Raw genomic sequence first — 54,828 nt, forward strand, 5'->3', positions numbered from 1 at the left:
GGAACCCGGCCAGCGTCACCAGTGGACGCATCACGCGGGCCTCAGCCCGGTCAACCGGCGCAGCAGCTCGCCCTGCCTGTGCAGCATCGCATCGTCATCCGGGGCGCGCGGCGGCGTGCCCGGCACCGTGAGCGGCGGCCCCAGCGCGGCGGGGCTGCCCGCCAGCACCCAGAGATGATGCCCCAAGCGGCAGGCCTCCAGCGGATCATGCGTGATCAGCAACACTGTGCGCCCGCCCAGCAACTCCGCCGCCAAATCCTGGATCCGCGCCCGGCTGATCGCATCCAGCGCCGAGAACGGTTCGTCCATCAGCACCACTGGCCGGTTTTCATACAGCGTGCGGGCCAGGGCCACGCGCTGGCGCTCGCCGCCCGAGAGTGTGGCGGGCAGGGCGCGCAGCCGGTGCGACAGCCCGACGCTATGCAACAGCGCCTCGGCCCGGGCGCGATCGCGAGTCTCTCCCCGCAGCGCCGCGCCGAGCATCACATTTTCCCGTGCCTCGGCCCAGGGTAGCAGCAGATCCTGCTGCGCCATATAGGCCACGCGACCGGCCAGCGGCGCGCCGTCATCCGCGCACACCTGGCCAGCCGAGGGCGCCTCCAGCCCGGCGATGATGCGCAGCAGGCTGGTCTTACCCACGCCGCTCGGGCCCAGCAGCACCGAGAATTCCCCGGCCGGCAGCGTGAGGTTGAGGTCCTCGAACAGGCTCTCCCCGGCGAAACGCAGCCCGAGGCCCGCGATGACGATGCCGGGCGGGGTCATTTTATATGGCGATCTGCACCGCGTAGGCATCGAGCGGCAGGGCCTGCTTGATCAGCCCGGCCTGGCGCATGAAGTCGCGATAGGTGGTGTAGCGCGCCGTATCCAGCGCCGCCGGATCAGCCGCGAAATAGGGCGGCAGCGCGTGCCAGGAAGCGAGGTCCAGCTTGTCGTTGAGGCTGGGATTATCCTTCAGGAACAGCGCCAGCATCTTCTCCGGCTCGGCCCGCAGTGCCGCCGCGCCCGCACGCAGCGCCGCCAGGAAGCGCGCCAGCGCCGGATCCTTCAGCTCCGCTGTGCGCGAAAGCAGGATCAACTCGTCCGACATCGGCACGCCGTAATCCTCGGGGCGGAAGATCACCGGATTCAGCCCCGCTTGGGCGAGCTGAATATCTTCATAGGTGCGGAAGGTCCCGATCACGGCGTCGACCTCGCGCGCTTGCAGGGCGGTGACGAGGTTGAAGTTCACGTTCACCAGCGTCACATCGGCCAGCGTCAGCCCGGCGGATTTCAGCATGGTGCCGATCAGCACGGTCTCCACTCCGGCCACCGAGTAGCCGATCTTGCGGCCCGTGAGATCGGCGATTTTGCTGATGCCGCTTTCCTTCAGCGCGGTCAGCGTGTTCAGCGGCTTGTCGATCAGCGTGCCGGTGCGGCGTAGGGGCAGGCCCTGGTCCACCAACAGGTAGAGCTGTGGCTGGTAGCTCAGGCAGGCATCGGCCTGCCCGGCGGCGACCAGCCGGGGCGGCAGGTCGGGGTCGGTGGGGGCGATCAGTTTTACATCCAGCCCGGCGCGGGCGAAGGCGCCGCAATATTTCGCGGCGAAGAGCGGCGCGTGGTCCGGATTGATGAACCAATCCAGGATCAGCGTGAAGCTCTGCCCGGCGCTGGCGCGGGCAATGGCGGGGGCCGCCAGAGTGGCGGCGGCGGACGAGATAAATTGGCGGCGTTGCATGGCATCGCTCCCTTCGCTGGCATTACCCAGACAGGTTCAACGGGTATGATCTCAGCCCGCACCGCGCGGGCACCCCGGATACGCCGATTGTGTTGCGGAATGTTCTTCCGCCGTCAAGCGCTCCCGCTCAGAGCCGCCCGACGAGCATCGCCAGCGCCACCGCCAGCCCGACCTCGCGGTTGAGCTTGAACAAGGCGAGGCAGCGGGCCTGATTATCGATGTCCAGCGTGATTACCTGCCACGCCAGCAGCCCGGCGGGGAGCAGCATAAGCACATAGCCCCAGAAATGCAGCCCGGCCGCGGCCATGGCGAGCAGCAGCAGCAGCAGCGTGCCGCTATAGCAAACCGCCGCCATCTCGCGCGTGCGCGCTCCGAACAGCCGCGCGGTGGATTTCACCCCCACCATCGAGTCGTCTTCGCGGTCCTGATGCGCGTAGATGGTGTCATAGGCCAGGATCCACAGAATGGTCCCGGCATAAAGCGGCAGCGCTGGCCATCCGAGATGCCCGGCGGCGGCGGCGTAACCCATCGGCGCGCCCCAGCCAAAGGTGAAGCCCAGCATCACCTGCGGCCACCACGTCACTCGCTTGGCCGCCGGATAGAGCGCCACCAGCAGCAGCGAGGCCACGCCCAGCAGCTCCGCCGTGCGGTCGAGCAGTAGCAGGATCGCCAGACCGATCAGGCAGAGCAGGGCCAGGAACAGTAGCGCCTGCGTCACGCTCACCGCGCCCGAAGCCAGCGGGCGCCCGCGCGTGCGCTCCACCTTGGCGTCCAGGTCGCGGTCCCACAGATCATTCACCACGCAGCCCGCGCCGCGCATCACCACCGCGCCCAGAGCGAATAGCAGCGCCAGCCACAGCCCCTGCCACACGCCGCGCGCGCCGAGACAGATCGCCCACAGCCCCGGCAGGAAGAGCAGCCACACGCCAATTGGGCGGTCCAGCCGGGCCAGCAGGATGTAGGGGCGCAGGGCCGGGGGCACATGCGCCACCCAGCCGGAAAGACGTATATCGGTGAATCCGCTCATGGGTGCTATTCACCCCCGCATGAGTGCCGCGTCAATTCGCCTTTACGTGCCCGGGCCGCTGGCGGCCGGGGCTGAACTCGCCCTCTCCGAGGCGCAATCGCATTATCTGGCCAACGTCATGCGCGCCGGGCCGGGCGATACGCTGCGCGTGTTCGATGGCGCCAGCGGCGAATGGCGCGCTAGTGTCGCCAAAGTTTCACGCAAGGCGGTGGTCTTGACGCTCACTGCGCAAACCCGCCCGCAAGCTCCTGAGCCCGATGCCTGGCTGTGCTTCGCCCTGCTCAAGCGCGCCAAGACCGATCTCGTGGTGGAGAAGGCGACGGAGCTGGGCGCTGCCGTGATCCAGCCGGTGATCACCGCGCGCACCAATGCCGACCATGTGAATCTCGACCGGCTGCGCGCCATCGCCATTGAGGCGGCGGAACAATGCGAGCGTCTGGCGGTGCCGGAAATCCGCCCGCCGGTGGCGCTGCCCAAGCTGATCGCGCACTGGCCCGCCCGCCCGCTCTTCGTCGCGGATGAGCGCCGCACCAGCGCGCTGCTCGGTCCGGCGGCGGAGCCGTCGGCGCTGCTCATCGGCCCCGAGGGCGGCTTTACCGAGGCGGAACTTGAAGCTATCGCTCGCACACCCCAGGTATCGCGCGTGTCCCTGGGAGCCCGCATCCTGCGGGCCGAAACCGCCGCCATTGCCGGGTTGGCGCTGCTCCTCGCAGCCCAACCCTGAACAGGGAGTAAAAGCTTGTCCAACCCCGGAGACGCCGATTCGCGGATCGTCGAGGATGTGCGCGACCTTGCCGCCTATCTGGAATCCGGCTGCAAGCCGGCGGATGCCTTCCAGATCGGCACGGAACACGAGGCGTTTGGCTTCCACCTGGCCGACCTGATGCCGCCGAGCTACGAAGAGCCGGGTGGTATCGGTGCGCTGCTGCGCGCGGTGCAGGCGCGGGAAAACTGGGCGCCGATCCTCGACCATGACAACATCATCGGGCTGAAGGGCGAGGCCGCGTCGCTGTCGCTGGAGCCTGGCGGGCAGTTTGAGCTTTCCGGTGCGCCGCTGGCGGATCTGCACGCGACCAAGGCGGAGCTGGACACGCATATCGCCCGGCTGCACGATGCCGCGCCAGGGTTGGGGCTGGGCTTCGCGCCGTTGGGCTTCCACCCGCTGGCGACGCGGGCCGAGATGCCGATGATGCCCAAGGGCCGCTACAAGCTGATGCGCGACTATATGCCCAAGGTCGGCACGCGCGGGCTGGATATGATGTTCCGCACCTGCACCGTGCAGGTGAACCTTGATTTCGCCTCCGAGGCCGACATGGTGAAGAAGATGCGGGTGGCCTCGGCGTTGCAGCCTCTGGCCACGGCGCTGTTCGCCAACTCGCCCTTCTGCGAGGGGCGGCCGAATGGCTACCTCTCCAACCGCGCCCTGGCCTGGACGGACACGGATAACCGCCGCTCCGGCATCCCCGCCTGCATCTTCGAGGATGGCTTCGGCTTCGAAGCCTATGCCAACTGGCTGCTCGATGTGCCGATGTATTTCGTCTACCGCGATGGCACGTATTACGACGCCACCGGCGCCTCGTTCCGCGATTTCATGGCGGGCAGGCTCGCCGCGCTGCCCGGTGCGCGCGCCACCATGGGCGATTTCGCCGATCACGCGACCACCGCCTTCCCCGATGCGCGGCTGAAGAAATACATCGAGACACGCGGCGCCGATTCCGGCCGGCCGGAGATGATGCTGGCGCAATCGGCGCTGTGGACGGGGATTTTCTACGATCAGGCGGCGCTGGACGCGGCGGCGGCGCTCATCCGCCAATTTTCTTATGCCGATATTCTGGCGATGCGCGCTGCGGTACCGGTGGGCGGTGTGGCCACCAAATTTGGCACGGGCACGCTGCGCGACCTGGCGCGCGAGGTGGTGGCGATCAGCGCCGATGGTCTGCGCGCACGGGCGCGCCGCAATGCGGCCGGTGAGGATGAGCGCATTTACCTGGCGCCATTGCAGGATATCGCGGCCGGTGGCCCAACCCAGGCCGAGCATTGGCTCGCCCGCTATCACGGCGCCTGGGGCGGGGATGTGCGGAAGATTTTCGCCGAGGCCGCGTTTTGAGCGGCGGCCCCGGCGCTCAGCCGGGGCTTATTGCACCGGCGCGTTGCTCGCCACCTGCGCGGCCTGGGCCGGGGGCTGATTGGTCACGAAATGGTCGAGATCATCGGACGAGCGCAGCGCCAGCACGGCCTTGAACTCGGCCTGATTGTTCAGGCAGAAGGCTGAACCCTGCGCCATGCCTGCCATGGTCTGGTTGTTGGCGAGCTGGGTGACGAATTCATCCTCCATCTTCTGCCCGCTATAGCGGCCGCTGGCCTTGTGGAAATAGGAATCCATCGTGTGCTGCGCCGCCAGCACATGCGGCTGGAAGCTGTGCATGAAGGCGTCATACTGGTCCTGCTCGCCGCAGGTCAGGGCGGCGACCATCAGCGCCGATTTCAGCCCGATCACATTGAACGCTTGCTGCACCTGCTCGGATTGCGAGGCGGTGAAGCGGATCTTCGGCGACACCGGGGGCGGCACATCCACCGCCACCGGATAAAGATGGCCAGACGGCGCGGGAGGCGGCGCATAGGCCGTCTTGGGCGCATGGTTGGCGCAGCCCGTGACGAGGAGAGCGGTGAGTCCGAGGCTCAGCAGAGCCGTGCCGCGCAGAATGGCCGAAGACGGGGTTCGCAATGGTCGATCCTTAAAGTAACGGAAGCCTGAATTATACTCGATTAGATACAAACAAAACGGCGTCGCGCCAAGGCGGAAAACCACCCAACGCGTGCCGTTAGAAATATGAAATTAAAGGATTCCCGGCTGGGCTGCGAATTTGTAATCCAGCTAGATCCGGGCCACCCTGAGCGCGTTGGTGGTGCCGGCCTGGCCAAATGGCACGCCCGCCACCACCACGATCTCCTCGCCCTTGCCGGCGAAACCCTCCAGCCGCGCTTGCTGGCGGGCCTGTTCCACCGCCTGGGTCATTGAATGGCTGGCCTGGGTGGTGATGGCATGCACCCCCCAAACCGCCGCCAGCCGCCGCGCCACGGCGAGGCTGGTGGTCAGGCCCAGCACCGGGCAGTCGGGCCGCTCGCGCGCCACGCGCAGCGCCGTGGCACCCGACTCGGTGAGCGCCACGATCGCCTGCGCCCCGATCGTATGCGCCACCTGCACCGCGGCGGCGGCGATCGCGTCGGGTGAGGATTTCTCCGGCGCCGGGCGTTTGGCATCCAGCGCCAGGCGCCAATCCTCGTCGCGTTCCACCCGTGTCACGATGCGATCCATCATGTTCACCGCCTCGCGCGGATATTGCCCGGCGGCGCTCTCGGCCGAGAGCATCACCGCGTCGGCGCCGTCAAACACGGCGGTCGCCACGTCCGAGGCTTCGGCGCGGGTGGGGGCGGGGGCGGAGATCATGCTTTCCAGCATTTGGGTGGCCACCACCACGGGTTTGCCGCGCAGCTGGGCGGCGCGGATGATGCGCTTCTGCGCGATCGGCACTTCCTCGGGCGGCAACTCCACGCCGAGATCCCCGCGCGCCACCATCACGGCGTCAGCCAGGTCGAGAATGGCGTCGAGATTATCCAGCGCCTGGGGCTTCTCCAGCTTCGCCATCACGGCGGCGCGCCCGGCGGCCAGGGCCTTGGTCTCGGCCACGTCCTCGGGCCGCTGCACGAAGGAGAGGCCGATATAGTCGATCCCCAGCGGCAGCGCGAAGTCGAGATCTGCGCGGTCCTTGGCCGTGAGCGCCGGGATCGGCAGCACCACATCCGGCACGTTCACGCCCTTGCGGTCGGAGAGCACGCCCGAATTCAGCACCTCGGTCAGCAGATGGTCGCCGCGCTTGTGCAGTACGCGCAGGCGCAGCTTGCCGTCATCGAGCAGCAGCGTGGTGCCGATTTCCGCCGCGTCGTGGATTTCCGGATGCGGCAGGCAGACGCGGCGCGTATCCCCGGCGGCCATGTTGCGGTCGAGGATGAAATGCTGCCCGGCCTGCAACTGCACTCGGCTGGACTGGAAGGTGCCGATGCGCAGCTTCGGCCCCTGCACATCGGCGAGGATGCCGATCGGGCGGCGGAATTTATGCTCCACGGTGCGGATCATCTCGATCCGCCGGGCATGGTCCTCATGCGCGCCATGCGAGAAGTTCAGCCGGAATACATCCGCCCCAGCCTGGAAGAGCTGCGCGATCATCTCCGGCGTGGAGCTGGCGGGGCCGAGCGTGGCGATGATCTTGGTGCGGCGGTGGCGGCGCAGGCGTTCGGTCATGGCGTCCTCATGTGATGAGTATGGCACGGATATCGTTGACATTGGTCAGGCTCGGCCCGGTGATCACAAGGTCGCCCAGGGCCTGGAAGAAGCTGTAGCTGTCATGCCGGGCGAGGAAATCGGCGGCGTTCAGGCCCAGCGCGGCGGCGCGGGGCAGGGTGTCCGGCCCGATCACCGCGCCGGCCGCGTCCTCGGTGCCGTCAATGCCGTCGGAATCCCCGGCCAGCGCCCAGATATTGGCCGCCCCGTTCAGCGCCAGCGCCAAGCTGAGCAGGTATTCCATGTTGCGCCCGCCGCGCCCGGCGGGGCCGGCGCCGATCGTCACGGTGGTCTCGCCGCCCGAGAGCAGCAGTTTCGGCCCGCCGGTGCGCAGCGCCAAGGCGGCATGGGCGCGGCCGAGCGCGGCGGCTTCGCCCTCCAGCGCGTAGCCCAGGATCTCGGTGGGCATATCCGCCGCCCGCGCCGCCGCCGCCAGGGCCATGCGCGGGGTGGCGACCAGCCTGTAATCCGCCCCTTCCACCCAGGTCGGGCCAGAGCCGATGATCGCGGGATCATCGCCCGGCACGTCGGAAATCGCCAGGGTGACGAGCCGGGCCGGGGCACAGGCGGCAGCGAGCTTGCCGCCCTTGATGCCCGAGAGCGCCTTGCGGATGCGGTTCATCGTGGCGATCGGTGCGCCGGAGGCGAGCAGCGCCTTGTTGACCAAAATCTTGTCGGCCAGGGTCAGCCCCGGAGCGGGCAGGGCGAGCAGGGAGGAGGCGCCGCCCGAGATCAGCGCCACCACCTGGTCACGCGGCGTCAGTCCGCGCACGGCGGCCAAAATCTCCCGCGCCGCCGCCTCGCTGGCGGCATCCGGCACCGGATGTGCGGCTTCCAGCACGCGGATGCGCGTCGTGGGCACCGTATGGCCATAACGGGTGACGACGAGGCCGGTATAATCGGCATCGCCCCAGGCGGTTTCCACGGCGGCGGCCATGGCGGCAGCGGCCTTGCCCGCGCCGATGACGATATTCCGCCCCGGCCCTGGCGGCGGCAGATGCGCGGGCATACACAGCGCCGGGCTGGCGGCGGCTAATGCCGCGCCGAACACGCGTTTTAAAAATTCGACCCTCGAATCTTCCATGCCCACACTATCAGCCAGCCGCAGCGCCACGGCAACCCGCGCGCCGCGAGGGGGCATTGACGCCGCCCGAGGCGACGCATTATCCCGGCGCTCCTTCATAGCAGGAGCGTTAGCGAATGTCCCAGGCCGTCACCGAGGAAAAGCCCACCAATATTGCCGGTGAGCGTCTGCGCAGTATCATCGAGCGCATCGAGCGGCTGGAGGAGGAGCGCAAGGCCCTGGCCAACGATATCAAGGACATCTTCTCCGAGGCGAAATCCGCCGGGTTCGACGTGAAGGTGATCCGCCAGCTCATCCGCATCCGCAAGCAGGAGCCGGCGGAGGTTGAGGAGCAGGAGACGCTGCTCGACATCTACCGCCGCGCGATCGGCATGTAAGGGCTACTGGCCGTAGCGCGCCTTGGCCGCCTGCGGGTCGGGCAGGGCACAGCGCCGCGCCAGCGCCAGCACGGCGAGGCTGAACAGGGCGATGGCCACCACGCCGCCGCCCTGGCCGAGCCAGCCCAGCCCCTGCAGCGGGCCGAGATCGGTGATCAGCCAGAGCCCGCCGAAATAGGGCGCCAGCCATGCCGCCCCGCGCCAGTGCAGATGCCCGAGCGTGCGCCGCGTGGCGAGTTGCCAGCCACAATAGACGATAAACGCGGCCAGCAGCCCGCCGAACACATGGTTGGCGACCGCCGCCCCGGCCCAGAACACCACCAGATTGCCGACGATGAACGCCGCCGGCGCCATGGCTTGCGCGGCGGCGAGGCGGAAGGGGCGGGGATAGCCTGCCTCGGGCAGGGTGGTGCGGAAACAGCTGAGCACCACCGGCCCGATCCCATAGGCCAGCACCCCGATCGAGGAGAGATAGGTGACGAGCTGCCGCCAGGAGGGCAGCGGCAGCAAAAACACCAACCCGGCGGCGAAGGCGAGGGCCAGGCTGGCCAGCGGCACGCCCTGGCGCGAGAGCCTGGCGAGCGGGCGCGGTAGCAGCCCGCCATGGGCGCTGGCATAAATCACCCGCGCCGCCGTGGTGTTGTAGATGATGCCCGTGCCGCTGGGGGAGATCGCGGCGTCGGCATATAGCGCGGCCGCCAGCCAGGGCAGCCCCAGCGCCGCGGCCAGCCCGGCGAACGGGCCGGAAATGCCGGTGAAGTTCAGCCCCGCCCAGCCTTGCGCCAGCGCTGCGCTGGGCAGCGCGCCGATGAAGGCGAGTTGCAGCCCGGCATAAAGCAGGATGCAGAACAGCACCGAGCCGAGAATGGCGAAGGGCAGGTTGCGGCCCGGATTGCTGGATTCGCCCGCCAGTTCGATGGCCTGGCGGAAGCCGAGATAGGTGAAGATGATCCCCGAGCCCGATACCGCGCCAAACACCCCGCCAAGCCCCGCCGGGGCGAAACCATGCGCGGTGAAATTCTGCACCCGGAAATGCACCAGCAGCAGCGCCGCCACGGTCGCGCCGGGCACAGCCAGCTTCCACCAGGTGATGGCGTTGTTCACCGCCAGCACGGCGCGGATGGCGAAGAGGTTGACGACGAGAAACAGCACCATCAGCGCCACCGCCGCCCCCAGCCCAGCGCCGGTGAGCACGTCCTCGCGCGCCAGGCCGGGCCACATATTGGCGGCGTAGGAGACCACGGCCACGGCCTCGACCGGCGCCACCGCGACATAGGCGAGAAAATTCACCCAGCTCATGATCTGCGCCGCGAGATCGCCAAAGCAGAGCTGCGGAAACAGGATCACCGCGCCCGGACGCGGGAACATGGTGGAGAGTTCGGCATAGACGAAGGCGAGCAGCAGCACCGCCACCCCGCCAATGACCCAGGCGAACACCGCCGCCGGCCCGGCGATTTTCGCCGCGTTCAGCGCCCCGAACAGCCAGCCTGAGCCAACCATGCCGCCAATGCTGGCGAATAACAGGCCGATGGGGCCGGCCTCTCGGCGTAATGTCGTGCTCGTCATGCCCTCAGCACTATGGGGTTTGCGCCGGGCTGCCAACCTCGCGGGGCGGTTTGACCTCGGCGCGGTTCGGCCTACATCTGTGGCCAGGATAAAAGGAGCGGTTCGAACATGATCGACACGAAGATGGCGCGCCACCCCGAAGGCTTGGCGGGAGACGCCCCCGGCACCCTGCCGGACTGGGATCTGCGCGATCTGTACGACAGCCCGGAGGACCCGCGCATCGAGGCCGATCTCGTGGCCACGCAGCGCCGGGCCGAGGCCTTCGCTGGGCAATATGCCGGCAAGCTGGACGCGCTTTCAGGCGCCGCGCTCGCCGTCGCGCTGCGCGCGTACGAGGCGTTGCAGGAGGCGATGGGCAAGCTCTCCTCCTATGCCCAGCTTCTCTTCGCGGCCGATTCCTCGAACCCGGCTAAGGGCAAGTTTTACCAGACGATCTCCGAGCGCGTCACCGCTATCAGCACGCACACACTGTTTTTCACGCTGGAGCTGAACCGCCTCGGCGACGGCGCGCTGGCCGAGAAGCTGCGCGATCCCGCTTTGGCACATTACGCCCCCTGGCTCCGCGATCTGCGCGTGTTCCTGCCGCATCAGCTTTCTGATGAGGTGGAGAAGCTGCTGCTGGAGAAGGACGTGACCGGTCATGCCGCCTGGAGCCGGCTCTTCGACGAAACCACCGCCGCGCTGCGGGTGAATGTGGGGGGCGAGGAGCTGACCCTCTCGGCGGCGCTGAACAAGCTTTCCGCGCCCGAGCGCGCGGTGCGCGAGGCGGCGGGCAAGGCCGTGGGCGCGGCCATGGCGCGGCATGAGAAACTGTTCTCGCTCGTCACCAACACCCTGGCCAAGGATAAGCAGATCGACGACGAATGGCGCCACTACCCGGCGCCGACCTCGTTCCGCAACCGCGCCAACATGGTCGAGGACGAGGTGGTGCAGGCGCTGGTGAGCGCGGTGAAATCCTCCTACGGGCGGCTCTCGCACCGCTATTACGCGCTGAAGGCGAAATGGCTGGGGCTGGAAAAACTCGAGCATTGGGACCGCAACGCCCCGCTGCCCGGCGATGCCGACCGCGCCATCTCCTGGGCGCAGGCCAAGGCCCTGGTGCTGGACGCCTACGGCGCGTTCAGCCCCGAGCTCGCCGCCACCATCCAGCCCTTCTTCGATAAGAACTGGATCGACGCTGCCCCGCGCGAGGGCAAATCCGGCGGCGCCTTCGCGCATCCCACCGTGCCTTCGGCGCATCCTTACGTGCTGATGAATTATCACGGCCGCACGCGCGACGTGATGACGCTGGCGCATGAGCTCGGCCATGGCGCGCATCAATGCCTCGCCGCGCCGCGGGGCTATCTGATGTCCGGCACTCCGCTCACCCTGGCCGAGACTGCCAGCGTGTTCGGCGAGATGCTCACCTTCCGCGCTTTGCTGAACGCCGAGACCGACCCGGCGCGGCGGCGAATCATGCTCGCGGGCAAGGTGGAGGACATGCTGAACACCGTGGTCCGGCAGATCGCCTTCTACGAGTTTGAGCGCCAGGTGCATGAGGAGCGCCGCCACGGCGAGCTGCTGCCCGAGCGCATCGGTGAGATCTGGCTCGGCGTGCAGCGCGAGAGCCTCGGCCCGGTCTTCAACTTCACCGAGGAATACCGGCTGTTCTGGGCTTATGTGCCGCATTTCATCCACACGCCGTTTTATGTGTACGCCTATGCCTTCGGCGATTGCCTGGTGAACGCGCTCTACGCTGTGTATCAGGAAAGCGCCGACAAGCCCGGTTTCGTGGCGAAATACCGCGAGATGCTGGCAGCGGGCGGCACCAAGCGCCACCAGGAGCTGCTGGCGCCGTTCGGGCTCAACGCGGCCGATCCGCAATTCTGGACCAAGGGGCTCGACGTGATCTCTAGCTTTATCGATGAGTTGGCCGTCTGATGGCCGAGGATCATGGCAGCAGCCTGTTCGGCGAGGTGCGGCGCATGGCGCGCACCTCGGGCGCGGTGGGGGGCATTGCCGCGCGCATCGCGGGCGAGAAGGTCTTTGGCATCAAGACCGACCAGGCCCGCCATGCCGAGGATCTGAAAGCCCTGCTCGGCAATCTCAAGGGGCCGATGATGAAGGTTGCGCAATTCCTGTCCACGGTGCCGGATGCGCTGCCGCCCGAATACGCCGCGCAGCTGGCCGAGCTTCAGGCCAACGCGCCGCCAATGGGCTGGGCCTTCGTGCGCCGGCGCATGGCCAGCGAGTTGGGGGCGGATTGGGAGAAGAAGTTCAAGAGCTTCAGCCACGAGGCCCTGGCTGCGGCCAGCCTGGGGCAGGTGCACCGCGCCGAGCTGCCCGATGGGCGCGAAGTGGCGGTGAAGCTGCAATACCCCGACATGCCGACGGTAGTGGAAGCCGATCTGCGCCAGGTGAAGCTGGCCATGGCGCTGTATAAGCGCATGGATAACGCAATCATCCAGGACGAGATCTATGTCGAGCTGTGCGAGCGCCTGCGCGAGGAGCTGGACTACACGCGCGAGGCCGCGCAGATGCGCCTCTATGGCATCATGCTCAAGGACGTGCCGGATGTGAACGTGCCAGTGCCGGTGGAGGGCTACTCGACCAAGCGCCTGCTCACCATGAGCTGGCTGCGCGGCCAGGGCTTCAAGAGCTGGATGGCGCAGAACCCGACCCAGGAACAGCGCAACGCGCTCGCCACCGCGCTGTTCCGCGCCTGGTACATTCCGTTCTACCGCTACGGCATCATCCATGGCGATCCGCATCTGGGCAATTACCAGGTGAACGAGGCGGGCGGGTTGAACCTGCTCGATTACGGCTCGATCCGCGTGTTCGACGCCAAATTCGTGGCCGGGGTGCTGGAGCTCTATGCCGCCGTGCGCGACAAGGACAACGCCCGCGCCAAGCGCGCCTACGACATCTGGGGCTTCCGCGGCATTACCGACGAGCAGATCGAAGTGCTGAACGACTGGGCGAATTTCCTCTACGGCCCGCTCATCGACGACCGCGTGCGCCCGATCCAGGAAGGCGGCGGCACCGATTTCGGGCGCGAGGTGGCGCAGCGCGTGCATGCCGGGCTGCAGCGCACCGGCGGCGTGCGCCCGCCGCGTGAATTCGTGCTCATGGACCGTTCGGCGATTGGCCTCGGCGCCGTGTTCCTGCGCCTGGGCGCGGAGCTGAACTGGGCACGGCTATTCGAGGAGACGATCGGCGGGTTCGACGAGGCCGCCCTGGCCGCGCGCCAGCAGCAGGCCCTGCTTGCCGCGGGCGTGCCGCAGGCTAAATAGGCGCGGGGCGACACAGGGAGGATAAATCATGGCCATTCTGAAGCGGGGCTTCTTGCGCGAGGGGCTGATCGCGCGCGCCTATCGCAAGGTGCTGCACTCGATCTACGTCAACGACCTCTGGCTGGATCTGCGCCTGCACGCCAAGAAAGAGGCGGTGGAGTACATCATCGCCAGTATGCCCGAGGCGATGGTGCTCGCCGACCGTGACGCCTTGATGAAATTCGCACTCGCCCAGGCGCCTAAAGAGGGGCTCGTGCTGGAATTCGGCGTCGCCAAGGGCGCGTCGCTGCGTCATCTCGCCGGGCTGACCACCCGCCAAGTGCATGGGTTCGACAGTTTCGGCGGCCTGCCCGAGGCATGGAGCGGCACACGCGAACAGGCTGGCGCCTTCACGCAGCGCGGCCGGCTACCCAAAGTGCCGGGTAATGTCACGCTGCATCCCGGCTGGTTCGACACCACGCTGCCCGCCTTCACCGCCGCCACCCCCGGCCTGGCGGCGTTCATTCATGTCGATTGTGATATCTATTCGAGTACAGTCACAATCCTTACCATCCTGCGCGAGCGGATTGTCCCGGGTACGGTCATCCTGTTCGACGAATACTTCAATTATCCGGGCTGGCGGGCGCATGAGTACAAGGCGTTTCAGGAGTTCATCGCCAGCACGGGGTTGAGCTATCAATATATAGGTGTCTCGGCCGAAAAGGGTCATGTTGCTGTCCTAATAACCTGAGTCCGTCCGCATCTATCCCGAAATTGCATTAAATTTTCGATTTTATAAAAAAAATAGAGTAAAAAAATTGACCATTGCGCTTGCGGGGTTTCGCGGTTTTTGCTGAATGCTGCGGTGCGGGCGGTATGTCCGGGGGCTCGGGAAAGTCTTGAATAATTGTCCGGCCTCGCTCATGCTCGCGCTTAACGGGATATAACTAAGGGATCGGTAGATGCGTCTCGCGGTATTGAAGGAACGTCGGCCGGGCGAAGCTCGCGTCGCGGCAACGCCTGACACGGTTAAGAAGCTCATCGCCCTGGGCCTCACGGTGGCCGTGGAGGCTGGCGCGGGCGTGAGTGCGGCGATTCTGGATGAGGAGTTCGCGGCCGCGGGCGCCGAGATCGTGGCCGATGCCGCGGCGGCGCTGGCCGGAGCGGGCATTCTCTTCGCCGTGAACGCGCCCGAGGATTCGGTGCGCGCGCTCATTGCGCCCGGCACACTGCTGGTCGCCACGCTCGGCGCGGCGTCGGACGCGACGCTCGCCCCGGCCCTGGCCGCCGCCAAGATCGACGCCGTGGGCCTGGAATTGCTGCCGCGCATCACCCGCGCGCAGAGCATGGACGTGCTTTCCTCCCAGGCGAATCTCGCCGGTTACCGCGCCGTGGTCGAGGCCGCCAACGCCTTCCCGCGCGGCTTCCCGCTGATGATGACCGCCGCTGGCACCGTGCCGCCCGCGCGCGTGTTCGTGGTCGGCGCTGGCGTGGCCGGCTTGCAGGCCATCGCCACCGCCCGCCGCCTCGGCGGCATTGTTTCCGCCACCGATGTCCGCCCCGCCGCCAAGGAGGAGATCAAATCCCTCGGCGCCGCGTATGTGGGCGTCGATGACGAGGAATCCGCGAAGCAGACCGGCCCCTATGCCGGGCAAATGTCCGAGGAGTTCCGCAAGAAGCAGGCGGAACTGATGACAGCCACCGTCGCCAAGAACGACATCGTGATCTGCACCGCGCTGGTGCAGGGCCGCAAGGCGCCGGTCATTGTCACCTCCGAGATGGTGGCGGCGATGAAGCCCGGCTCGATCATCATCGACCTCGCGGCGGAGGCGGGCGGTAATTGCGCCGAGACCGTACCGGGCGAGGTGATCACCACCGCCAATGGCGTGACCATTCTTGGCCACCGCAACTGGCCGGCCCGCATCGCGGTGGCGGCGAGCGCACTCTACGCCCGCAACCTACTCACCTTCCTCACCACCTTCTGGGACAAGGACGCGCAGGCGCCGAACCTGAAGCCCGAGGATGACCTGATCAAGGGCGCGCTGCTCACCCGGGGCGGCGAGATCGTCCACCCGAATTTCAAGCCCGCCGCGTCGTAACGGAGGAAGCGAAACATGACACCCGCAGATTTGGCCGCCCAGGCGGCTGACCTCGCCCACCAGGCTTCCGTGCTGGCGCAAAACGCCGCCGGGGTGGCCGCCATCGCCGCGCAGAACGCGCCGCCCGCCGCCCCCTTCGTGTATCTGTTCAGCATCTTCGTGCTGGCCATCTTCGTCGGCTATTATGTGGTGTGGAGCGTCACCCCGGCGCTGCATTCGCCGCTGATGGCCGTGACCAACGCCATCTCCTCGGTGATCATCGTCGGCGCCATGCTGGCTACCGGCCTGCAGGGCAGCTTTGTCGCGCATCTGTTCGGCTTCCTCGCCGTCGTGCTGGTCAGCGTCAACATCTTTGGCGGCTTCGCGGTGACCAACCGCATGCTCGCCATGTTCAAGAAGAAGTAAGGCACCGCCCCGATGAACCAGTCTCTTACCTCCTTCGCGTATCTGATCGCGGCGGTCCTGTTCATCCTGGCGCTGCGTGGGTTGTCGCACCCCACCACGTCGCGCCGCGGCAACCAGGCGGGCATCATCGGTATGCTCATCGCGGTTGGCGCCACCTTCCTGCATGGCGGCATGTCCTTCAGCTGGGCGCTCGTCATCCTGCTCGGCATCGCCATTGGTGGGTCGATCGGCCTGGTCGTGGCGCAGAAGATTAAGATGACGGCGCTGCCGCAGCTGGTCGCGGCTTTCCACTCGCTGGTCGGTCTGGCCGCCGTGTTCGTCGCCGCCTCGGCGCTCAATGCGCCGCAGAGCTTCGGCATTGGTACCCTGCACCATATCCATGTGGAGAGCCTGATCGAGATGTCGCTCGGTTTGGCGATCGGCGCGATCACCTTCACCGGCTCGCTCATCGCCTTCGCCAAGTTGCAGGCGTTGCTCAAGGGCACGCCCGTCACCTTCTCGGGCCAGCATCAGCTGAACGCCGCCATCGGCGTGCTCATCGTGGTGCTGATCATCGCCTTTGTGTCCTCGGGCGGCAGCTTCGTGCTGTTCTCGCTGATCGCCGCGCTGGCGCTGGCGCTGGGCGTGCTGCTCATCATCCCCATCGGCGGCGCGGACATGCCGGTGGTGGTCTCGATGCTGAACTCCTACTCCGGCTGGGCCGCCTCCGGTATCGGCTTCACCATCGGCAATCTGGCGCTGATCGTCACCGGCGCGCTGGTTGGCTCCTCGGGTGCGATCCTGTCCTACATCATGTGTAAGGGTATGAACCGCTCGATCATCAACGTCATCGCCGGCGGCTTTGGCAACTCGACCGATGCCGGCCCGGCTGGTGTTAGCACCGAGGGCAAGGCGGTGAAGATCGGCTCCGCCGACGACGCGGCCTTCATCATGAAGAACGCCTCGAAGGTGATCGTGGTGCCCGGCTATGGCATGGCGGTGGCCCAGGCCCAGCACGCGCTGCGCGAAATGGCGGACATCCTGAAGGAAGACGGCGTGGAAGTGAAATACGCCATTCATCCGGTGGCGGGCCGTATGCCTGGGCACATGAACGTGCTGCTGGCCGAGGCGAACGTGCCGTATGACGAGGTGTTCGAACTGGAGCAGATCAACAACGAGTTCGCCACCGCGGACGTGGTGTATGTGATCGGCGCCAACGACGTGACCAACCCCGCCGCCAAGACCAACCCGGCCAGCCCGATCTTCGGCATGCCGATCCTGGAGGTCGACAAGGCCAAGACCGTGCTGTTCGTGAAGCGCTCGATGGCTTCTGGCTACGCGGGTGTGGAGAACGAGCTGTTCTTCCGTGACAACACGATGATGCTGTTCGGCGACGCCAAGAAGATGACGGAAGAGATCGTCATGGCGCTGGACGACTAAACGCGAAAGGCCGGGGCAAAACCCCGGCCTTTTTTATTGAGGAAATTATGAAAGAAGAACGTGTATCTAATTGGCAAGAGCTTTTGCGCAAATTGCGATTATATCGGGATGAAGTGCAAGCCAATGTGTTGTTTCGGGGACAGGCGGATGCCTCTTGGTCTCTCAGTACAACGCTCGAACGATACGATGAGAAGCGGGCGTGGTTTCTTGATCATTATTTCATGCAGGCGGAGGCTGTCAGGGTTGAAATAGAAACGCTCACGGAGAAGAAATTTGAGATACACCCAGATAAAATCGCAGAGAAATTCTTCAACTTCAATTTAATGCTTACTTTTTCAGAGGCTGGCGTTCCAGGTCTGCCGTATTTTAGTTATTTGCGGCAGCATGGTTTTCCGTCGCCATTTCTGGATTGGAGCCGGTCAATGTATGTTGCTGCGTTCTTTGCCTTTCATGGGGCATCCCAAGGAGCAAAAGAAGTGAGTATTTTTGCATTGAACGCGAAACTGAGTGCCACGAGAAGCAAAGCATGGCCAAATATTGTACGTTTTGGGGACCGTAACGGCGGTCATAGGCGTCATTTCATGCAACAAGGCGAGTACACATTATGCTTGCAATGGGAGCGAGCGGAAGCAATGTGGAAAATTGTACCCCATGAAGCTGCACTAAAGAGCGGAATACCTGACAGTGAGAGCTTTTATGAAATTGTGAAGTTTATCATTCCAATTTCAGAAAAGGGGGCAGCGTTGAGGGAGCTCGATGAACAAAACATTAATGCTTATACGCTTTTTGGCAGCGAAGAGGGACTGATCAACACAATGGCTTTTAGAAAACTTGGACGAAATGGCGCTTGAGCAGGAGCTCAGTCTTTCCGTTATTTTGAAAAAGCGCACCGAAAATGGTTACGGCTTTTTCAGTGTCAGGATCGACCACGCGCCGTCGATGATGCGGTGCTCCAGCACCAGCCCGGCGCGGCGATGCGCTGAGAGTACCCAGTTCGCCTGGGTGTTGAGCAGCCCCGCCAAAATCGCGCGGCCATTGGGCGCGAGATGCGCGGCCAGCTCATGCGCCATGGCGCAAAGCGGCCGGGCCAGGATGTTGGCGAACACCAGATCATAGGGCGCCTGACGGGTGATCTGCTTGTCCACCCAGCCATCGGCGCGGATCGCGCGCACCTGCGCCGCCACGCCGTTCAGCTTGGCGTTGGCGTTGGCCACCCGCGCGGCGCGGAAATCGATGTCGCTGGCCAGCACCTGCCGTCCCATCAGCTTGGCCGCGGCGATGGCGAGAATCCCCGAGCCGGTGCCGAGGTCCAAAATTCGCCGCGGATGATGGAACTTGGCCAGACGCTCCAGCGCCAGCAGGCAGCCGCGGGTGGAGTTGTGCTCGCCCGTGCCGAAGGCGAGGCCGGCATCGAGCGTGAGGGTGATGCGGCCGGGCGAGGGCAGGGCGGTGATATGCGTGCCGCGCACCACGAAGCGGTTGCCGATCAACTGCTCGGGAAACGCCATCTGCGTGCGCGCCAGCCAGCCGGCCACGGGCACCAGGGTGCGGCTCACCTCCGGCTCCAGCCCCGAGACGATGCGCGCCACCAGCAGCGCCGAGGCCAGATCCTCCTCGTACTCGCCGCGCTCCTTCACGCCCTGGATGTCCCACAGATCGGCGTCCTCGTCGTGATAAAACGACACCGCGCGGCAAACGCTGGAGAGCGCCGCCTCAAACGGTTCCAGCGCCTCGGGCGGCACGCGGATGGTGATGCAGTCCAGCAATTCAGGTGTCATGGCGTTTCTCTTGGCGTTCCTCTTGGCGTTCCACGAAGCGGTCCAGCACGCGCTTCTCTCCCGAGGTCTCGAAGTCGATATCCAGCCGGTCATCCTCCACGGCGATGACCCGGCCATAGCCGAATTTCTGGTGGAAGACGCGCGCACCCACGGGGATCTTGCTCGCCGCCGCCGGGCGTTTGGCCAGCACCGGGAAGCCCGCCGAAATATGCGGCTGGCGGTGGGGCTGCGTCTGTGCCGAGCCCGAGTGGCGCAGCATGTCTTCCGGCAATTCGTCGAGGAAGCGGCTGGGGATGGCATCCTGCCACCCGGCATAGCTCTTGCGCCGCGCGGCATGGCTGATGATGGCGCGGTGGCGGGCACGGGTGATACCGACATAGGCGAGGCGGCGCTCCTCCTCCAGGCTCTTATTGCCGCCCTCGTCCAGTGCGCGCTGATTGGGGAACAGCCCTTCCTCCCAGCCGGGCAGGAACACGGTGTCGAATTCCAGCCCCTTGGCGCCGTGCAGCGTCATGATCGCCAGCTTGTCGTCCCCGGCCTGATCCTCGCTTTCGGTCACCAGCGCGACATGCTCAAGGAATTGCGCCAGCGTCTCGAACTCCGCCAGCGCGCGTACCAGCTCCTTGAGGTTCTCCAGCCGCCCCGGCGCGTCGGGCGATTTATCGGCCTTCCACATGGCGATATAGCCCGATTCGTCGAGCAGCGTTTCCAGCGCCACCACCGGGCCGCGCGCCGCCAGCGCCTCGCGCCAGGCGTCGAAGCCTTCCAGCAGCGCGCGCAGGCTTTCGCGCAGCTTGCCCTTATAGCCGCCCTCGGCCACCAGCTTCGCGGTGGCGGCGTAAAGCGGGATATTCGCCGCCCGCGCCGTCTCGTGCATGGTGCGCAGCGCGCTCTCACCCACACCGCGCTTGGGCAGGTTGACGATGCGCTCGAAGGCGAGATCATCCGCCGGCTGCGCCAGCACGCGCAGATAAGCCAGCGCGTCGCGGATTTCCTGGCGCTCATAGAAGCGCAGCCCGCCGACGATGCGGTAAGGGACGCCGAGCTGCATCAGCCGCTCTTCGAAGGCGCGGGTCTGGAACCCGGCGCGCACCAGGATCGCGATTTCCGCCAGCTTGTGTCCGGCCCGCCAGAGCGCCTCGGCGCGCGAGCCGATCATGCGGGCCTCTTCCTCGGAGTCCCAAACCGCGACCACCTCAACCGGCTCGCCATCGGCATCGTGGCGCCCGGCATGCAGGGTCTTGCCCAGCCGCCCCTCATTATGTGCGATCAGATGCGAGGCCGCAGCCAGAATCGGCGCGGTGGAGCGGTAATTCGCCTCCAGCCGGATCACCTTGGCGCCGGGGAAGTCGCGCTCGAATTTCAGGATGTTCTCAATCTCGGCGCCGCGCCAGGAATAGATGCTCTGGTCGTCATCGCCCACGCAGCAGATATTCTTGTGCCCCTGGGCGAGCAAGCGCAGCCAGTAATATTGCACCAAGTTGGTATCCTGGTACTCGTCCACCAGAATGTAGCGGAACTGGCGCTGATACGCGGCCAGCACCTCGGAATCGGTTTTCAGCAGATGCACGCTGAGCATCAGCAGATCGCCGAAATCCACGGCGTTGAGCGCGCGCAGCCGGTCCTGATAGGCCTGATACAGCGCCTCGGCCTTGCCGTTGGCGAACTCGCTCGATTCGCTGGCCGGGATCTGGCCGGGCATGAAGCCCTTATCCTTCCAGCGCTGGATGATCGCCATCAGCGCGTTCACCGGCCAGCGTTTGATATCCACCCGCGCGGCTTCCATGAGCTGGCGCAGCAGGCGCATCTGGTCGTCGGTGTCGAGGATGGAGAAGCCGCTGGTCAGCCCCACGCGCTCGGCATAGCGGCGCAGCATGCGCGCGCTGAGCGCGTGGAAGGTGCCGAGCCACAGCCCCTCGACCGGCTGGTTGAGCAGCCGGCCCAGGCGCTCGCGCATCTCCCGCGCCGCCTTGTTGGTGAAGGTGACGGTGAGGATCTGGTTGGGATAAGCCCGGCCGCTGAGCAGGATATGCGCGAAGCGGGTGGTGAGCACGCGGGTCTTGCCGGTGCCGGCCCCGGCCAGCACCAGCACCGGCCCTTCGGTGCTCTCCACGGCGTCACGCTGGGCCGGGTTCAGCCCGGCGAGATAATCGCTCATGCGGCCGCGGGCTGCGGCTTCACACCCAGGATGCGGGCGATGGCGTAGGTCAGGTCCGGGCGGTTGAGCGTGTAGAAATGGAATTCGTCGATGCCATTGGCCTGGAGCAGGCGTACCTGTTCGGCCGCCACCGCCGCCGCCACCATGCGCCTTGTTTCCACGTCGTCATCCAGCCCCTCGAACATCCCGGCCATCCAGCGCGGCATCGAGGTGCCGCAGGTATCGCAGAATTTCAGCGCCTGGGCGAAATTGGTGACCGGCATGATCCCCGGCACGATCGGCGCCTTGATCCCCGCCGCCAAAGCGCGGTCGAGGAAGCGCAGGAATACGCCGTTGTCGAAAAATACCTGGCTGATCGCGCGCGTGGCCCCGGCATCCAGCTTGCGCTTCAGATTGTCCAGATCCGCCTCGGGGCTCAGCGCCTGCGGATGCACCTCGGGGTAGGCGGCCACGGTGATCTCGAAATCAGCGACCTTCCTCAGCCCGGCCACGAGATCGGCGGCATAGGCGTAGCCGCCCGGATGCGGGGTGTAGGTCTCGCCGGGCGGCGGGTCGCCGCGCAGCGCCACGATATGTTTCACCCCCGCCGCCCAATAGCGGCGGGCGACCTCGTCCACCGCCTCGCTGCTGGCGCCGACGCAGGTGAGATGCGCGGCCGGGGTCAGATCCGTCTCCTGCACGATGCGCAGCACGGTAGCGTGGGTGCGCTCCTGCGTGGAGCCGCCCGCGCCATAGGTGACCGAGACGAAGGCGGGTTTGAGCACGGCCAGGCGCTCGATGCAGGTCCAGAGCTGGGCCTCCAGCGCCGGGGTCTTGGGCGGGAAGAACTCGAAGGAAATCTCCGGCGGGGCCGCGCCCTCGCGCGCGGGCAGCGGCGCGATGCGCTCGCCCGAGGCCCAGCGTTCCAGGGTGTCGCGTTGGGGTGAATGGGTCATTACGTGCTCTCCGTCAGGGGCGTTTCGTGGCAGCACGGCCACATTTACGCAAGGCCTAACTCGCATGTCTCGGCAGAGGTAGCGCCGTGATTGAACACCGGGTAAGGAACCACAATTACTATGGGTCCACGGCGCCACTCAGGCGTCTGCCAAAGGAGATACAAAGGTGCGGGTGAAACAGGAAAAGGGCGCGCGGCGCCGTTTTGGCCGGACTCTTGGCCGTGGTCTCGGGCTTGGGGCGTCGCTGCTGACGTTGGCGCTGGCGGGTTGCGCGACACCGCCGCCGAAATCCGACACCGCCGATTATCAGGCCTATCAGCAGGTCAACGACCCGCTGGAGCCGACCAACCGCACCTTCTTCGCCTTCAACAACAGGCTCGACCGCTATGTGATGAAGCCGGTGGCGAAGGGGTATGTGGCGGTCACCACCCAGCCGATCCGCACGCATGTGGGTAATTTCTTTACCAACATGGGTGAACCGGGGCGCACGCTGAATTTCATGGCCGAAGGCATGCCAACCGACGCCGGCTCCTCCCTGATGCGCTTCCTCATCAATTCCACCATTGGCATTGGCGGCATCTTCGACCCTGCGAGCGCGCTGGGCTACAAGGAGACCGACACCGATTTCGGCCTGACCCTGGCGATCTGGGGCGTGCCGGCCGGGCCTTATCTTTATCTGCCGGTGTTTGGCCCCTCGGGCGCGCGCGACGTGTGGAACCTGCCGGTTCAGTATTTCGCCTCGCCGACTGTGGCCGCGCCGTCGAGCACCGCGCTCACCGATTTTGGCTATACCGCGACCGGGCTGCATCTCATCAACACCCGTGCCGGGCTGCTCGACACCATCGACCAGATCAACGCCACGGCGTTGGACCCCTATGCCACATTCCGGAGCCTTTATCGCCAATCTCGTGCCTCACAAATCCAGTTGATTGAGCAGCGCGACAAGCAGGGGGCCAGTGCCGCCCCGGCTGCGCCGCAGAACTGACCGCCGACGCCATACGAGGATCGACATATGCATTTACGCCGCTTTCTTTTGGGCACCGTCATCGCCGCGCCGCTGCTCGGCACGATGGCCGCGGCCGCGCAGGCCCAGGCCCTGAGCGCCGATGACGCCAAGGCCTTCATCTCGCAGTCGGGCCAGCAACTGGTCGCCATCGTTAATGGCGGCGGCTCCGCGGCCGACAAGGCCACGCAGCTGCGCACCCTGGTCAACCAGATCGTTGCCGTGGATCAGGTGGGTGATTATGTGCTCGGGCGCTACATCAACATTGCCACCCCGGCGCAGCACACCAAGTTCCAGCAGCTTTTCCACCAGTTGCTGTCATACAACATCACTTACCAGATCAAGGCCTATCAGGGCGTCAGCTTCACCGTGAACAGCGCCACCCCGCAGGGTGACGGCGTGCTGGTGGACACCACCATCACCACCCCCGGCAAGGCCCCGGCCGATGTCGGCTGGGATGTGGCCGAGGTTGGCGGCAAGCCGCAAATCATGGATGTGATCGTGGCGGGCACCTCGATGCGCATCACCACGCGCAACGACTATGCCTCGGTGATTACCGATAATGGGGGCAACGTCTCGGCGCTGCTCACCGCCATGCAGAACCAGATCAACAAGGCGTCCGAAGCCCAGGATTAAGGCCCGGCAAGCGCGGTTCGGGGCTTATGGCCCCGAACCTTGAGGTGCCGCCGCGCCGTCTCCCGAGGCTTGCGGCGTGAACAGGCTGGTGAGTTCGTTCCAGTCCAGGGGCGGCATGTCCGCCATTTTTTGCCCATTCACCATCACCCCGCTCGCGCCATAAGTGGCGTGGATATTCAACACCTGTCCGTTATCGCGATCGGCCGAGAGATAAGGCGCGAGCTGCGCCTCGGCCTGGTTGATGTCGTTCTGAGTTGAGGGGTAGGCGGCCGCGATCGCCGAGGTCAGCGCATCCAGATGATTCGCCGTCACCTCCGCCTGGCCGCTGGGCTGGGCGTTGGCGTCGAATTTCACGTCGCCGCTGGCGTTCAATGTGCTGGGGCCGAGCGTCACGCTCAGCGCGGCGGTGGCGTTGCCGCCCTGCTTGGCCCAGCCATGCGCGGCGTTCACCAGCAGCTGGGTCTTGGCGTTTTCATCCGTCTGCGCCTTGAGCTGCTGGGCCAGCCCCACCCAGTCCAGCGCGCCGGAGAAGCTGGCGTTCAGCCCCAGATGCTCGATCTTGCCGTCAAACGGCACGCCAAGGATTTTGGTCATCCAGTCGGGCAGCGCTACGCCTTGCAGGTCTTCGGCCAGGGTGAGGCTCGTCTGCCCGGCGTTGGCCGCCGGGTTCAGCGTCTCATGCATGTGCAGCCTGTCGATATGCAGCACCTGGATGCTGCCGCTGGAGCCCAGCACGTTGATGTCGCTGATATCGGCATCCTCGGCGCTGATGGGGAAGATATTGGGGTTGAACAGCGCCTGCCGGTTGAGCGTCGCGGTTGCGCTGAACTTGCCGAAGGTCACGGCGCCGTCGCCCTGCGGCACATGGCCGGTGATCTTGTTGGGCATGTCGAGGTGCAGCACCAGCGGGTCGAGCACCCCGACTCGCAGCGTGACATGGCTCATGCCCAGCACCAGCGGGCTCGGCATGTCGTTGCCCGGCAGCGGGATGGTCAGGCGCGGGTTATTAAGCGTGGCCGTGGCGGCGAGCGGAAAGCCGCCGCCGGAAATGCCGTCATAGCTCATGCTGGTGGTGCCGTCTGGGCTGGTCAGCTCGCTGGCGTAGAGCTTGAGCGCCGCCTGCAGCCGGGCCTGCGCGTACCACCACAATCCGGCCCAAACCAGCGCCACCACCACCACGATTCCGGCCAGAGCCCGCAAAAATCCGCGCATCAGATCACCCGTTCCGCTTTTCAACACGCGCCCTTCATGCCCCACCCTTGACCTTGGGCCAAGTGTGGGGGCTTTTGCAGGCTCATGAAGATTTTCTCCGACTGGCGCGATTTGCCCGCCGAGGGCCGCGGCGCCACCATTGCGCTGGGTAACTTCGATGGCGTGCATCTCGGCCACGCCGCGGTGCTGCGCGCCGCCCATGCCGCGCGCCCCGATGCCCCACGCGCCGTGCTCACCTTCGAGCCGCATCCGCGCGAGTTCTTCCGCCCGCAGGACCCGCCCTTCCGCCTGACCCTCTCCACCGAGCGCGCGGCGGCCCTGGCCGGGCTCGGCGTGCAATATCTTTACGAACTGCCGTTCAATGACGCCTTCTCGCATCTCACCGCGGAGGCGTTCGTCAGCGACATCCTGCATCGCGGATTGGGCGCGGCGCATCTCGTCTGCGGCGCCGATTTCGCCTTCGGCCACCGGCGCGGCGGCGATGTCGCGTTTCTGGCGGCGCGGGCCGAGGCGCTGGGCATGGGGCTGACCATCGTGCCCCAGGTGGCAGATGGCGAAGGCCCGATCTCATCCAGCCGCATCCGCCGCCTGATCCAGGACGGCTACCCCGAGCGCGCCGCCGCCCTGCTCGGCCGCCCGCATTCCATCCGCGGCCCGGTGACGCATGGCGACAAGCGCGGCCGCACCATCGGCTTCCCCACCGCCAACATCCCGCTCGGGCGGCATCTGGAGCCGCAGCGCGGGGTTTATGCCGTGAGCGCGCGCATCGCTGGCGCGGCGGTGAAGGGGGTGGCCAATATCGGCCAGCGCCCCACCGTGGGCGGTGCCGAATCCCGCCTGGAAGCGCATTTTTTCGATTTCGCGGGTGATCTCTATGGCCAGGAATTGACCGTGTGCCTGCACCATTTCCTCCGCGAGGAGCAGAAATTCCCCAGCTTCGAGGCGCTGAAGGCGCAGATCGAGGCTGACTCCGCCACCGCCCGCGCCCTGCTTGACAGGGACGAGAAACACGCCAAACCCGAGCAGCCATGACCGAGATCGATTATAAAGCCACCGTATTCCTGCCGCGCACCGACTTCCCCATGCGCGGCGAGCTGCCCAAGCGCGAGCCGGAGATGCTCAAACGCTGGGAGGAGATGGGGCTATGGGCGCGGCTGCGCGCGGCCGGGCAGGGGCGCGCGCCGTTCATCCTGCATGACGGCCCGCCCTACGCCAACGGCAATCTGCATATCGGCCACGCGCTGAACAAGATTCACAAGGATGTCATCAACCGCGCCCAGCAGATGGCCGGCAAGGATGCCGATTACATCCCCGGCTGGGACTGCCATGGCCTGCCGATCGAGTGGAAGGTCGAGGAGCAGTACCGGGCCAAGAAGCTCGACAAGGACCAGGTTCCGGTTCTTGAATTCCGCCGTGAATGCCGCGACTACGCGCAACACTGGCTCAACGTGCAGCGCGAGGAGTTCAAGCGCCTGGGCGTCGCTGGTGATTGGGAAAACCGTTACGCGACCATGGATTTCGCCTCCGAGGCGGCGATCGCGGGGGAGATCGGCAAGTTCCTGCTCAACGGCGCGCTTTATCGCGGCCTGCGCCCGGTGATGTGGAGCCCTGTGGAGAAGACCGCGCTGGCCGAAGCCGAGGTCGAGTATCACGACAAGAAGGACACCGCGATCTATGTGCGGTTCCGCGCGGTGGAGGGTGACGCCGCGGTCGTCATCTGGACCACCACGCCCTGGACGATCCCCGGCAACCGCGGCCTCGCGATGGGGCATGAGCTGGATTACGTGCGCATCCGCGTGGATGGCGTGACGGAAAATTCACTGGCGGTGGCTGGTGAAACGCTGATCGTCTCGCAGGAATTGCTGGCCGACTTCGCCGCCAAGACCGGCATTACCGCGCTTACGGTGCTGGAGAGCTTCAAGGGCAAGGCACTGGAGGGACGGCGCTTCCACCACCCGCTGGCCAAGGCTGATGCGGGCTATGATTTCACCGTGCCGGTAATGCTGGGCGAATTCGTGACCATGGAGGCGGGCACAGGCATCGTGCACATGGCGCCGGGCCATGGCGAGGATGATTTTCTGCTCTGCAAGGCGCATGGCATCGCGGTGCCGGACACGGTGGCCGATGACGGCACGTATTACCAAAATGTGCCGCTCTTTGCTGGTCTGCATGTTTACAAAGCCGCAGACCCGGTCTGCGAAAAATTGAAGGAGGCCGGGGCGCTTCTGCACCGCGCCGAGTTCGTGCATTCTTATCCGCATAGCTGGCGCTCGAAGGCGCCGCTCATCTACCGCGCCACCGCGCAATGGTTTATCCGCATGGACGGCGCGGACGAAATCCGCAACAAGGCGCTCGCCGCCATCGACGCCACGAAATTCGTGCCCGAGATCGGCCGCAACCGCATCCGCTCGATGGTCGAAACCCGCCCCGATTGGTGCATCTCGCGTCAGCGCGCCTGGGGCGTGCCGATTGCCATCTTTGTCGATAAACGCACGCATGAGCCGCTGCGCGACGCGCAGGTGGTGAACCGCGTGGTCGAAATTTTCACCAGGGACGGCGCGGATGCGTGGTATGCCCGCCCGGCCTCCGACTTCCTCGGCCCCGATCGCAACCCCGATGATTACGAGCAGATCTTCGACGTTGTCGATGTCTGGTTCGAATCCGGTTCCACCCATGCCTTCGTGCTGGAAGCGCGCGGCATGCCCACTCCGGCGGATATCTACCTCGAAGGCTCCGACCAGCATCGCGGCTGGTTCCAGGCCTCGCTGCTCGAATCGGTTGGCACGCGCGGTGTCGCGCCGTTCAAGGCGATCGTCACCGATGGCTTCGTGCTCGACGAGCAGGGGCGCAAGATGTCCAAATCGCTGGGCAATGTCACCGCCCCGCAGGAGGTGAACGACAAATACGGCGCCGATATTCTGCGCCTGTGGGTGATGAATTCCGACACCTCGGAAGATCTGCGTATCGGTCCCGAAATCCTTAAGCAGCAGGCCGAGCTTTACCGCCGCCTGCGCAACACGCTGCGCTGGGTGCTGGGCTCGCTGGATGGCTTCAGCGAGGCCGAGCGCGTGCCGGAGCAAAAATTCCCGGCCCTGGAGCGCTTCATGCTGCACCGGCTATGGGAGCTGAACCAGCGTGTTCTCGGCGCGGTGCGCGGTCATGACTGGACCGGGGTGTACCCCGCGATCCATCATTTCTGCGCCACCGATCTCTCGGCCTTTTATTTCGACATCCGCAAGGACAGCCTGTATTGCGACGCGCCGTCGGCGGAAAAACGCCGCGCCTGCCGTTCCTTCCTCGACATTCTGCATCGCTGCCTGACCACCTGGCTGGCTCCGGCGCTGCCCTTCACGGCCGAGGAAGCCTGGATCGCCCGCTTTGGCGCCGAGGCCAGCGTGCATCTGGAGCCATTCCATCCGGTGCCGGAGGCATGGCGCGACGATGCCCTGGCCGGGACATTCGCCAAGCTGCGCGAGCATCGCGGCAATGTCACCGGCGCCATCGAGGAGATGCGCCGGGACAAGGCCATCGGCTCCTCATTGCAGGCCGAGGCGGTGCTATCGCCCGAGGCGCGGGCGGTGCTGGACGACGCCGCGCTCTGGGCGGAAATCTGCATCACCTCCGCGGCGGGATTTGGCGAGAATGACACCGCCATCGCCGCCTCCGGCGAAAAATGCGAGCGCTGCTGGAAGGTGCTGCCCGAGGTGGGCGGCAACGCCAAGCATCCCACGCTCTGCCGCCGCTGCTGCGACGCCGTGGACGGCGTATAATGCGCCGTCTGGCCGGGTTTCTCGCCGCGGCGCTGGTGCTGGGCGTGGACCAGTGGAGCAAATATCTGGTGCTGGCCTCGCCCCCGCTCACTGGCGGCAAACTGCTCACCGTGGCGCCCATGCTCAATCTGGTGCTGGTGTGGAATCACGGCATCACCTTTGGCCTGTTCGCCGGGGCGGGGGCGAAGATCGTCATCGCCCTGATCGCCACGGCGGTCGTGCTGGCGCTGTTCGCCTGGATGTGGCGCACACCCAAATGGGTCGTCACCTTGGCGGTGGGAGGTATCGCGGGTGGCGCCATCGGCAATGTCATCGACCGTTTGCGCTTCGGCGCGGTGGTCGATTTCCTGCAGGCGCATATCGGCGCGCTGTATTACCCCTGGGTGTTCAATATCGGTGACTCCGCCATTGTCTGCGGTGTCATCGCCCTGATGCTGGAAAACCTCTTGCAGAAGCCCCCCGTTGCGGCCAACCCGGGGGAAGGCTAGGAAAGCGCCATGAAATCTGTTTACGCCCGCCCCGCCGCCGCTGCCGCCACAATCGCTCTAGCCCTGGCGCTCGCCGGGTGCAGCGACGCCACCAAAAAAGAGTTCGGCCTTGAGGCCAATCCGCCCGACGCCTTCCAGGTCGGCACCCAGGCGCCGCTCTCGCTGCCGCCTGAGCTCGGCCAGCTTCCCGCGCCGAACCCCGGCGAGCCGCCCCCGCAGCAGGTAAACGCCGCGCAACAGGGGGCCAATATCGTGTCGCCGCAGAGCGCGCTGGTCACGCCCTCCGCCGGCACCACGCCGGGCGAGCAGGCGTTGCTCCAGCAGGCGGGCCCCGCGCCGCAGGGCGATATCCGTGCCGAGGTCAACCAAAACGCGCTGGTCGCCAGCAAGCCGCAGGGCGTCGTCTCGCAGCTGGTCGGCTCCGGCCCCGCGCCCGAGCCGGTGGTCAATGCCCCGGCCGAGCAACAGCGGATCCAGGAAAACCAGGCCCTCGGTCAGCCCGTGACCACCGGGGCCACGCCGCAGCAGAGCGACCAGTCGCCGGGCCTGTTCGAGCGGTTCCTGAACCTGTTTTAAGGTTTCATGGGCGCGTGACGCGCCCGCGGCGGCCCTTGCGCCTTTCAGAGGAGAGACGTGATGCCTGTCCGTCATCGTTTTGTATCTGCGGCTCTTGGCGGGCTGATCTTGCTCTCGCCTGCGGCGGCCTTCGCCCATGCGTTTCTAAAGACCGCCGAGCCTGGCGTCGGCGCGGTGGTGGCGCAGGCCCCGTCGCAGCTTCTGCTCACCTATACCGAGGGGCTGGAAGTCCGCTTCTGCACGGTCACGGTGCAGGGGCCGGACGGCGCGGCGGTGCAGGCCGGCAAGCCGCAAGCGGTGGCCGGGCATGAAAATGAGATGACCGTGCCGGTCCACATCACCGCGCCGGGCAAATACACGGTCACTTGGCATGCGCTCTCGGTTGACACGCACAAGACCGAGGGGCGTTTCAGCTTCACAATCAGCCCCTGATGGACGGCTCCGGCTGGCTCATTTTGCGCGGGCTGTGCCGGGGGCTGCATCTGGCGGGGTATTTTTCGGCCTTTGGCACGATGGCGTTGGCGACCACGCTGCCGCGCGGGGCGCGGGTGCCGGGGCTGCGGCGCATGGCCTGGGGCGGCTTTGCCCTGGCGCTACTTGCCGGGGCGGCGTGGTTCTGGCTGCAAACCGCGTATTTCGCCGCCGCCCAGACCTCCGCTGATGTCGTCAACGCCCTGCCCATTGTGGCGGAATATACCCGCTTTGGTCTGTTGCTGCTGGGGCGCATGGCGGCGCTGCTGCTCGCGGCGCTGGCCTTCCAGCTCGCCTGGGCGCGCGTGGCGGCGCTGCTGGCGCTGGGCGGGGTGCTGGCCGAGGCGTGGCTGGGCCATGGCGGCGCCATGGCCGGGCCTGAGGGGGCTATGCTGCTCTCCAGCGCCGTGCTGCATCTGGCCGGGGCGGCTATCTGGCTCGGGGCGCTGCCCGCGCTAGCGCTGGCGTTGCGCCATCTGCCAGGCGCCGAAGCCGCAGTCCTGGCCCGCCGGTTTTCGCCAATCGGCGCGGCCTGTGTGGCGGTGCTGCTGGGCACGGCGGCGCTGCAATTCCTGCTGCTCGTCGGCGGGGTGGGGGCGCTGTTCACCACGGCCTATGGCGCGCTGGCCGGGCTGAAACTGCTGCTCCTCGGCGGGCTCATCACCCTGGCCGCGCGCAACAAATTCCGCCTTACCCCGCGCCTGCCGGGCAGCCGCGCCGCGCTCATCCGGGCGGTGGCGCTGGAGGCCGCGCTCGGCCTGGTCGTGCTGCTGGCCGCCGGGGTGCTGTTGCAGCTTGAGCCCCCGGCCATGGCGGGCATGGCCGGGATGTAAGGCTCAGACGATCTCGTCCGCCCACAAATCCTGAGGCGCCTGGCGCGGCGTGATCAACCGGGTCTGTCCGTGCTCAATCAGCACCGAGGCCGCGCGGGGCCGCGCATTATAGGCGCTGCTCATCACCGCACCATAAGCGCCGGTATCGAGCAGCGCCACGCGGGTGCCGGGCGGTAGGTCGGGCAGGGCGCGGCCCTCGGCGAAGCAATCCGCGCTCTCGCAGATCGGGCCGACCACATCCGCTGGGCTCTGCGCGCCGTGGAACAAGGCCGGGTCCACCGGCAAAATGCCGTGCCAAGCCTCATACAGCGCCGGGCGCATCAGCTCGTTCATCGCCGCATCCAGCACCACGAAGCGCTTTTCGGTGCGCTTCTGCAAAATCACCGAGGCGAGCAGCAGCCCGGCCGGGCCGACGAGATAGCGCCCCGGCTCCAGCAACAATTGCACGCCGAGGCCGCCCACCGCGCGCCGCACCGTGGCGGCGAAGGCGGCCAGATTCAGCCCCGGTTCGTCGTGATAGCCAATGCCCAGCCCGCCACCGAGGTCCAGCACTTCGACGCTCTGCCCCTGGGCGCGCAGCGCGCCTACCATGGCGGCGGCGCGGGCATAGGCCTCGGCATAGGGCGTGGTGGAGAGGATCTGGCTGCCGATATGCAGCGCGATGCCGCGCGGCTTGATGCCGGGCAGGCTGGCGGCGCGGGCATACAGTGCCGGGATCTCCGCCGCCGCGATACCGAATTTGTTCTCGGCCAGCCCGGTGGTGATCTTGGCATGGGTGCCGGCATCCACATCCGGGTTCATGCGCAGCGCCACCGGCGCGCTCACCCCCATGCGGGCGGCGATGCCGGAGATCATCTCCAGCTCCTCGGCGCTCTCCACATTGATCTGACCAATGCCCTGGGCCAGCGCGGCTTCTATCTCGGCGGCGGATTTGCCGACGCCGGAATACACGATCTCCGCCCCCGCCACGCCAACGCGCCGGGCGCGCAGGAATTCGCCGATGCTAACGACATCAGCCCCGGCGCCGAGGCGGTGGAACAGGCCGAGGATGGCGAGATGGTCGTTGGCCTTCACCGCGTAATGGATGTGCGCGGGGAGGTTTTCGGCATCCAGCGCGGCGCGCAGCGCCTTGTAGCGTGCCTCCATGCTGCCCGCGCCATACACCCAGACCGGCGTGCCATATTGATCCGCGATCGCGTTCAGCGGCACGGATTCGAAGCACAGTCCCTCGCGCGCCTGCATCGAGAGAGCGGGGCGGGAGGCGAGCAGCGCCGCCAGATCCGGCTCGGGGCCGGTAAATGCATCAGCCATGTTTGTTACTGCGCCGGGTAGGTGTGCGGGTAGATGATGTCCGATGCCGGGCCGGGCGGCGCCGGGTTGCCGCGCCGGCCGCATCCGGCCAGCGCCAACAGGCAGAGCATGGCGAGGGTCAGCCTCATTTCAGCGTCTCCAGCCAGGCGGCGGCGGCCTTGGCCACGTTCTCCGGCGCGGTGCCGCCATAAGAGCGGCGCGAGGCGACGGAGGCTTCCACCGTCAGCACGTTGAAGATTTCGTCGGTGATGCGCGGCTCCACGCTCTGCATCTCGGCCAGCTCAAGCTCGGAGATGTCCACCCCGCGCTCCTCGGCCAGGCGCACGATGCGCCCGGTCACGTGATGCGCGTCGCGGAACGGCATTTTCAGCACCCGCACCAGCCAGTCGGCGAGGTCGGTGGCGGTGGAGAAGCCCGAGCCCGCCAGCGCCGCCATGCGCGCGGTGTCGGCCTTCATGTCGCGCACCATGCCCGCGGTGGCGGCAAGGCAGAGGGTGATCGCGTCCACCGCGTCGAACACCGGCTCCTTGTCCTCCTGCATGTCCTTGGCATAGGCCATCGGCAGGCCCTTCATCACTGTGAGCAGCCCGAGCAGGTGCCCGAAGATGCGCCCGGTCTTGGCCTTGGTCAGCTCGGCGGCGTCCGGGTTGCGCTTCTGCGGCATGATCGAGGAGCCGGTGGTGAAGGCGTCGGAGAGCGCGATCAGCCGGTAGGGCGAGGAGCACCAGATGATGATCTCCTCGGCGAAGCGCGAGAGATGCATCGCCATGATCGACAGCGCCGAGAGAAACTCCAGCGCGAAATCGCGGTCGGAGACTGAATCGAGCGAGTTCGCGGTGGGGCGGTCGAAGCCCAGCGCGGCGGCGGTGGCGAAGCGGTCGATGGGGAAGGAGGTGCCGGCCAGCGCGGCGGCGCCCAGCGGGCATTCGTTCAGCCGCTTGCGCGCATCCTGCAGCCGTCCGGCATCGCGGCTCAGCATCTCGACATAGGCCAGCAGGTGATGCCCGAAGGTGACGGGCTGCGCCGTTTGCAGATGGGTGAAGCCGGGCATCACCGTGGCCGCGTGCTCGGCGGCGCGCTGCGCCAGGGCCTGCATCAGGTCTTTCACCTGGGCGCTGATGGCGTCGATCGCCGCGCGCACATAGAGCTTGAAATCGGTCGCCACCTGGTCGTTGCGGCTGCGCCCGGTGTGCAGCCGCCGAGCGGCCTCGCCGATGCGCTCGGTCAGCCGCGCTTCGATATTGGTGTGGATATCCTCCAGCGACTCGGAGAAGCCGAAGCGGCCATCCTCGATGTCGTCGGCGATGTCCTCCAACCCGCGCTTGATCGCGGCGGCGTCTTCGGCGGTGATGATGCCCTGCTGCGCGAGCATGGCCGCATGCGCCTGGCTGCCGGCGATATCCTGCGCCCAGAGCTTGCGGTCGAAGCCGATCGAGACGTTAATGGCCTGCATCACCGCGTCGGGGCCCGCGCCAAACCGCCCGCCCCATTGCAGTTCGCCTTTTACCGGAGAATCGTTCTTGTCCGTCACGTCCAAGCGCCCTTTGCTGTCCCGGCGATCCATCATCGCCGCCGCCCATGGATTAGCCCTGGCCGCCGGCTTCGGCAATCGCGCCGCGGCGCAGAGCAGCGCCGATGAGCTGCCCGATGCCGCCAGCCTATTTCAGCATGGCGCGCCCACGGATCCGCCGGCGCTGGCTTTCAAGTCCGAGGCGGGCAAGGCGCTCACCTTGGCCGATTACCGGGGGCATGTGCTGGTGGTGAATCTGTGGGCCACCTGGTGCGGCCCGTGCGGGGAGGAACTGCCGGGCCTCGATGCGCTGGCCGCGCGCATCAAGCCCTTCGGCGGGTTGGTGCTGCCGATCTCCATCGACATCGACGGCGCGGCGGCGGTGAAGCCCTTCTTCGCCAGCCGCAAGATCCGCCATCTGCCGGTACTGCTCGACCCGGATGGCAATGATCTCGACGCGCTGGACACGGATGGCATCCCAGATACGCTGGTGATCGACCCGCAAGGCCGGCAGGTGGCGCGGCTGGATGGCGCGGCGGCGTGGGATACCCCGGCCGTGCTCGCCTTTTTGCGCGGGCTCGCCCCGGCGCCCGACCTGCCGGTCGGCCCCACCCAGGCATAAGAAAACCCGGCAGATGGTTGCTGCCGGGTTTGTTGTCACGTCGCCTTGGCGCGAGATCAGGCGTTGGCCACCGGGGTCGGCATGGCGGCAGCCTGGGCGCGGCGCTGCTGCCACAGGCCCACGAAGTCGATCGGCCCCAGCATCACCGGCGGCAGGCCGCCGTCGCGGGTCACGTCCGCCAGGATATTGCGGGCGAAGGGGAACAGCAGGCGCGGGCATTCCACGAGCAGGATCGGCTCCTGCTGGTTCTCGGGCACGCCGTTGAGGGTGAACACGCCGGCATAAGCGAGATCGGCGATGAACACCACGGTCGGCTTGTCCTGGCCCTCGGTCTGGGTGGTGCCCTCGGCGCGCACGGCCAGGGTTACCTCGAACACGGTGTGCGCCTCCTCGATCCGGCGCACTTGCACATCCAGGTTGATGTTCACATGCGGCGCGCTGCGCAGCGTGGTGAAGATGGCGGGGGCGCCGGGAACCTCGAAGGAGAGGTCCTTGGTGTACTGGATGTTGACGACGAGGGGCGGCTGGGCCTGGGCGGTCGCTTGCTCTGACATGTATAAATTTCCTGTAGGATGGACGCGGCCCCGCCTAGCACGGCGCCGCCGCCATGATAAGAGAGCCGCATGAGCGCCAAGATTTTCATCGACGGCCAGGCCGGCACCACCGGCCTCGGCATTGCCCAGCGGCTTGCCGCGATTCCCGCGATCAGCCTTGTCACGCTGGACGAGGCGAATCGCAAATCTCCCGAGGCCCGCGCCGCGGCGATGGCCGAGGCCGATCTCACCGTACTCTGCCTGCCCGATGACGCGGCGCGCGAGGCGGTGGCGATGGCGCCGAAGGGCGTGCGCATTCTCGACGCCAGCACCGCGCACCGCACCGCGCCGGGCTGGGTCTATGGCTTCCCCGAACTCGCGCCGGGGCAGGCGCGGGCGATCGCCGAGGCGCAGTTCGTCGCCAATCCCGGCTGCTACGCCACGGGCGCGATCGCGCTGCTGGCGCCGCTCATCGGCGCGGGGGTGCTGAGCGCGGACATGCCCGTGAGCATCAACGCGGTCTCGGGCTATTCCGGCGGCGGCAAGGCGATGATCGCCGAGCACGAGCGCGACGGCGGCCCGGCCTTCGAACTCTATGCGCTGGGGCTCAAGCACAAGCATATTCCCGAGATCATGGCCTGCGCGGGCCTGACGCAGCGGCCGCTTTTCGTGCCCTCTGTCGGGCATTTCGCCCAGGGTATGCTGGTGAGCATCCCGCTCGGCCTCGGCGGGCGCCAAGCCGAGACCTTGCGCGAGACGCTGGCCGCGCATTACGCGGGCTGCCGCTATGTGCGGGTGGCGCCGGAACTGTGGCAGGATAATCTGCGCCCCGACGCCCTGAACGGCACCAATCTGCTGGAGATTTTCGTCGCCGCCCATCAGGAGGCCGGGCACGCGGTGCTGATCGCGCGGCTGGATAATCTCGGCAAGGGCGCATCCGGCGCGGCGGTGCAGAATATCAGGCTGATGCTGGGGATGAAGGATGAGTGAGATGCAGAAACCGGGCGGGCTGCTTTATGCGCTGGGTAATCTCGCCCCGCAGGTGGACCCGGCGGCCTGGGTCGCCCCCACCGCCGTGCTGATCGGCGATGTGCGCATCGGCCCCGGCGCCAATATCTGGTTCAACTGCGTGCTGCGCGGCGACACCAACCCGGTGATCGTCGGCGCGCGTAGCAATATCCAGGACGGTACGGTGATCCATGTCGACCACGGCGATCACCCGGCGATCATCGGTGACGACGTGACGGTGGGCCATTCCGCCGTCATCCATGCCTGCCGCCTGGAAAACCGCGCCTTTGTCGGCATGGGCGCCACGGTGATGGATGGCGCGGTGATCGAAGAGGCCGGGCTGCTGGGCGCGCGCGGGCTGCTGGGGCCGGGCAAGCGCATCGGGCGGCAGGAGCTGTGGGCCGGCGCGCCAGCCAAGCTGATCCGCGCGATGAGCGACGGCGAGCGCGCCCGCTGGGACGAAACCGTGCCGCATTACCTCGGCCTGACCGACGATTACCGCCGCAAGCTGCGGCCAATCGGTTAATTTCCTTGGCAAAATCCGCCCGGCTTTCTAGTGTTGCGGCATGACCGATACGGATTTTGATACCGCCCTCGTCACCGCTGCCTTCGCGCTCGGGGCGGAGAAAGGCTGGCGCCATGTGTCGCCCGCCGCTGCCGCCCGCCACGCCGGGCTTGATCTCGCGCAGGTGCGCGCCGCCTATCCATGCACCGGCGCCATCCTGAAAAAATTCGGCCAGATGGCCGATGCGGTGGCGCTCACCAACGCCCTCACCGAAGGCAGCGTGCGCGACCGCCTGTTCGACATCCTGCTCCGCCGGTTCGATTTTCTGCAGGCGCATCGCGCGGGCGTGGTGGCGCTGCTGCGGACCCTGCCATTCTGCCCGCCGCTGGCCTTGGCGATGGCCGAGCTGAACATCGCCTCGATGGGCTGGCTGCTGGAAGGGGCGGGGGTGGACGCCACCGGTCTGCGCGGGGCGCTGGCCAAGCGCGGGCTGCTGGTGGTCTGGGCTTATGGCATCCGCGCCTGGGCCGATGACGAGAGCGAGGACCTCACCGCCACCATGGCGGCGGTGGACAAGGCGCTGGCCCGGGCCGAGGCGATGGTGTCGCGCTTTGGCCGCCAACCCGTTGCAGACCCGGATGCACCTTTGCCGCCAGGCGCATCGCCGCTAGAGTGACCCTGGCCGGGCAGACCGGCAAAAACAAAAGGAGCAGCCCCCATGGCCGATGACAAGAAAAAGACCGCGTCCTTCATGCCGGATTTCGACATCAAGAAGATGATGGGCGAGATGAAGCTGCCCGCCGCGCCGGATATGGACGCCGTGATGGCGGCGCATAAGCGCAATCTGGAGGCGCTGACCGAGGCCAACCGCGTGGCGCTGGAAGGCGCGCAGGCCGTGGCGCGGCGGCATATGGAAATCCTGCAATCCACCATGTCCGGCCTGACCGAGACGCTGAAGGAGATGTCCACCGCGGGCAGCCCCTCCAGCCGCGCCGCCAAGCAGGCCGAGCTGCTGAAGCAGGCTTATGAAAACGCTGTGGCCAACACCAAGGAGTTGGGCGATCTGATCCAGAAATCCAACGCCGAGGCGCTGCAGAAGCTGAACGCCCGCGTCTCCGAGGCGATGGCCGAGGTGAAGGTGCTGTTCGAGAAGAAGTAACCAGGGTTTCCGCCGCCCGCGCCGGGCTTTTCGCCAGCGCGCGGGCGGCCCATAGTGGCGGCCATGTGCGCCGCCCCCTTACTGTTCATCCCCGAAAAACCCACCCCGCGCCCGCTGCTGAAACCGCTGCGGGTGGTCTCCGAATATTCGCCGAGCGGTGACCAGCCCACCGCCATCACCGCGCTCGTGGGCGGCCTTGAGGCGCGGGAGCGCGACCAGGTGCTGCTCGGCGTCACCGGCTCGGGCAAGACCTTCACCATGGCCAAGGTGATCGAGGCGGCGCAGCGCCCTGCTCTGGTGCTCGCCCCCAACAAGACCCTGGCCGCGCAGCTCTACGGGGAGATGAAGGCGTTCTTCCCCGATAACGCGGTCGAGTATTTCGTCTCCTACTACGATTACTACCAGCCCGAGGCCTATGTGCCGCGCTCGGACACGTATATCGAGAAAGACAGCGCCATCAACGAGACCATCGACCGCATGCGCCACGCCGCCACCCAGGCGCTGCTGGAGCGCGGCGATGTCATCATCGTCGCCTCGGTTTCGTGCATTTACGGCATCGGCTCGGTCGAGACCTATTCCAAGATGGTGGTGCGTCTCGAAACCGGCGGGCGTATCGAGCGCGACGCCTTGGCCAAGGCGCTGGTCGATCTGCAATACCGCCGCAATGATGCCGCCTTCACCCGCGGCACGTTCCGCCTGCGCGGCGAAACGGTGGACATCTTCCCCAGCCAATATGAGGACCGGGCCTGGCGTGTCACCCTGTTCGGTGATGAGATTGAGAAGATCAGCGAGTTCGACCCGCTGACCGGCGAGCAGGTGACGGTGCTGGACACGATCTCGATCTACGCCAACAGCCATTACGTCACCCCGCGCCCGACGCTGAATCAGGCGATCACCAAGATCAAGGCCGAGCTGAAGCAACGGCTGGATGAGTTCACCGCCGCCGGCAAGCTGCTGGAGGCCGAGCGGCTCCTGCAACGCACGACCTTCGATATCGAGATGCTGGAAACCACCGGCGTGTGCAAAGGCATCGAGAATTATTCCCGCTATCTCTCCGGCCGCAACCCCGGCGAGCCGCCGCCGACGCTGTTCGAGTATCTGCCCGATAACGCGCTGCTCTTCGTGGATGAGAGCCATGTCACCGTGCCGCAGATCGGCGGCATGTTCAAAGGCGACTTCAACCGCAAATCGGTACTTTCGGAATATGGTTTCCGGCTGCCGAGCTGCATCGATAACCGTCCGCTGAAATTCGAGGAATGGGAGAGTTACCGCCCGCAATCCGTGTTCGTTTCCGCCACCCCCGGCCCGTGGGAACTGGAGCGCACCGGCGGCGTGTTCGCCGAGCAGGTGATCCGCCCGACCGGGCTGGTCGATCCGGTGACCGAGATCCGCCCGGTTGAGCATCAGGTGGATGATCTGCTGGGCGAATGCCGGGCCGTGGTGGCCAAGGGCGGGCGCGTGCTGGTGACCACGCTGACCAAGCGCATGGCCGAGGACCTTACCGAATATCTGGGCGAGCAGGGGCTGAAGGTGCGCTATCTGCACTCGGATATAGACACGCTCGAGCGCATCGAGATCATCCGCGATCTGCGCCTGGGCGCCTATGACGTGCTGGTGGGCATCAACCTGCTGCGCGAGGGGCTGGATATTCCCGAATGCATGCTCGTCGCCATTCTGGATGCCGACAAGGAGGGCTTCCTGCGCTCCGTCACCTCGCTGGTGCAGACCATTGGCCGCGCCGCGCGCAATGTCGAGGGGCGGGTGATCCTGTATGCCGACACGCTGACCAATTCGCTGAAGACCGCCATCGCCGAGACCGAGCGGCGCCGGACCAAGCAGATCGCCTGGAATGAGGCGCATGGCATCACGCCCCAAAGCGTGAAGAAGAATATCGGCGAGGTCATCCACTCAGTGTTCGAGCAGGATTACGTCACGGTCGCGCCGGTCAAGGACTCGGCGGCCGACGAGTTCGTGGGCAAGGATCTCGGCGCCGTCATCGCCACGCTGGAGACGCGCATGCGCAAGGCGGCCGGGGATCTGGAATTCGAGGAGGCTGCCCGGCTGCGCGACGAGATCAAGCGGCTGGAGGCGCTGGCTCTGGGGCTGGCGCCGCCGCCCATGCCGCGCTCCTCGCCACGGCCGCGCGGGCCCACGCCGCTCGGCCCCGGCGGCGGCGGTTACGACCCGGCCAGCCGCAAGGGCAAGGGCCGGGCCAAGCGCCCGCGCTGAGCCTCGCGGCGAATTGCGTTGCTCCGCCGCGCCCGCGGGCCTATCCTCGGCGTAACAAACAAGGAGGTTGGGTCATGCTCCGGCGTCTTCTGGTCACATCCCTGGCGTTCACCATGGCGCTCACCCCGGCGGCGCGGGCCGATAGTCCGCAACCCGAGCCGGCGGCGCTCAGCAAGTTGCAGCAGATGGTTGATAATCTCGGCTACACCACGCAGCTCGCCAGCGACAAGCAATCCTTCGCCATCCAATGGAACGGCGATTACGACTACCGGGTGCATTTCGACCTCTCGCAGGATGGTTCGCTCGGCTACGCCTATGTCGATATCGACACCTACAAGAGTGACGACCTCGCCAAACTCAATCTGGTGAAGCTGCTGGAGGCGAGCGATGTCGGCGATTTCTATTTCTCGATGGAGAACGGCGCGGATGGCGAGACCCTCTATGCCAACGCCATCATCCCGCTGAACAGCCTAACACCTCAGAATTTGCGCGGCACGCTGCAGGGCATGAACGACAAGCTCAGCGCCAGCGCCCAGACTTGGGACACCAGCCAGTGGAAGAAATGACGGGGGCGGATGGGGTTTGACGGCAGGCGGGCCAGGCGGGAAGATGCGGGCATGAAATCAGCTCTTGCCCTGCTTGCCCTGCTGCTTCCCGGACTCGCCCAGGCCGACGGCCTGACCGGCCAGCACGCGCTCTACACGCTCACCCTCTCCAAACTGCGCACGCATGACATCACCGGCGCCACCGGGCAGATGAGCTTTGACGTGGTGGATGGCTGCACCGGCTGGGCCACGACCCAGCATATGACGCTGATCCTGCGCAATACCGATGGCACGCTGAACAAATCGGTGAGTGATTACATCACCTGGGAGAGCAAGGACGGCAAGACGCTGACCTTCACCCTGCGCGAGAGCGATAATGACGGCAAGGAGCAGATCGACGATGCCGGCACCGCCACGCGCAACCCCGATGGCAGCGGGCTGGTCACCTACACCACCCCAGCCAACACCATGCTCAAGCTGCCCAAGGGCACGCTATTCCCGATGATGCATACCGAGGCGCTGCTCGCCGCGGCCCGGGCGGGTAAGAAATTCATCGCCCCGCCGCTGTTCGACGGCACCTCCGCCGATGGCGCCCAGGCCACCTTCGTCACCGAGCTAGGCAGCCACCCGGCGGAAAAGATGGATTGGCCGGTGCTGGACAAGATCCCCAGCGCGGATGTCGATATCGCCTTTTTCTCGCGCAAGAATGACGACGAGACGCCGAATTTCCGCACCTCGATGCGCTATTTCGAGGATGGGGTGGCGACCAATCTGGTGCTCGATTTCGGTGATTTCGAGATGACCGGCAAGCTCACCAAGCTGAGCATCCCGCCCTCACCCTGCAAAGGCCAGTAACCGCCCCCGCGCCATGCCGGCGCGGGGTGGCGGCATTCACACCGAGAAATATTTGGCGTGCCGGTTGAGCACGACGATGGCGCTCGTCGATTGCTCGGGGTGGAGCTGGAACTCGTCGGATAGCGACACGCCAATGCGCTCCGCCCCCAGCAGCTTCAGCAATTGCTCCTGGTCCTCCAGCTTGGGGCAGGCGGGGTAGCCAAAGGAGTAGCGCGAGCCGCGATAGGATTGCTGCAACAGCTTGTCCATGTCGCGGTCATCCTCGGCGGCGAAGCCCAGCTCGGCGCGGATGCGCTTATGCGTGTACTCCGCCAGCGCCTCGGCCATCTCCACCGAGAAGCCGTGCAGGTAGAGATAATCCTGATAGCGATGATCCTCGAACCAGGCGCGCGCCACTTCCGAGGCGCGTTGCCCCATCGTCACCACCTGCAACCCGATCACGCCGCGCCCATCCTCGATATCGGGTAGGAAATCGGCGATGCACTCGCCATCCTGGCGCGGCTGGCGGGGCAGGGCGAAGCGTGCGGCTTCGGTCGTGCCGTCCTGCTCGAACAGCACCAGATCATTGCCCTGGCCGGCGGCTTTCCAATATCCATAGATCGCCTGCGGGTGCAGGATCTGCTCGGCCTCGCAAATGTCGAGCATGCGTTTCATCACCGGGCGCAGCTCGTGGCGCGCCCAGCCCATGAACTCCTCCAGGCTCTTGCCCTGCTTGCGGAAGCCCCATTGGAACTGGAACAGCGAACGCTCGTTAATGAACGGCACCACGGCCTTGGGCGCGGCCTCGATCACCTTGGCGCCCCAGAAGGGCGGGGCGAGCGCCGGCTCCTCGGCGTTCAACCGGCGGCGGCGGGTCTGCACCTCCCGCACATCCACGGGGGCGAAGGCGGCTGCGGCGGCGGTGCCCAAGGTGCGGCGGGTGTTGCGTGCCTTGCCCGCGCGCTTGGCCTGGATCGCGGCGAGGTAGTCGTCGAACCCGTTGGAGGTGATGCGGTCCATCAAATGCAGCCCGTCGAAGGCGTCGCGCGCATAGGCGACGCGGCCGCTTTCATAGGCGGCGACGCAATCTTCCTCGACATAGTTGCGCGTCAGCGCCGCGCCGCCCAGCACCACCGGAATATCCAGCCCCTGGCGGGACATTTCCTCCAGGTTCTCGCGCATCACCACGGTGGATTTCACCAGCAGGCCGGACATGCCGATGGCATGGGCGCGGTGCTCCTTGGCCGCCGCGATCATATCCGCCAGAGGCACCTTGATGCCGAGATTGATGACCTTGTAGCCGTTATTGGTGAGGATGATATCGACAAGGTTCTTGCCGATGTCATGCACGTCGCCCTTCACGGTGGCCAGCACCATGATCCCGCGCTCCTCGCCCGCCACGCGCTCCATCAGCGGCTCCAGATGCGCCACCGCGGCCTTCATTGTCTCCGCCGATTGCAGCACGAAGGGCAGTTGCATCTTGCCCGCGCCGAACAGTTCACCCACCACCTTCATGCCGTCGAGCAGGATGGTGTTGATGATGTCGAGCGGCTTGTAGCTTTGCAGCGCCTCGTCGAGATCGGCTTCCAGCCCCTTGCGGTCGCCGTCCACGATGCGGTCCTTCAGCCGCCCCTCCACCGTTTCCGCGCGCTTCTTCTTGGTGGCGTCGGCGGCCTTGCGGTCGGCGAACATCTCCAGCAGCTTTTGCAGCGGGTCGTAGCCCTCCGCGCGGCGGTCATAGATCAGATCCTCGCAGACCTTTACCTCTTCCGGGTCGATCAGATGCAGCGGGCGGATCTTGCTGACATGCACGATCGCCCCGGTCATGCCCGCGCGCACCGCGTGGTCGAGGAACACCGAGTTCAGCACCGCGCGCGCGGCGGGGTTGAGGCCGAAGGAGATGTTGGACAGGCCAAGGATGATCTGGATATCCGGAAACTCGTCGCGGATCGCCTTGATGCCCTCCAGCGTCCACAGGCCGAGCTTGCGGTCATCCTCATTGCCGGTGGCGATGGTGAAGGTCAGCGGGTCGATCAGCAGATCGGACTGCGCCAGCCCGTAGCGGTCGCAGGCGAAATCGACCAGGCGGCGCGCGATGCGCAGCTTGTCCTCCGCCGTCTTCGCCATGCCCACCTCGTCGATGGTGAGCGCGATCACCGCGGCGCCGAATTTCTTCGCCAGCGCCATGCGGTCGGCGGCATGGTGCTCGCCATCCTCGAAATTGATCGAGTTGATGATCGGCTTGCCGCCATGCAGCTTCAGCGCCGCCTCGATCACCGGCGTCTCGGTCGAGTCGATCACCAGCGGCGCGTTCACCGAGGCGGTGAAGCGGGTGATCACCTCGTTCATCTCCGCGATCTCGTTGCGTCCGACGAAGGCGGTGCAGATATCCAGCGCGTTGGAGGCTTCCGCCACCTGCTCGCGGCCCATCGCCACGCAGCCATCCCAGTCGCCCGCTTCCTGCAGCTCGCGCCATTTTTTCGAGCCATTGGCGTTGCAGCGCTCGCCGATGGAGAAATAGGAATTCTCCTGGCGCAGCGGCACGGGCGCGTAGAGGCTGGCCACCGAGGGCACCCAGTGGAATTTCCGCGCCACCGGCGCCGGGCGCGGGGCGCCAAGCTTGCGCAGCATCGCATCCAGCGCCTCGATATGCGGGATGCTCGTGCCGCAACAGCCGCCGATCAGGTTTACCCCGTCCTCGACCACGAAACGCTCCACCCAGCTCGCCATTTCCTCGCCGCCGAGGGGGTAGTGGGTCTTGCCGTCCACCAGCTCGGGCAGCCCCGCATTGGGCTGCACGGAGATCTTGCCCGGCCAGTTCTGGCTCAGCCAGCGCACATGCTCGGCCATTTCCTGCGGGCCGGTGGCGCAGTTCAGCCCCATCAGCGGCACATCCAGCGCGTGGATGACGGTGGCGGCGGCGGCGATATCAGGACCGACCAGCAGCGTGCCGGTGGTTTCCACCGTCACCTGCACGAAGATGGGGATATCGCGCTTGGCCGCGGCCAAAGCCCGCTTGGCGCCGTTTACCGCGGCTTTGATCTGCAGCGTGTCCTGGCAGGTCTCGATCAGCAGCGCGTCCACCCCGCCCGCGAGGAGCCCCTGCGACTGCACGAACAGCGCCTCCTCCAGCGGGTCGTAGGCGATGTTGCCCAGGCTCGGCAGCTTGGTGCCCGGCCCGATGCTGCCCACCACCCAGCGCTGGCGCCCATCGGCGAAGGACTCGGCGGCCTCGCGCGCCAGCTCGCCGGCGATTTTGTTGATCTCGAAGGCGCGGTCGGTGAGGTCAAACTCGCCCAGCGTGATCGGCGAGCCGCCGAAGCTGTTGGTCTGCACCATGTCCGACCCGGCGGCGTAGTAGCCGCGATGGATCTCGCGCACGAGATCCGGGCGCGACAGGTTCAGCACCTCGGTGCAGTTTTCCCGGTCCCAGAAATCCTTTTCCAGGTCGAGTGTGAGCGCCTGCACGCGCGAACCCATGCCGCCGTCGCAGAGCAGGACGTTTTTGGAGAGAGCTTCGAGAAGATGTGGCCGTGACATGCTTGTCAGATACACCGCCTTGCCCCCATGTCCAGCCAATGAGTGCAGATAGCCGTATTCCCGTGGTGTTCGGGCAACAGCCGGGGGCGCAGGATGTGGTGCTGGCGGAGGAGGGGGTTGCCGTTGCCCCAGCTCTGCGTGTGCGCCGGTTCACCGCCGCGCTGCCAGGGCATCTGGCGGGCTGCGCCTGCTGCGTGCCGCGCGGGGCGGGGGGCGAGGCGCTGGCCAAGCTGTTCCGTGACCGCGCCACCGGGGCGGTGCCGTATTTCAGCCGTGTAGTGGTGCTGGCCTCGCCAGCCGGGAGGGCGGCGATCCGCGCCGCGCTGGAGGACGATGCCCTAGCCCGGGCGCGCTACCGGCTGGGTTAGGTCGTACCCTGGGGCATTGCCCCGGAATCGCGGCTCAACAGCGTCGCCAGCCAGAGCCTTCGCCGGCGCCGCTCAGGCTTGGCGGGCGAGGAGGGTTGCGTTTGCGCCTCTGCCGGGGCGGCGGAAAGCGCCATTGCCAGCTTGGTGACGTGGTAAGCCGCATCCGGGTTACGCTTGAACATAGCGCGGATAATGGCGTCTGCCTCGACATCCACCGGCCCCTCAGCCTTGCTCATCACCCGGCTGAAAAACGCGAGAATGTCCATATGCTCTTCGCGTGTCATACGCCTTTTAGGTAACAACACCCGCGCTCAGGCAAGTAAGATTTTCGTGTATGGAGGGGAATTCACGTCTGCGGCAGGGAGCGTACGGATTCGTACACGTACATCAAAGACCCGCCGCGCATGAAGGTCGCGCTCTCGGCCATCCCGATGCTGCCCAACACCGCGCGCGAGGCGAAATTCTCCTCCCGCGCCACCGCGATCACCCGCGTCAGCCCGGCTACGCCATGCGCGTAGTTGAGCGCGGCGCTGGTGGCCTCGCTGGCCAAGCCGACTCCGCGCGCATCCGGCAGAAAAGCAAAACGCAGCGCCACGCCGCGCCCGTCTGGCCGGTGCATCAGCGCCGTCATGCCCAGAAATTTGCCCCGCCGCGCGCGCACAACCCACATGCCGAAGCCGAACCGGCCCCAATCCTGGATGTCATGCGCCAGATCCTCGGCGGCCTGCACCGGGCTGCGCACCCCACCCAGCATCAGCGCATAGGCGCGCGGGTCGCCCTTCAGCCGCACCAGATCGGGCAGGTCCCAATACCCCACGGGCGTCATCCGCAGCCGCGCGGTGGTCACCACCCAGGCGGATGAAACGCTCATTCCGGGGGCGGCTTACCGCGTCAGCGGGCGGTATTTGATGCGGTGCGGCTCGGTGGCGTCCTGGCCCAGGCGGCGGCGCTTATCCTCCTCATAGGCCTGGAAATTGCCCTCGAACCATTCGACATGGCTGTCACCCTCGAAGGCCAGGATATGCGTGGCCAGACGGTCGAGGAACCAGCGATCATGCGAGATGATGACGGCGCAGCCGGGGAATTCCATCAGCGCCTCTTCCAGCGCGCGCAGCGTGTCCACGTCGAGGTCGTTGGTCGGCTCGTCGAGGAGAATGACATTCGATTCCGACTTCAGCATCTTGGCCAGATGCACGCGGTTGCGCTCACCACCCGAGAGGATGCCGACCTTCTTCTGCTGGTCCGAACCCTTGAAGTTGAACGCGCCCACATAGGCACGCGAGGCCACTGAACGCTTGCCGAGATAGATGACATCCGTGCCGCCCGAGATTTCCTCCCAGACGTTTTTGTTCGGGTCCAGGCTGTCGCGGGACTGATCGACATAGCCAAGCTTCACGGTCTCGCCGATCTTGAGCGCGCCGGAATCAGGCTTCTCCGTGCCGATGATCATCTTGAACAACGTGGATTTGCCGGCGCCGTTCGGGCCGATCACGCCGACAATGCCGCCCGGCGGCAGCTTGAAGTTGAGGTTCTCGATCAGTTCGCGGTCGCCGAAGCCCTTGCACAGATCCTGCGCCTCGATGACCGTGCCGCCCAGACGCGGGCCGGGCGGGATGACGATTTCCGCCACGCCGGTCTGCAGCTCTTGCGATTTTTGCAGCATTTCCTCGTAGCGCTGGATACGCGCGCGGGACTTGGTCTGGCGCGCCTTGGGGCTGGCCGAGATCCATTCCTGCTCTTCGGCCAGAGCACGCTGGCGGGCGGATTCTTCCTTCTCCTCCTGAGCCAGGCGCTTCTGCTTCTGCGCCAGCCAGGCGGAGTAATTGCCCTCATACGGGTAGCCCCGGCCGCGCTCGATTTCCAGGATCCAGTTGGTCACGTTGTCCAGGAAGTAGCGGTCATGGGTAATCAGGATCACGGTGCCGGTGTAGTTGGCCAGCGTGCGCTCCAGCCAAGCCACGGACTCGGCGTCCAGATGGTTGGTCGGCTCGTCGAGCAGCAGCAGGTCCGGCTTTTCCAGCAGCAGGCGGCACAGCGCCACGCGGCGGCGCTCACCGCCCGAGAGCGGCTTGACGTCGGCATCCGGCGGCGGGCAGCGCAGCGCATCGAGCGCAATCTCGATCTGGCGGTCCAGGTCCCAGCCATCGGCGGCGTCGATGATTTCCTGCAACTGCGCCTGTTCGGCCAGCAGGTCGTTCATCTTGTCGTCGTCCATTGGTTCGGCGAATTCTTCGGAGATGGCGTTGAAGCGGGAAATCGCCTTGCGTAGCTCGGCGAATGCCTCGGCCACATTCTCGCCCACGGTCTTGGTGGGGTCGAGCTGCGGCTCCTGCGCCAGATAGCCCACCTTCACGCCCTCGGCGGCCCAGGCCTCGCCGCCATATTCCTTGTCGATCCCAGCGATGATCTTCAGCAGAGTGGATTTACCGGCGCCGTTCACGCCCAGCACGCCGATCTTCACGCCCGGCAGGAAGGAGAGGGTGATGCCCTTGAACACCTCGCGCCCGCCCGGATAGGCCTTGGTGAGGTCCTTCATCACATAAACATACTGGTACGATGCCATCGCGCGCGTCCTTAAACTCTGGTTGCGCTGGGTATAGTTTGGCGCCCGCGCAGGGGCAACATGCCAGCGTCAGTCGCGCCGAGCTGTCCGATTTTTAAGGGGGGCGGTGTGGATTTCCTGCTAAATCCCGAAGGTCATGGGCGGCCGGGGCAAAGCGCCGCCGCCGAAGCTGCACTGCCAACAGACAGGACAGGATGCCATGCCAGACAATATCGAAACGGGGGCGATGCGCCCCGCGTTCCCGCCACTGCCCGAGGTGGCCAGCGCTGCGGCCCGGTTACGCGCCGATGTGGACAAGCTCCAGCCCGACCATCTGGATGAGACTTACGCCCTGCTGGCCGAGACGCATGAGGCGATCCTCGCCGCCTGGCGGACAAATCCACACTGCCAAGCCTTGCTGGAGGCGCTGCGGGCCGAGCTGATCGCGCTGGTGGACGAGTATCATGCCTATGCCGCCCGCGCCCTGCCCGTGAACGGCTATATGTACGGCATCTCCGATGAGGCGGTGCGCTGCGACACCCAGGCGGATGTGATGCTGGACGAGGTGCGCCATTTGGAATCCGAGGCGGCGGCACTGAACGGCAGGCGGCATTAGCGGGAAATGGTGCGCCGGGCAGGATTCGAACCTGCAACCAAACCGTTATGAGCGGTCCGCTCTAACCGTTGAGCTACCAGCGCCTGTCCCATTTTGGGTTGCGGCACCATAGCTTGCGCCGCCGCGTTGGCAAGAGACCCTGGCACGGGCTATACGCGCCCCAGTGCAACAGGGAGACCCAGCAATGGATGTGAGCAAGATTTCCGCCGGCAAGGACGTGCCCCGCGACATCAACGTGGTCGTGGAGATCCCCGCCGGTTCGGGCGTGAAATACGAGATCGACAAAGAGAGCGGCGCGCTGGTGGTGGACCGCGTGGTGTTCACGCCGATGACCTATCCGGCGGCCTATGGCTTCATCCCCAACACCCTGGCCGATGACGGCGACCCGGCGGACGCGCTGGTGCTGCTGCCGACCGCCGTGGTGCCGGGCGCCGTGATCCGCTGCCGCCCGATTGGGCTGCTGCAGATGGAGGACGAGTCGGGCCAGGATGAGAAGATCATCTGCGTACCGCACGACAAGGTGCATCCGCAATTCTCCGAGGTGAATGAGGTTGCGCAGCTCCCCGCCATCACCCGCGATGTGATCAAGCACTTCTTCGAGCACTACAAGGATCTGGAGAAGGGCAAGTGGGTGAAGATCACCGGCTGGGCCGACCGCGCCGCCGCCGAGGCGGCGATTACCGCCAGCCTGGCCCGCGCCGGCAAATAAGCCGCCACCCGCTGGAAAAAAAGGGGCCCGAACAGGGCCCCTTTTTGCGTGCCGGGATTGTAGGCTCAGACGAGCCTGGTGCGCCTCACCACTAGCCGCACGGCGATATTGATGGCGAGCACCACCAGCATCACCAGGAAGGCCGCGGCATAAGCCAGGGCGTGGGAATGCGCGTCCGGCTGATCGATGAAGGTCCAGATCACATAGGTCAGATACGCCACCGGGGCGTGGGTGAAGCGGCCATCCCAGGTGAAATCAGACCAGCCGGCGGTGTAAATCAGCGGCGCGGTCTCGCCCACCGAGATGGCGAGGCCGAGCAGCGCGCCCGTGATCACGCCGGCGGAGGCGGCGGGCAGCACCACCTTGAACACCACCGTATGGTCCTTGGCGCCGAGCGCATAGGCGGCCTCGCGCATCGGGTTTGGCACTTGCTGCAGGGCAAGCTCGGTGATGCGCGCCAGATAGGGCACGATGAGGATGGCGATGGTGATGGCGGCCGCCGCGAGCGAGAAGCCCCAGCCGAAGCCGATGATGAAGACGATATAGGCGAAATAACCCAGCACGATCGAGGGGGTGCCGGTGAGCACGTCGGAGAGGAAGCGGATTACCCCGCCCAGCCGGTTCTTGCCGTATTCCGAAAGATGGATGCCCGCGCCGATGCCGATGGGCACGGCGATGAGCATGGCGAACAGGGTGATGATGAAGGTGCCCTCGATGGCGTTGAGCAGGCCATTGGCCGTGCCGCTGGTGGTTTGGGTGAACAGCTTGCCCGACAAAGCGGCAACGCCGTGCACGGTCACCACGCCGACGATATCGACGAGCGGGGCGATGACCAGAGCCAGCGCCAGACCGCAGGCCACCCAGCCGAGCTTGCTGATGGTGAGGCGGCGCAGCTCCTGCGCTGAACGCGCGACCTTAAGACTGGCGCTTGCGGACATTGAGGGCTCCGGAGGAAAGCAGTTTGGCGGTGGCGTTCACGGCCAAGGTAATGAGGAACAGCACCAGGGCGATCTCGGAGAGCGTGCGCACCGACATGTTGGTGGGGTCGGATTCGGCGCTGTCGAGCTGGCTGACGATGAACGAGGCGATGGTCGAAATCGGGCTGAACAGCGAGGTCGGCAGGATATTGATGCCGCCGCCCGAGACCATCAGCACCGCCATGGTTTCACCCAGCGCGCGGCCCAACGCCAGCACGATGCCGCCGATCAGAGTGGTTCGCACCATTGGCAGCATCGCCTTGGCCACCACCTCGAAATGCGTGGCCCCGAGGGCAAAGGCCGATTCGCGGTTTTCTTTGGGCACTTGCAGCAAGGCGTCATAGAGGGTGGAGGCGATGATCGGCGTGATCATCAGCGCCAGCACGACAGAGGCCGCGAGCAGCCCGTAGCCATTGCCGCTGGGGCTGAGATAGCGGCCGATCAGCGGGATCAGCACCGTGATCCCCCAGAGGCCGAACACCACCGAGGGCACCACCGCCACCAGCTCGACCAGCATGGACAGCGCCGGGCGGATGCGGTGCGGCACGGCCTCGGCCAGGAAGATGGCGGCACCGACGGAGAGTGGTACGGCGATGAGGATGGCGAGGCCCGAGGAGGCAAGCGTGCCGGCAATGAAAACAAGAATACCGTAATTGGCGCCGGGCGGTACGGAAATGCCGCTTACCGTCACCGGGTCGCTATACAGATCGCCCAGGTTCCAGCTGATCTGGGTCATGAAGTGCAGGCCGTTGAACAGGATCGCCTGACCTGAATACGCCACCAGAAAAAAAACGACCGCGACAAGCGCGGCGGGAATCAGCAGACTGAGCAGCAGGACAGAAACGCGAAACGGCCTGAATTTCATTGTTCACCGTGCGGGCAAAAATGGATCCCCTTCCGGCTGGAAGCCGGAAGGGGTGTTTAGGCGTATTACTGGATTTTGTCGACCTGAGCCTGCGACAGGGCCTTCACCGCCGCCGGCAGCGGCAGGAAGTGCACCTTGCTCATGAAGCTCATGTTGTTGCCGTCGTTCAGCGCCCAACCCAGGAAGTCACGGATGGCCGAGCCGATCGCCGGGGCGGGCTGGTGGCTGCTCACGATCGCATATTCGTAGTTCACGATCGGGTAGGCGTTCTCACCGGGGGTGAAGACGATGGAGATACGCTCATCAGCCGGGGTGCTGGCAGCCACCGAAGAGGCGGCGTTGCCAATGGTCTCGGCGGTCGGCAGCACGTATTCGCCATGCTTGTCGAGCAGCGCGGCTTGGCCGAGGCCAGCCTTGGCGGCCTGATCGGCGAAGGAAACGCCGATGTAAGCGATGGAGTACGGGTTGGCGGCGGCGGCGGTCACCATGCCCGAGTTGCCGTTGGCACCGATCGCGGTGGACACGGCCGGCCAGGAAACGGTGGTGCCGTAATGCAGGGTGGAGGCCCAGCCGGCATCAGAGAACGCCAGGTATTGGCTGAAGATGAAGGTGTCGCCCGAGCCGTCCACGCGGTGGATGGGGATGATCACATGGTCCGGCAGAGCCACGCCCGGGTTGGCGGCAGCGATCGCGGGGTCATTCCACTTGGTGATCTTGCCCTCATAGATGCCGGCCAGGATCGGGCCGGAGAGCTTCAGATTCGTCACGCCCGGCAGGTTGTAGTTCACCGCCTGCGAGGAGATGGCGAGCGGGATGCTCAGCATTTCCGGGTGCGCCTTCACCATCGCGTCGGAGAGATAGGCGTCGGAGGCGCCGATCTGCACCAGGCCCTTGATGGACTGGGCGATGCCGGCGCCAGAGCCGGTGGAGGTGGTGGTGATGTCGGCGCCGGGATGGGTGGCGGTGTAGGAGGGAACCCACAGGTTGAACAGCGGGTAGAGCAGGCTCGAGCCGCTCTCGACCAGCGGCACGGAGGTCTGGGCATGAGCGGCGCCAGCGGCGGTCGCAATCGCCAGCGCGGCAACGCCGGAGCGGAGGAGGTTGTTGAGAATCTTCACGTTCGCGTTCCTTTGGTTGAGTCCCAGCGGGATCCCTGTTCGGGCAGCGGGGAGCTTTCCCGCTGAGCCCCGCAATAATTGATGAGTGTGACAATGGCGACGGGGTTTGCGTTGCAGTTCAATGACATTTGTCCTGGCGCGGGCATTGCCGCGCGCCGCCTGAGGCCATAAACGCGGCTGATGCCGCCCCGCCCGCCGTCCGCATTGTCACACAAGGCGTTGTTTCTGGCGTTTTTCGAAGCCGGGATTTTTGGCTTTGGCGGCGTGCTGCCAATCGCCCGGCGGGTGTTGGTGGAGCGGCGGCGCTGGCTGAGCCAATCCGAATTCAACGAGCTGTTCTCGCTCTGCCAGACCCTTCCGGGAGCCAATATGGTTAATTTCGCCTTCGCCTATGGCGCGCGCCAGCGCGGGGCGGGCGGCGCCGTGGCGGCGGTGCTCGGCATCATGGCGGCGCCGATGGCGCTGGTGATGCTGTTTGGCGGGCTGTATGCGCGTTATGGCGGGTTGGCGCCGGTGCGCCACGCCCTGGCCGGGCTGGCCGCGGCGGCAGCCGGGCTAATGCTGGGGGCGGGGGTGAAGATCGCGGCGCCGGTGCTGCGTTCGGTGCGGCATGCCGCGCTGGTGGCGGTGGTGCTGGCGCTGGTGGCGCTGGCCCATTGGCCGCTGGTGCTGGCGATGCTGGCGGTGCTGCCGGTGTCGCTGCTGCTGGCGTGGCGGGCGGCGCGATGACGGCGCTGACGCAGCTGGCGCTGCTCTTCGGCAAGCTCTCGCTGGTGGCGGTGGGTGGGGTGAACGCCGCCGTGCCCGAAATCGCCCGGCAGGTGGTGGCGCAGCGCCATTGGCTGAGCCCGGCGCAATTCGTGCAGCTCTACGCCATCTCCAACGCCGCGCCAGGGCCGAATGTGATGATCTCCACGGTGATCGGCCAACATGTCGCGGGCGTCGCGGGCGGCATCGTGGCCACGCTGGCGATGATCCTTCCCGCGGGCTTGGTGGCGATTTTGGTCAGCCGCTATTTCGCGCGGCACGAATCGGCGCGCTGGCGGCGTGTGGTGCAGGCGGCACTCTTACCGGTCACGGCCGGGCTGGTGCTGGCGGCGGGCTGGGTGCTCACCGCGCAATCGGTTTCCGGCTGGCTCACGGGCGCCATCGCGCTTGGCTGCGCCGGGCTTTCCTGGCGGGGGCGGCTGCACCCGCTCTGGCTGTTGGGCGGCGGCGCGTTGCTGGGGCTGCTGCTGCTTTAGCGCAGGTGCTCGGCGAAGAAGGCAAGGCTGCGCAGCTCCGCCAGCTCCCAATCCTTGCGGCTGTAGCTGGCCCGGGCGTCGCAGCCGAAGCCATGTTCCGCGCCCTCATACACATACACGTCGATGCCCGGCTGTGCCTTGCGGATGGCCTGGATGTCGCTCAGCGGGATGGAGTGGTCGATCTCGCCGAAATGGAGCTGCGCCGGGCAGGTCGGGGTGAGGTCCTTCTGCGCCGCGATGCCCGCGCCATACCAGCCCGAGGCGGCCCAGAACTTGTCGGTCTTGCAGGCGGATAGCCAGGCTAGCGTGCCGCCCCAGCAATAGCCGATGATGCCCACGGGCTTGCCGCCAAACGCCGCCGCCGTGGCTTCGAGGTTGAGCAGCGATTGCGCCTCGGGGATCTGATCGCGCAGGGCGCGGCCTTTGGCGATGCCCTCGGCATCGTAGCCCAGCTCGACATTGCGTTCCACGCGGTCGAACAGTGCCGGGGCGAGCACGCGGTAGCCGAAACCGGCCAGCCGCTCGGCCACCGCGCGGATATGCGAGTTCACGCCGAAAATCTCCTGCACCACCACCAGTCCGCGCGGGGCATTCACGTTGCCAGCCTCGAAAGCGCTGAATTTGTGGCCATCGGCGGCGGTCAATTGCAGCATTGGCGTTTCCTTAAGGGTTTGTTGTTATTTTGCGTATACCGCGAAGTCGCGCGCCAGAGTCGCATAAATTTCGCGCTTGAACGCCACCGCCAGGGCGGGCAGATCGGCTAGATTCACCCATTTCCAGTCCTCGAATTCCGGATGGGCGTGCGCGTCGAGCCGGATGTCCTCATCGCGCCCGGTGAAGCGCAGCGCGTACCATTTCTGCTTCTGGCCGCGATATTTGCCGCCCCAGGCGACTCCGAGCAGCGCGGGCGGCAGGTCATATCGCAGCCAGCCCGGATGCTCACCCATGATCTCGGCCTTGCCGGTGCCGACTTCTTCTTCCAGCTCGCGCAGCACGGCCTCGCGCGGGTCCTCGCCCGCGTCGATGCCGCCTTGCGGGAGCTGCCACGCATCGGGCACGCCGATGCGCTTGCCGACGAACACGCGGCCATCAGGGCTGAACAGCACCGCGCCGACATTGAGCCGGTAGGGCAGGGAGGCGTGATCCGTCATGCCCGCCTCTTATTGCGCGGCGGTCATGCCATCCACCAGCTTCAGCCCCATTTGCAGCTGGAAGTCGGTGTCCGGCTTGGTCGGGTCGAAGGCCGGCCAGTTCGCCGGCGGCTTGGCCTGGATGGTGGCGGCCACGGCGGGCAGCGGCGGCGCGGGTGGCAGAGGCGCCGTACCCTGGCCGGTGGGGTTCGCGAAGGCGTGGAGCAGATCGGTCTCGCGCAGCTGGGCGAAGAAAGCATCGTCCGGCAGGCTGGTATCGGAGACCTTTACATCCGGCGTGACGCCATAGCCCTGGATGGAT

At 66.2% G+C, this 54,828-nt stretch carries 57 protein-coding genes, 1 tRNA gene and 1 riboswitch (2 of these 59 running past the window's edge); of the genes, 31 read left to right on the forward strand and 27 right to left on the reverse strand.

Features of this window, described 5'->3' with window-relative positions; all coding sequences use genetic code 11:
- The 4 genes from LI953_RS07355 to ubiA all read right to left on the reverse strand — a co-directional run.
- On the reverse strand, positions 1-31 hold the 5' end (the start) of the coding sequence (locus LI953_RS07355; RefSeq protein ID WP_227075469.1) for an ABC transporter permease. 701 nt of this gene lie to the left of the window's left edge; the window shows 31 of its 732 coding nt (coding positions 1-31); the start codon lies at positions 29-31; the stop codon falls past the left edge of the window.
- Positions 31-762, reverse strand: a complete 732-nt coding sequence (locus LI953_RS07360) for an ABC transporter ATP-binding protein (protein ID WP_227075395.1) — start codon at positions 760-762, stop codon at positions 31-33. The genes LI953_RS07355 and LI953_RS07360 overlap by 1 nt, the downstream gene beginning before the upstream one ends.
- Before the next feature lies 1 nt (position 763).
- On the reverse strand, positions 764-1,714 hold the full coding sequence (locus LI953_RS07365) for an ABC transporter substrate-binding protein (RefSeq protein WP_227075396.1): 951 nt from the start codon (positions 1,712-1,714) through the stop codon (positions 764-766).
- Positions 1,704-1,801: riboswitch (TPP riboswitch) on the reverse strand. It overlaps the preceding gene by 11 nt.
- Before the next feature lie 40 nt (positions 1,802-1,841).
- On the reverse strand, positions 1,842-2,741 hold the full coding sequence (ubiA, locus tag LI953_RS07370) for a 4-hydroxybenzoate octaprenyltransferase (RefSeq protein ID WP_227075397.1): 900 nt from the start codon (positions 2,739-2,741) through the stop codon (positions 1,842-1,844).
- Between the two features lie 19 nt (positions 2,742-2,760).
- Here ubiA and LI953_RS07375 point away from each other — a divergent pair, with 19 nt between their 5' ends.
- Both LI953_RS07375 and LI953_RS07380 read left to right on the forward strand, forming a co-directional pair.
- On the forward strand, positions 2,761-3,465 hold the full coding sequence (locus LI953_RS07375) for a 16S rRNA (uracil(1498)-N(3))-methyltransferase (RefSeq protein ID WP_227075398.1): 705 nt from the start codon (positions 2,761-2,763) through the stop codon (positions 3,463-3,465).
- Positions 3,466-3,480: 15 nt separating this feature from the next.
- Positions 3,481-4,848, forward strand: coding sequence for a glutamate--cysteine ligase (locus tag LI953_RS07380; protein ID WP_227075399.1), 1,368 nt, complete (start codon positions 3,481-3,483; stop codon positions 4,846-4,848).
- 27 nt (positions 4,849-4,875) lie between these two features.
- Here the strand turns inward: LI953_RS07380 and LI953_RS07385 are convergent, their stop codons facing one another.
- The 3 genes from LI953_RS07385 to LI953_RS07395 all read right to left on the reverse strand — a co-directional run bounded on the left by LI953_RS07385 (position 4,876) and on the right by LI953_RS07395 (position 8,164).
- Complete coding sequence (locus tag LI953_RS07385; RefSeq protein WP_227075400.1) at positions 4,876-5,466, reverse strand: hypothetical protein; 591 nt, start codon at positions 5,464-5,466, stop codon at positions 4,876-4,878.
- Positions 5,467-5,616: 150 nt separating this feature from the next.
- Complete coding sequence (gene pyk / locus LI953_RS07390) at positions 5,617-7,041, reverse strand: pyruvate kinase (protein WP_227075401.1); 1,425 nt, start codon at positions 7,039-7,041, stop codon at positions 5,617-5,619.
- Between the two features lie 7 nt (positions 7,042-7,048).
- Entirely contained in the window at positions 7,049-8,164 is a 1,116-nt protein-coding gene (locus LI953_RS07395) for a glycerate kinase (RefSeq protein ID WP_227075402.1), read from the reverse strand.
- A 116-nt stretch (positions 8,165-8,280) separates the two neighbouring features.
- On the opposite strand from LI953_RS07395, the gene LI953_RS07400 reads away from it, so the two are divergent.
- Positions 8,281-8,541 (forward strand): DUF2312 domain-containing protein, encoded by a 261-nt coding sequence (locus LI953_RS07400; protein ID WP_227075403.1) that lies wholly within the window; start codon positions 8,281-8,283, stop codon positions 8,539-8,541.
- Positions 8,542-8,544: 3 nt separating this feature from the next.
- Here LI953_RS07400 and LI953_RS07405 read toward each other — a convergent pair whose 3' ends face one another.
- Positions 8,545-10,107, reverse strand: coding sequence for an APC family permease (locus tag LI953_RS07405; protein ID WP_227075404.1), 1,563 nt, complete (start codon positions 10,105-10,107; stop codon positions 8,545-8,547).
- A 108-nt stretch (positions 10,108-10,215) separates the two neighbouring features.
- On the opposite strand from LI953_RS07405, the gene LI953_RS07410 reads away from it, so the two are divergent.
- From LI953_RS07410 to LI953_RS07440, 7 genes are all read left to right on the forward strand, one after another.
- Entirely contained in the window at positions 10,216-12,027 is a 1,812-nt protein-coding gene (locus tag LI953_RS07410; protein WP_227075405.1) for a M3 family oligoendopeptidase, read from the forward strand.
- On the forward strand, positions 12,027-13,379 hold the full coding sequence (locus LI953_RS07415; protein ID WP_227075406.1) for an AarF/ABC1/UbiB kinase family protein: 1,353 nt from the start codon (positions 12,027-12,029) through the stop codon (positions 13,377-13,379). Before LI953_RS07410 ends, LI953_RS07415 begins: the two co-directional genes overlap by 1 nt.
- 28 nt (positions 13,380-13,407) lie before the next feature.
- Positions 13,408-14,109 (forward strand): class I SAM-dependent methyltransferase, encoded by a 702-nt coding sequence (locus LI953_RS07420; RefSeq protein ID WP_227075407.1) that lies wholly within the window; start codon positions 13,408-13,410, stop codon positions 14,107-14,109.
- A gap of 211 nt (positions 14,110-14,320) precedes the next feature.
- Positions 14,321-15,457: a Re/Si-specific NAD(P)(+) transhydrogenase subunit alpha gene (locus LI953_RS07425; RefSeq protein ID WP_227075408.1), complete on the forward strand. Its 1,137-nt coding sequence runs from the start codon at positions 14,321-14,323 to the stop codon at positions 15,455-15,457.
- A 15-nt stretch (positions 15,458-15,472) separates the two neighbouring features.
- Positions 15,473-15,862: a proton-translocating transhydrogenase family protein gene (locus LI953_RS07430; RefSeq protein ID WP_227075409.1), complete on the forward strand. Its 390-nt coding sequence runs from the start codon at positions 15,473-15,475 to the stop codon at positions 15,860-15,862.
- Positions 15,863-15,874: 12 nt separating this feature from the next.
- Positions 15,875-17,281: an NAD(P)(+) transhydrogenase (Re/Si-specific) subunit beta gene (locus tag LI953_RS07435; protein ID WP_227075410.1), complete on the forward strand. Its 1,407-nt coding sequence runs from the start codon at positions 15,875-15,877 to the stop codon at positions 17,279-17,281.
- A gap of 47 nt (positions 17,282-17,328) precedes the next feature.
- Positions 17,329-18,132 (forward strand): FRG domain-containing protein, encoded by an 804-nt coding sequence (locus tag LI953_RS07440; RefSeq protein WP_227075411.1) that lies wholly within the window; start codon positions 17,329-17,331, stop codon positions 18,130-18,132.
- A 48-nt stretch (positions 18,133-18,180) separates the two neighbouring features.
- Here LI953_RS07440 and LI953_RS07445 read toward each other — a convergent pair whose 3' ends face one another.
- From LI953_RS07445 to metF, 3 genes are read right to left on the reverse strand one after another with little or no spacing between them, the layout of a single operon-like run.
- Entirely contained in the window at positions 18,181-19,059 is an 879-nt protein-coding gene (locus tag LI953_RS07445) for a 50S ribosomal protein L11 methyltransferase (RefSeq protein ID WP_227075412.1), read from the reverse strand.
- Positions 19,049-21,217: an ATP-dependent helicase gene (locus LI953_RS07450; protein WP_227075413.1), complete on the reverse strand. Its 2,169-nt coding sequence runs from the start codon at positions 21,215-21,217 to the stop codon at positions 19,049-19,051. Before LI953_RS07450 ends, LI953_RS07445 begins: the two co-directional genes overlap by 11 nt.
- The gene (gene metF, locus LI953_RS07455) at positions 21,214-22,152 is read right to left on the reverse strand and encodes a methylenetetrahydrofolate reductase [NAD(P)H] (RefSeq protein WP_227075414.1); all 939 of its coding nucleotides are present in this window, start codon (positions 22,150-22,152) and stop codon (positions 21,214-21,216) included. The genes LI953_RS07450 and metF overlap by 4 nt, the downstream gene beginning before the upstream one ends.
- A 166-nt stretch (positions 22,153-22,318) precedes the next feature.
- Here metF and LI953_RS07460 point away from each other — a divergent pair, with 166 nt between their 5' ends.
- Both LI953_RS07460 and LI953_RS07465 read left to right on the forward strand, forming a co-directional pair.
- A complete protein-coding gene (locus tag LI953_RS07460) occupies positions 22,319-23,137 on the forward strand; it encodes a VacJ family lipoprotein (RefSeq protein ID WP_227075415.1) in 819 nt (272 codons plus the stop codon).
- A 27-nt stretch (positions 23,138-23,164) separates the two neighbouring features.
- Complete coding sequence (locus LI953_RS07465; protein ID WP_227075416.1) at positions 23,165-23,791, forward strand: phospholipid-binding protein MlaC; 627 nt, start codon at positions 23,165-23,167, stop codon at positions 23,789-23,791.
- A 24-nt stretch (positions 23,792-23,815) separates the two neighbouring features.
- On the opposite strand, the gene LI953_RS07470 is transcribed toward LI953_RS07465, so the two are convergent.
- The gene (locus tag LI953_RS07470) at positions 23,816-25,003 is read right to left on the reverse strand and encodes a DUF2125 domain-containing protein (protein WP_227075417.1); all 1,188 of its coding nucleotides are present in this window, start codon (positions 25,001-25,003) and stop codon (positions 23,816-23,818) included.
- An 84-nt stretch (positions 25,004-25,087) separates the two neighbouring features.
- Between LI953_RS07470 and LI953_RS07475 the strand changes: the two genes are divergently transcribed.
- Genes LI953_RS07475 through LI953_RS07500 form a run of 6 tightly spaced genes read left to right on the forward strand, consistent with a single transcriptional unit; the run spans position 25,088 to position 31,141 of the window.
- A complete protein-coding gene (locus LI953_RS07475; RefSeq protein WP_227075418.1) occupies positions 25,088-26,035 on the forward strand; it encodes a bifunctional riboflavin kinase/FAD synthetase in 948 nt (315 codons plus the stop codon).
- Entirely contained in the window at positions 26,032-28,773 is a 2,742-nt protein-coding gene (gene ileS / locus LI953_RS07480) for an isoleucine--tRNA ligase (RefSeq protein ID WP_227075419.1), read from the forward strand. Before LI953_RS07475 ends, ileS begins: the two co-directional genes overlap by 4 nt.
- The gene (gene lspA / locus LI953_RS07485; RefSeq protein ID WP_227075420.1) at positions 28,773-29,261 is read left to right on the forward strand and encodes a signal peptidase II; all 489 of its coding nucleotides are present in this window, start codon (positions 28,773-28,775) and stop codon (positions 29,259-29,261) included. Before ileS ends, lspA begins: the two co-directional genes overlap by 1 nt.
- Positions 29,262-29,270: 9 nt before the next feature.
- Positions 29,271-29,837, forward strand: coding sequence for a DUF3035 domain-containing protein (locus LI953_RS07490; RefSeq protein ID WP_227075421.1), 567 nt, complete (start codon positions 29,271-29,273; stop codon positions 29,835-29,837).
- Positions 29,838-29,897: 60 nt separating this feature from the next.
- The gene (locus tag LI953_RS07495) at positions 29,898-30,269 is read left to right on the forward strand and encodes a copper resistance protein CopC (protein WP_227075422.1); all 372 of its coding nucleotides are present in this window, start codon (positions 29,898-29,900) and stop codon (positions 30,267-30,269) included.
- On the forward strand, positions 30,269-31,141 hold the full coding sequence (locus LI953_RS07500) for a CopD family protein (protein ID WP_227075423.1): 873 nt from the start codon (positions 30,269-30,271) through the stop codon (positions 31,139-31,141). The genes LI953_RS07495 and LI953_RS07500 overlap by 1 nt, the downstream gene beginning before the upstream one ends.
- Before the next feature lie 3 nt (positions 31,142-31,144).
- Here LI953_RS07500 and lysA read toward each other — a convergent pair whose 3' ends face one another.
- Genes lysA through argH form a run of 3 tightly spaced genes read right to left on the reverse strand, consistent with a single transcriptional unit; the run spans position 31,145 to position 33,983 of the window.
- Entirely contained in the window at positions 31,145-32,452 is a 1,308-nt protein-coding gene (gene lysA / locus LI953_RS07505; protein ID WP_227075424.1) for a diaminopimelate decarboxylase, read from the reverse strand.
- A gap of 5 nt (positions 32,453-32,457) precedes the next feature.
- Entirely contained in the window at positions 32,458-32,580 is a 123-nt protein-coding gene (locus LI953_RS15430; protein WP_255643097.1) for a lipoprotein, read from the reverse strand.
- On the reverse strand, positions 32,577-33,983 hold the full coding sequence (gene argH / locus LI953_RS07510) for an argininosuccinate lyase (protein WP_227075425.1): 1,407 nt from the start codon (positions 33,981-33,983) through the stop codon (positions 32,577-32,579). Before argH ends, LI953_RS15430 begins: the two co-directional genes overlap by 4 nt.
- Between argH and LI953_RS07515 the strand changes: the two genes are divergently transcribed.
- On the forward strand, positions 33,973-34,584 hold the full coding sequence (locus LI953_RS07515; protein WP_227075426.1) for a TlpA disulfide reductase family protein: 612 nt from the start codon (positions 33,973-33,975) through the stop codon (positions 34,582-34,584). The two genes, argH and LI953_RS07515, sit on opposite strands and share 11 nt — an antisense overlap.
- Before the next feature lie 56 nt (positions 34,585-34,640).
- On the opposite strand, the gene secB is transcribed toward LI953_RS07515, so the two are convergent.
- Positions 34,641-35,138: a protein-export chaperone SecB gene (gene secB, locus LI953_RS07520; RefSeq protein WP_227075427.1), complete on the reverse strand. Its 498-nt coding sequence runs from the start codon at positions 35,136-35,138 to the stop codon at positions 34,641-34,643.
- Between the two features lie 69 nt (positions 35,139-35,207).
- On the opposite strand from secB, the gene argC reads away from it, so the two are divergent.
- From argC to LI953_RS07555, 7 genes are all read left to right on the forward strand, one after another.
- Positions 35,208-36,107, forward strand: coding sequence for an N-acetyl-gamma-glutamyl-phosphate reductase (gene argC / locus LI953_RS07525; RefSeq protein WP_227075428.1), 900 nt, complete (start codon positions 35,208-35,210; stop codon positions 36,105-36,107).
- Positions 36,100-36,651, forward strand: a complete 552-nt coding sequence (locus tag LI953_RS07530; RefSeq protein WP_227075429.1) for a gamma carbonic anhydrase family protein — start codon at positions 36,100-36,102, stop codon at positions 36,649-36,651. The genes argC and LI953_RS07530 overlap by 8 nt, the downstream gene beginning before the upstream one ends.
- Positions 36,652-36,691: 40 nt before the next feature.
- The gene (locus LI953_RS07535) at positions 36,692-37,306 is read left to right on the forward strand and encodes a TetR family transcriptional regulator (protein WP_227075430.1); all 615 of its coding nucleotides are present in this window, start codon (positions 36,692-36,694) and stop codon (positions 37,304-37,306) included.
- A gap of 42 nt (positions 37,307-37,348) precedes the next feature.
- Positions 37,349-37,789 carry a phasin family protein gene (locus LI953_RS07540; protein ID WP_227075431.1) on the forward strand — a complete coding sequence of 147 codons (441 nt, stop codon included), beginning with the start codon at positions 37,349-37,351 and terminating at the stop codon, positions 37,787-37,789.
- A 63-nt stretch (positions 37,790-37,852) separates the two neighbouring features.
- Positions 37,853-40,018 (forward strand): excinuclease ABC subunit UvrB, encoded by a 2,166-nt coding sequence (uvrB, locus tag LI953_RS07545; RefSeq protein WP_227075432.1) that lies wholly within the window; start codon positions 37,853-37,855, stop codon positions 40,016-40,018.
- Positions 40,019-40,092: 74 nt separating this feature from the next.
- Positions 40,093-40,584, forward strand: coding sequence for a hypothetical protein (locus tag LI953_RS07550; RefSeq protein ID WP_227075433.1), 492 nt, complete (start codon positions 40,093-40,095; stop codon positions 40,582-40,584).
- Between the two features lie 51 nt (positions 40,585-40,635).
- Positions 40,636-41,418, forward strand: coding sequence for an EipB family protein (locus LI953_RS07555; protein WP_227075434.1), 783 nt, complete (start codon positions 40,636-40,638; stop codon positions 41,416-41,418).
- 36 nt (positions 41,419-41,454) lie between these two features.
- Here LI953_RS07555 and metH read toward each other — a convergent pair whose 3' ends face one another.
- On the reverse strand, positions 41,455-44,937 hold the full coding sequence (gene metH / locus LI953_RS07560; RefSeq protein ID WP_227075435.1) for a methionine synthase: 3,483 nt from the start codon (positions 44,935-44,937) through the stop codon (positions 41,455-41,457).
- A 38-nt stretch (positions 44,938-44,975) separates the two neighbouring features.
- Between metH and LI953_RS07565 the strand changes: the two genes are divergently transcribed.
- On the forward strand, positions 44,976-45,305 hold the full coding sequence (locus tag LI953_RS07565) for a hypothetical protein (RefSeq protein ID WP_227075436.1): 330 nt from the start codon (positions 44,976-44,978) through the stop codon (positions 45,303-45,305).
- Here LI953_RS07565 and LI953_RS07570 read toward each other — a convergent pair.
- The 3 genes from LI953_RS07570 to ettA all read right to left on the reverse strand — a co-directional run bounded on the left by LI953_RS07570 (position 45,302) and on the right by ettA (position 47,868).
- Entirely contained in the window at positions 45,302-45,589 is a 288-nt protein-coding gene (locus LI953_RS07570; RefSeq protein WP_227075437.1) for a hypothetical protein, read from the reverse strand. The genes LI953_RS07565 and LI953_RS07570 overlap by 4 nt on opposite strands.
- A gap of 62 nt (positions 45,590-45,651) precedes the next feature.
- A complete protein-coding gene (locus tag LI953_RS07575; RefSeq protein ID WP_227075438.1) occupies positions 45,652-46,176 on the reverse strand; it encodes a GNAT family N-acetyltransferase in 525 nt (174 codons plus the stop codon).
- 12 nt (positions 46,177-46,188) lie between these two features.
- A complete protein-coding gene (gene ettA / locus LI953_RS07580) occupies positions 46,189-47,868 on the reverse strand; it encodes an energy-dependent translational throttle protein EttA (protein WP_227075439.1) in 1,680 nt (559 codons plus the stop codon).
- A gap of 199 nt (positions 47,869-48,067) precedes the next feature.
- Between ettA and LI953_RS07585 the strand changes: the two genes are divergently transcribed.
- The gene (locus LI953_RS07585; RefSeq protein ID WP_227075440.1) at positions 48,068-48,463 is read left to right on the forward strand and encodes a hypothetical protein; all 396 of its coding nucleotides are present in this window, start codon (positions 48,068-48,070) and stop codon (positions 48,461-48,463) included.
- A gap of 7 nt (positions 48,464-48,470) precedes the next feature.
- On the opposite strand, the gene LI953_RS07590 is transcribed toward LI953_RS07585, so the two are convergent.
- A tRNA-Ile gene (locus LI953_RS07590) sits at positions 48,471-48,546 on the reverse strand.
- Positions 48,547-48,647: 101 nt separating this feature from the next.
- On the opposite strand from LI953_RS07590, the gene ppa reads away from it, so the two are divergent.
- The gene (ppa, locus tag LI953_RS07595) at positions 48,648-49,172 is read left to right on the forward strand and encodes an inorganic diphosphatase (RefSeq protein ID WP_227075441.1); all 525 of its coding nucleotides are present in this window, start codon (positions 48,648-48,650) and stop codon (positions 49,170-49,172) included.
- Between the two features lie 65 nt (positions 49,173-49,237).
- On the opposite strand, the gene pstA is transcribed toward ppa, so the two are convergent.
- The 3 genes from pstA to pstS all read right to left on the reverse strand — a co-directional run bounded on the left by pstA (position 49,238) and on the right by pstS (position 52,132).
- Complete coding sequence (pstA, locus tag LI953_RS07600) at positions 49,238-50,110, reverse strand: phosphate ABC transporter permease PstA (RefSeq protein ID WP_227075442.1); 873 nt, start codon at positions 50,108-50,110, stop codon at positions 49,238-49,240.
- Positions 50,088-51,014: a phosphate ABC transporter permease subunit PstC gene (gene pstC, locus LI953_RS07605; RefSeq protein ID WP_227075443.1), complete on the reverse strand. Its 927-nt coding sequence runs from the start codon at positions 51,012-51,014 to the stop codon at positions 50,088-50,090. Before pstC ends, pstA begins: the two co-directional genes overlap by 23 nt.
- Positions 51,015-51,079: 65 nt before the next feature.
- Entirely contained in the window at positions 51,080-52,132 is a 1,053-nt protein-coding gene (pstS, locus tag LI953_RS07610) for a phosphate ABC transporter substrate-binding protein PstS (RefSeq protein WP_227075444.1), read from the reverse strand.
- A gap of 180 nt (positions 52,133-52,312) precedes the next feature.
- On the opposite strand from pstS, the gene LI953_RS07615 reads away from it, so the two are divergent.
- Both LI953_RS07615 and LI953_RS07620 read left to right on the forward strand, forming a co-directional pair.
- Positions 52,313-52,861 carry a chromate transporter gene (locus LI953_RS07615; protein WP_227075445.1) on the forward strand — a complete coding sequence of 183 codons (549 nt, stop codon included), beginning with the start codon at positions 52,313-52,315 and terminating at the stop codon, positions 52,859-52,861.
- Positions 52,789-53,376, forward strand: coding sequence for a chromate transporter (locus LI953_RS07620; protein ID WP_227075446.1), 588 nt, complete (start codon positions 52,789-52,791; stop codon positions 53,374-53,376). Before LI953_RS07615 ends, LI953_RS07620 begins: the two co-directional genes overlap by 73 nt.
- On the opposite strand, the gene LI953_RS07625 is transcribed toward LI953_RS07620, so the two are convergent.
- The 3 genes in view from LI953_RS07625 to LI953_RS07635 are tightly spaced (at most 24 nt apart) and all read right to left on the reverse strand, a layout consistent with a single transcriptional unit that may run on beyond the window.
- Positions 53,373-54,029, reverse strand: coding sequence for a dienelactone hydrolase family protein (locus LI953_RS07625; RefSeq protein ID WP_227075447.1), 657 nt, complete (start codon positions 54,027-54,029; stop codon positions 53,373-53,375). The genes LI953_RS07620 and LI953_RS07625 overlap by 4 nt on opposite strands.
- A gap of 24 nt (positions 54,030-54,053) precedes the next feature.
- On the reverse strand, positions 54,054-54,527 hold the full coding sequence (locus tag LI953_RS07630) for an RNA pyrophosphohydrolase (RefSeq protein ID WP_227075448.1): 474 nt from the start codon (positions 54,525-54,527) through the stop codon (positions 54,054-54,056).
- Between the two features lie 9 nt (positions 54,528-54,536).
- Positions 54,537-54,828, reverse strand: partial view of a S41 family peptidase gene (locus LI953_RS07635; protein ID WP_227075449.1) — the 3' portion only. The gene runs 1,067 nt beyond the window's last position; 292 of the gene's 1,359 nt are visible here — the last part of the coding sequence; its start codon lies beyond the right edge, outside the window; it ends in the stop codon at positions 54,537-54,539.

This window comes from Acidocella sp. KAb 2-4 (genome assembly GCF_020567705.1).
Taxonomy (GTDB): domain Bacteria; phylum Pseudomonadota; class Alphaproteobacteria; order Acetobacterales; family Acetobacteraceae; genus Acidocella.

What these genes read in the sequence shown, in the direction of transcription:
- LI953_RS07440 (WP_227075411.1), top strand. Translation starts at nt 17,329, where the DNA reads ATGAAAGAAGAACGTGTATCTAATTGGCAAGAGCTTTTGCGCAAATTG.
- LI953_RS07420 (WP_227075407.1), top strand. Translation starts at nt 13,408, where the DNA reads ATGGCCATTCTGAAGCGGGGCTTCTTGCGCGAGGGGCTGATCGCGCGC.
- pstA (WP_227075442.1), bottom strand. Translation starts at nt 50,110, where the DNA reads ATGTCCGCAAGCGCCAGTCTTAAGGTCGCGCGTTCAGCGCAGGAGCTG.
- LI953_RS07435 (WP_227075410.1), top strand. Translation starts at nt 15,875, where the DNA reads ATGAACCAGTCTCTTACCTCCTTCGCGTATCTGATCGCGGCGGTCCTG.
- ettA (WP_227075439.1), bottom strand. Translation starts at nt 47,868, where the DNA reads ATGGCATCGTACCAGTATGTTTATGTGATGAAGGACCTCACCAAGGCC.
- LI953_RS07400 (WP_227075403.1), top strand. Translation starts at nt 8,281, where the DNA reads ATGTCCCAGGCCGTCACCGAGGAAAAGCCCACCAATATTGCCGGTGAG.
- LI953_RS07495 (WP_227075422.1), top strand. Translation starts at nt 29,898, where the DNA reads ATGCCTGTCCGTCATCGTTTTGTATCTGCGGCTCTTGGCGGGCTGATC.
- pyk (WP_227075401.1), bottom strand. Translation starts at nt 7,041, where the DNA reads ATGACCGAACGCCTGCGCCGCCACCGCCGCACCAAGATCATCGCCACG.
- lspA (WP_227075420.1), top strand. Translation starts at nt 28,773, where the DNA reads ATGCGCCGTCTGGCCGGGTTTCTCGCCGCGGCGCTGGTGCTGGGCGTG.
- metF (WP_227075414.1), bottom strand. Translation starts at nt 22,152, where the DNA reads ATGACCCATTCACCCCAACGCGACACCCTGGAACGCTGGGCCTCGGGC.
- LI953_RS07565 (WP_227075436.1), top strand. Translation starts at nt 44,976, where the DNA reads ATGAGTGCAGATAGCCGTATTCCCGTGGTGTTCGGGCAACAGCCGGGG.
- metH (WP_227075435.1), bottom strand. Translation starts at nt 44,937, where the DNA reads ATGTCACGGCCACATCTTCTCGAAGCTCTCTCCAAAAACGTCCTGCTC.
- LI953_RS07585 (WP_227075440.1), top strand. Translation starts at nt 48,068, where the DNA reads ATGCCAGACAATATCGAAACGGGGGCGATGCGCCCCGCGTTCCCGCCA.
- LI953_RS07575 (WP_227075438.1), bottom strand. Translation starts at nt 46,176, where the DNA reads ATGAGCGTTTCATCCGCCTGGGTGGTGACCACCGCGCGGCTGCGGATG.
- uvrB (WP_227075432.1), top strand. Translation starts at nt 37,853, where the DNA reads ATGTGCGCCGCCCCCTTACTGTTCATCCCCGAAAAACCCACCCCGCGC.
- ppa (WP_227075441.1), top strand. Translation starts at nt 48,648, where the DNA reads ATGGATGTGAGCAAGATTTCCGCCGGCAAGGACGTGCCCCGCGACATC.
- ubiA (WP_227075397.1), bottom strand. Translation starts at nt 2,741, where the DNA reads ATGAGCGGATTCACCGATATACGTCTTTCCGGCTGGGTGGCGCATGTG.
- LI953_RS07360 (WP_227075395.1), bottom strand. Translation starts at nt 762, where the DNA reads ATGACCCCGCCCGGCATCGTCATCGCGGGCCTCGGGCTGCGTTTCGCC.
- lysA (WP_227075424.1), bottom strand. Translation starts at nt 32,452, where the DNA reads ATGGCTGATGCATTTACCGGCCCCGAGCCGGATCTGGCGGCGCTGCTC.
- pstC (WP_227075443.1), bottom strand. Translation starts at nt 51,014, where the DNA reads ATGAAATTCAGGCCGTTTCGCGTTTCTGTCCTGCTGCTCAGTCTGCTG.
- LI953_RS07475 (WP_227075418.1), top strand. Translation starts at nt 25,088, where the DNA reads ATGAAGATTTTCTCCGACTGGCGCGATTTGCCCGCCGAGGGCCGCGGC.
- LI953_RS07445 (WP_227075412.1), bottom strand. Translation starts at nt 19,059, where the DNA reads ATGACACCTGAATTGCTGGACTGCATCACCATCCGCGTGCCGCCCGAG.
- LI953_RS07375 (WP_227075398.1), top strand. Translation starts at nt 2,761, where the DNA reads ATGAGTGCCGCGTCAATTCGCCTTTACGTGCCCGGGCCGCTGGCGGCC.
- LI953_RS07410 (WP_227075405.1), top strand. Translation starts at nt 10,216, where the DNA reads ATGATCGACACGAAGATGGCGCGCCACCCCGAAGGCTTGGCGGGAGAC.
- ileS (WP_227075419.1), top strand. Translation starts at nt 26,032, where the DNA reads ATGACCGAGATCGATTATAAAGCCACCGTATTCCTGCCGCGCACCGAC.
- LI953_RS07470 (WP_227075417.1), bottom strand. Translation starts at nt 25,003, where the DNA reads ATGCGCGGATTTTTGCGGGCTCTGGCCGGAATCGTGGTGGTGGTGGCG.
- LI953_RS07630 (WP_227075448.1), bottom strand. Translation starts at nt 54,527, where the DNA reads ATGACGGATCACGCCTCCCTGCCCTACCGGCTCAATGTCGGCGCGGTG.
- LI953_RS07535 (WP_227075430.1), top strand. Translation starts at nt 36,692, where the DNA reads ATGACCGATACGGATTTTGATACCGCCCTCGTCACCGCTGCCTTCGCG.
- LI953_RS07540 (WP_227075431.1), top strand. Translation starts at nt 37,349, where the DNA reads ATGGCCGATGACAAGAAAAAGACCGCGTCCTTCATGCCGGATTTCGAC.
- LI953_RS07450 (WP_227075413.1), bottom strand. Translation starts at nt 21,217, where the DNA reads ATGAGCGATTATCTCGCCGGGCTGAACCCGGCCCAGCGTGACGCCGTG.
- LI953_RS15430 (WP_255643097.1), bottom strand. Translation starts at nt 32,580, where the DNA reads ATGAGGCTGACCCTCGCCATGCTCTGCCTGTTGGCGCTGGCCGGATGC.
- LI953_RS07415 (WP_227075406.1), top strand. Translation starts at nt 12,027, where the DNA reads ATGGCCGAGGATCATGGCAGCAGCCTGTTCGGCGAGGTGCGGCGCATG.
- LI953_RS07570 (WP_227075437.1), bottom strand. Translation starts at nt 45,589, where the DNA reads ATGACACGCGAAGAGCATATGGACATTCTCGCGTTTTTCAGCCGGGTG.
- LI953_RS07555 (WP_227075434.1), top strand. Translation starts at nt 40,636, where the DNA reads ATGAAATCAGCTCTTGCCCTGCTTGCCCTGCTGCTTCCCGGACTCGCC.
- LI953_RS07625 (WP_227075447.1), bottom strand. Translation starts at nt 54,029, where the DNA reads ATGCTGCAATTGACCGCCGCCGATGGCCACAAATTCAGCGCTTTCGAG.
- LI953_RS07465 (WP_227075416.1), top strand. Translation starts at nt 23,165, where the DNA reads ATGCATTTACGCCGCTTTCTTTTGGGCACCGTCATCGCCGCGCCGCTG.
- LI953_RS07425 (WP_227075408.1), top strand. Translation starts at nt 14,321, where the DNA reads ATGCGTCTCGCGGTATTGAAGGAACGTCGGCCGGGCGAAGCTCGCGTC.
- secB (WP_227075427.1), bottom strand. Translation starts at nt 35,138, where the DNA reads ATGTCAGAGCAAGCGACCGCCCAGGCCCAGCCGCCCCTCGTCGTCAAC.
- LI953_RS07430 (WP_227075409.1), top strand. Translation starts at nt 15,473, where the DNA reads ATGACACCCGCAGATTTGGCCGCCCAGGCGGCTGACCTCGCCCACCAG.
- LI953_RS07550 (WP_227075433.1), top strand. Translation starts at nt 40,093, where the DNA reads ATGCTCCGGCGTCTTCTGGTCACATCCCTGGCGTTCACCATGGCGCTC.
- LI953_RS07615 (WP_227075445.1), top strand. Translation starts at nt 52,313, where the DNA reads ATGCCGCCCCGCCCGCCGTCCGCATTGTCACACAAGGCGTTGTTTCTG.
- argC (WP_227075428.1), top strand. Translation starts at nt 35,208, where the DNA reads ATGAGCGCCAAGATTTTCATCGACGGCCAGGCCGGCACCACCGGCCTC.
- LI953_RS07500 (WP_227075423.1), top strand. Translation starts at nt 30,269, where the DNA reads ATGGACGGCTCCGGCTGGCTCATTTTGCGCGGGCTGTGCCGGGGGCTG.
- LI953_RS07530 (WP_227075429.1), top strand. Translation starts at nt 36,100, where the DNA reads ATGAGTGAGATGCAGAAACCGGGCGGGCTGCTTTATGCGCTGGGTAAT.
- LI953_RS07365 (WP_227075396.1), bottom strand. Translation starts at nt 1,714, where the DNA reads ATGCAACGCCGCCAATTTATCTCGTCCGCCGCCGCCACTCTGGCGGCC.
- LI953_RS07405 (WP_227075404.1), bottom strand. Translation starts at nt 10,107, where the DNA reads ATGACGAGCACGACATTACGCCGAGAGGCCGGCCCCATCGGCCTGTTA.
- LI953_RS07490 (WP_227075421.1), top strand. Translation starts at nt 29,271, where the DNA reads ATGAAATCTGTTTACGCCCGCCCCGCCGCCGCTGCCGCCACAATCGCT.
- LI953_RS07395 (WP_227075402.1), bottom strand. Translation starts at nt 8,164, where the DNA reads ATGGAAGATTCGAGGGTCGAATTTTTAAAACGCGTGTTCGGCGCGGCA.